Raw genomic sequence first — 43,187 nt, 5'->3', positions numbered from 1 at the left:
TTCCGCGGCCGCCTCCTCGTAGTCGGCGTGGAAGCGGGCCACGACCTCGCCGATCAGCTCGACGACTTCGAGGGTGAGCGCGTCGGGTCGGCGGGTCGTGTCGCGTGGTGTGGCCATGGAATCCAGGGTACCCATTTGTTTGACAACCTGAAATGTTCAGCCGCATGGTTGTTTCAGAGCCTGAAACATCCCTCGCGAGCGCCAGGAAAGGTGCCCCCATGAGCGACTCCCCCGCCCTGCCCACCGTCAACCGCGAATGGCACCTGGTCAGCCGCCCGGTCGGCTGGCCCAAGCCCGAGGACTTCGCCCTCGTCGAGGCGGAGGTCCCCACCCCGGGTGACGGTCAGGTGCTGGTGCGCAACCTGTTCGTCTCCGTCGACCCCTACATGCGCGGCCGCATGAGCGCCGCCAAGTCCTATGCCGACCCCTACGAACTGGGCAAGCCCATGCTGGGCGGCGCGGTCGGCGAGGTCGTCGCCTCCAACGCCGACGGCTTCGCCGTGGGCGACCACGTCCTGCACTTCTTCGGCTGGCGCGAGTACGCCGCCATGGACGCGAAGAACGCCGTCAAGGTGGACCCGGAGGCGGCGCCGCTGTCGACGTACCTCGGCGTGCTCGGCATGACGGGGCTCACCGCCTACGCCGGCCTGCTGCGCGTCGCCGCGCTCAAGGAGGGCGACACGGTGTTCGTCTCCGGCGCGGCCGGTGCCGTCGGCAGCCAGGTCGGGCAGATCGCCAAGCTCAAGGGCGCGGCCCGGGTCATCGGCTCCGCCGGCTCGGCCGAGAAGGTCAAGCTGCTCGTCGACGAGTACGGCTTCGACGCCGCCTTCAACTACAAGGACGGCCCGGTGAGCGAGCAGCTGCGCGCCGCCGCCCCGGACGGCATCGACGTCTACTTCGACAACGTGGGCGGCGACCACCTGGAGGCCGCCGTAGGCTCCCTCAACCTGAACGGCCGCATCGCGATCTGCGGAGCGATCTCCGTCTACAACAACACCGAGCCCGCCCCCGGCCCGAAGAACCTCGCCCGTCTGATCCAGACCCGCGGCCGCATCGAGGGCTTCCTGGTCGGCGACCACTACGACCTCCAGCCGCAGTTCGTCCAGGAGGTCGGCCCCTGGGTCCGCTCCGGCGAGCTGAAGTACCGCGAGACGGTCGTCGAGGGCATCGAGAACAACCTGGAGGCCTTCCTCGGCGTCCTGCGCGGCGACAACACCGGCAAGATGATCGTCAAGCTCTGAGCCCCTGCTCCAGCTTTCCCCGGGGAAGGGCAGGCCTTCCCGCAGTTTCCGGCATGCGGTAGCGTCTTTCCGAAATCCGTCGTGATCGTGGGCGCGAGTCACGGCGGACCGAGGAGGAAGACAACCGCATGCCGATTCAGCAGTCCGAGGTCCTCTACACCGCCGTCGCCACCGCCGAGAACGGCCGCGACGGACGGGTGGCCACCGATGACGGCAGGCTCGACCTGGTCGTGAACCCGCCCAAGGAGATGGGCGGCAACGGCGCCGGCACCAACCCGGAGCAGCTGTTCGCCGCCGGGTACAGCGCCTGCTTCCAGGGCGCGCTCGGCGTGGTGGCCCGCCAGGAGGGTGCCGACATCACCGGTTCGACCGTCACCGCGAAGGTCGGGATCGGCAAGAACGACGACGGGTTCGGGATCATCGTCGAGATCTCCGCCGAGATCCCCTCGGTGGACGCCGCCACCGCGCGGTCGCTGGTGGAGAAGGCCCACCAGGTCTGCCCGTACTCGAAGGCGACCCGCGGCAACATCACCGTGACGCTCGTCTGACCGGCACCCGGTCTCACACGGTGCGGCGCTCGCACGCGAGCGCCGCACCGTGCACCGCCGCCACCAGCCGGCCGTTCTCCGGCGCCGCCCCGCCCGGGTAGGCGCAACGGCGCCTGGTGTACCCGTACGCCAGCCCGCTGAACGGGTCCCCGAAGGCCTGGCAGCCGCCCGCACCGCTGTGCCCGATCGCCCCGGCGCCCAGGAACGGGTGCCAGGTGTCCGCCGTCGCCTCGAAGCCGAGGCCGTACGAGCGGTGCGTCCGGGTCACCAGGTCGTGACCGACCGAGTGGAACTGCCCGAACTCCGCCACCGTGTCCGGCTTCAGCAGCGGCGCCTTGCCGTCCAGTCCGCCGATGGCCGCCGCGTACAGCCCGGCCAGCCCGCGCGCCGAGGCCACGCCGCCCACGGAGGCCGGGCCCCGGGCGCGCACGACCGGCTCGTTGGGCAGGGTCTCCAGGTCGGTGGGGTGCGCCGCGTTGCGGTTGAAGGCGATCGCGGCGAGCGTGTGCGGGCCGTCCGGGAGCGGATCCGGCGCCACCTGCTGCACCGGGGTGCGGATCACCGCCTGCGCGGTGCGGAAGCGGTGGTCGAGCGAGGCCGGCAGACCGAGATGGAAGTCCAGGTGGTGCGGGGCGCGGACCCGGTCCTCGTAGACCTCCTGGAGGGTGTGCCCGGTGGCCCGGCGCACCACCTCGCCCGCCAGGGCGCCGAGGACGAGCGCGTGGTACCCGAAGGCCGCGCCGGGACGCCAGTACGGACGCTGGTCGGCGAGGCGTTCGGCGATCACCCGGTCGTCGGCCAGTTCCGCCGTGCTGAATCCGGTGTCCGTGCCGATCACACCCGCGCGGTGCGCGAGCAGGTCGCGCAGGGTCAGCGTGCCCTTGCCCTCGGCCGCGAACTCCGGCCAGTAGTAGGTCACCCTGCGGTCCAGCTCCAGGGTGCCCTCCTGCACCAGCACGGCGACCACCAGGTGGGCCGCGCCCTTGGTGGCCGAGTGCACCCCGTACAGCGAGCCGGCGTCCGCGCCGTCGCCGGTCCACAGGTCGACGACCCGGCGACCGTGGACGTGGGCGCACAGCTGACCCTCGTAGTCCGGCCGTTCGCCGGCCACGACCGCCGCGAACTCCTCACGCACCGCCTCGAAGCCGTCGGCGACGGTGCCGTGGATCTTCTGCGTCATCCGCTTCTCCTCGCCAACTCGGCGGACCTCTGCGGGGCCGTTCGCCGATCGGTACGGCGCGATGAGCGCGTTCGACTCAATCGCGGCTCCAACGGGGCACGGCGGTGTCGGTGCCGACCGGTAGAGTTCCGCCCATGCGCGATCTTGGGGCGGGATTCGGCCATCTCATCAAGGGCCAGCGCTGGGTGGCCCGGCACGGCAGGAGTTACGGCTTCGGGCTCGTCCCGGGCCTGATCACACTGGTGCTGTACGCGGCGGCCCTGGTCGGGCTGGCGCTGTGGGGCACGGACTTCGTCGCCTGGGCGACCCCCTTCGCCGACGACTGGTCGAGCCCCTGGCTCGGTCTGTTCCGCGGCTTCCTCACCGCCGTCCTGTTCGCCCTCGCCCTGCTCCTGGCCGTCCTCACCTTCACCGCGGTGACGCTGCTGATCGGCCAGCCCTTCTACGAGAGCCTCTCCGAGCGGGTCGACCGCGACGTCTCCCCGGACGGCACCACTCCCGAGTCGAACCTGCCGCTCTGGCGCGAGCTGTGGATCTCCGGCCGCGACAGCCTCCGGATCCTTCTCCGCGCCGCCGTCTGGGGGGTCCTGCTCTTCGCCCTCGGCTTCATCCCGGTCGTCGGGCAGACGCTGATCCCGGTCATCGGCTTCTTCGTCACCGGCTTCTTCCTCACCGAGGAACTGGCCTCCGTCGCCCTCCAGCGCCGCGGGGTCGAACTGCGCGACCGCCTCGCCCTCCTGCGCTCCCGCAAGATGCTGGTCTGGGGCTTCGGCACACCGCTGAGCGTCTCCTTCCTGGTGCCGTTCGTCGCGGTGTTCCTGATGCCGGGAGCGGTCGCCGGCGCCACGCTCCTCGCCCGCGAACTGCTGGGCGAGGAGACCCGCGACGGCGGCGACGACCGCTCCGACGGCGGCTCCGCCGACCCGGCGGTCAGCTCCGGTCCGGCACGCCCGGCCGGTCCGGTTCCGAGGCACTGACCGCCACGGCCACGATCGCCCGCACCTGCGCCACGATGTCCAGCCGGTTCCGCACGAACGCGGGATCGGTGACCGCCCCGGTCGCCGGATCGGTGTTCCCGGCCCCGAACTGCAGCACCGGCGTGTGGACGTGCCCGCCCGGCAGGACGGCGGCGAGCCCCAGCCGGTCCCGCAGCAGGGTCGCCCGGTAGGCGATCTCGTTGGAGAGGTAGTCCCCGCCGCCCCCGGAGCGGGCCGTCGAACCGGGCGTGGGCCCGTCCGGCCGTACGACCGGCTCGGTGCCTTCTGCCGGGATCTCGGTCACGCTCGTGTTGTCGTACACGGGGAAGCGCCCGGTGTCCGCGGCCGTGAGCGCCTCGTACGGCAGTGTGGTCGTCGTCCACTGCGGCTGCGAGGCCGGGTCCGGGACGGGCACCGTCTCCGTGCGGGAGACGTTCTCGTTGTCGGGGAAGCCGCCCCGCCAGGCCCCGTTGGTCCGCTCCACGTCGAATCGCCCGACCCGGCCCTGGCTCACGGTCGTGAACAGATCCACCCTCGGCAGGTGCGGACGCAGGGCGCGCTCCACCGCCCCGTCCGCGAAGTCCCGCCAGCGCACCGGGAACACGGCCGTCTCCACCCGGGCGGGCCCGTCCGGTGTGTCGATCACCGTGCCGTCCAGGGCGAGCGCGGCGGCGCCGGACGGGTTGGAGATCCGGATGTCGCGGTCGAGGGTGAAGGGGTCGAAACCGGTGAGCAGCACCCGCTTCATGTCCCTGCCGTCCTTGCCGTCCTTGCCGTCCTTGCCGTCCCTGCCGTGTCGGTCGTGTCGGTCGTGCGGCAGGCGGATGTCGCTCTGGCCGCGCGAAGCGCGCTCCAGTTCCCCGAGCAGCGCGGCCCGCTGCCGCCCGGTCAGCCCGAACTCCGGTTCCCAGGTCCGCAGTTCCCGCGTCATCCCGAGCCGTGCCCAGTACAGCGGCCGGTCGTCGTCCCGGCTGAGGTCCCCGCGGGCCGGGCCCCGGCCCTGCACCCGGTCCACGGCCCGCCGCCACAGCGCCGAGCCCTCGCGCGCGACGATGCGGCGCGCCTCGCGGTAGGAGTCCGCCCGTCCGAGCCCGCGGGCGAACGCCGGTCCCGCCGAGGCGAATCCGGAGCGCCGCAGGATCTCCTGGGGCACGTCCCCGTCGAGCCGCAGCTCCTCCACGGTCGGCGCGGAGGCGGTGGCCAAGGGCGCCGCCGTGGCCGTCGCCGGGGCCGCGAGCCCCGCCACCAGGGCCAGTCCGAGTACGCCGATCCGAACGCGTATGTGTGTCAAGGGAGTCCAGGTCCTTCCGTCGCCGTGGGGTGCGCTGTGGGACGGCGGCAGTATCCCGTGACGGAAGGGCCGTGCGCCATGGCGCGTGGCGACCCGCCCGTGGCGACCGGCTCGGGGCCGTTTGTGAAGGGTTCGTACGAACCGGTGACCGGACGTCCGATGGTGGACCACCGGGTCACCGGGGCGATTACCGTCTGACTCGGGACCGCTCACGGCGTGCCCCCACGAACAGCCCCGGCCCGGGACCTGACATCCGGGCCGGGGCTCAGTACCGAAAGGACCGTACGGGCTACCGCACCGAGAAGCCGTACACGGTCTCCGAGCGGAAGACCTCGCCCGGCCGCAGCACCGTGCTCGGGAACTCCGGCCGGTTCGGCGAGTCCGGGAAGTGCTGCGTCTCCAGCGCGATGCCGTCCCCGGGCGCGAACGGCTCGCCCAGGTGGTCGGCGGTGTACAGCTGGAGGCCGGGCTCGGTCGTCGCCACCGTCAGCACACGCCCCGACGCCGGGTCGTACAGCTCGGCGACCTCCACGGCGGTGTCCGTCACGCCCTTGTCGAGGACGAGGTTGTGGTCGTAGCCGGAGCCGACCTTGCGCGCCCGCCGGAAGTCGAAGCGCGTGTCCGCCACGTCCCGCGTGGGGCCCGTCGGGATCAGGTCGGCGTCGACCGGCGTGATCCGGGAGGCGGCGAGCCGCAGTTCATGGCCGCCCGCGTGCCCGGAGCCCGGCCCGCCCAGGTTGAAGTAGCTGTGGTTCGTCGGGTTGAGCACGGTCGGCGCGTCCGTGACCGCCTCGTACGCGATCCGCAGCGCACCCGCCTCGTCCAGCGTGTACGTCACCGAGATCTCCAGCCGGCCCGGGAACCCCTCCTCGCCGTGCGGGCTGACGCGGCTGAGCCGGACGCCGTGCGTGCCGTCCCCGGCCGGCTCCGCGTCCCACACGCGCTTGTCGAAGCCGCGCTCACCGCCGTGCAGCGAGTTCGGCCCGTTGTTGAGCGCCAGCGCGTACGTCCGCCCGTCCAACTGGAAACGGCCGCCCGCGATCCGGTTGGCGTACCGCCCCACGAGCGCCCCGAAGTAGGGCTCCGGGTGCGTCACATAGCTGTCCAGGTCCGCGAACCCCAGCACCACGTCGGCGGTGTTCCCGTCCCGGTCCGGGACCTCGGCCGACTGCACGATCCCGCCGTACGACAGGACCCGTACCCGCACGCCGCCCCGCTCCAGGGTCCAGCGGTGGACGGGGGTGCCGTCGGAAAGTGTGCCGAAAAGTTCGTTCATGTGCGGAACTCTAGGACACACGCCCAGGTCAAGCCCTGGTCGGGCCGGGTCAGGGCTGTTTCGCGGTGACCGCGCGGTACGCGATCTCGGCCAGCCGGGCCTGGCCGTCCACACTCGGGTGGAACCAGTCCCAGCGGCTCAGCTGGCCGGTCCCGAACCGGTACTCGTGCACCGCGCCGCCGTCGGTGCGGCACAGCCGGTCCTTCGCGCAGACCTCCCGCAGCACCTCGTTGTAGTCCTCCACCCGGTCCCGCACGGTGTTCCGCCGCAGCGTCGCCGCCGAGTCCAGGGAGTCCGCGTCGCCCAGCATCGACGGGCAGATGCCCAGCTTCCACACCTGCTTGCCCAGCGGGTTGGTGCGCCCCTGCGACCAGAGCCGCTTCAGATCCGGGATGCTCGCCACGTACACCTGCGCCTTGGGCAGCTTCTTGCGCAGCGTGCCCATGGCCTCCTCGAACCCGTTCCGGAAGTCGGTCACCGACGTCATCGCCGAGGTCGTGGCCCGGCAGGCGTCGTTCGCCCCGACCATCACCGCGACCAGCTCCGGCTTCCGCGCCGCCGCCCGGGTCATCTGCCCGGTCAGGTCGGCCATCCGGGCTCCGGTGACCGCGTGGTTCCAGCTCCGCTCGGCCGCTTCCGCCTTCCCCAGCAGCCGCACGGCGAGACTGTCGACCTCGGCGCTGCCGCCGGTCGCCCACGAGACCTCCGGGCAGTCCGACAGGACCGAGCAGGCGTCGAAGCCGCGCGTGATGGAGTCGCCCACGGCGGCGACCGAGTCGGGGCTCGTGTCCCAGGCAGGGGTGGGCTTCGGCCGCTTCGACGCGGAGGGGGACGGGGCGGCGGAGCCACCGCCCACGGCGTCGCAGCCGGTCACGCCCAGGACGGCGGCGGTCAGAACGGCGAGTGCGGCACGCGGACGGCGACGACCGACACGCGAACGTCCACGTCCGACAGGCGTTCGCCGGCCCGTCCGCTGACCCATACCGGTCCCACCCCTCGCCTCGTGCCTCCAACGTCCTCAACCCATGGCAACGCGCCAGGGTTCCCGAGGGCGGAGATGCAACGGCTCACACCCGTACAAGCGTCCTGCCGGGTGAATGGCAGAGGTTTGTCGGCACCGGGACCGACGGTACGTCACACTCCTTGCTCCGTCGCACGGTAGCCTCGCCATCAAGCGGCCCGCCCGGCCGCGACCGTTCCGCCCGTTCCGAGATGTCCCGCTCAGCCCGGAGGTTCCGGTGACGACACGTGGAGTTCTGTACGTGCACTCCGCGCCGCGCGCGCTCTGCCCGCACGTCGAGTGGGCCATCGCCGGGGTGCTCGGCACACGCGTCGGCCTGGACTGGATCCGGCAGCCCGCCGCGCCCGGCACCTGGCGCTCGGAGTTCTCCTGGCAGGGCCAGGCCGGCACCGCCTCCAAGCTCGCCTCCGCACTGCGCGGCTGGCAGCTGCTGCGCTTCGAGGTCACCGCGGAGCCGTCCGCGAACGCCGAGGGCGAGCGCTACAGCTGCACCCCCGACCTCGGCATCTTCCACGCCGTCACCGGCATCCACGGCGACATCCTCATCCCCGAGGACCGGCTGCGCGCCGCCCTGGTCCGCTCCCAGCGCGGCGAGACGGACCTGGAGTCCGACATCGCCAAGCTCCTCGGCAAGCCCTGGGACGACGAACTGGAGCCCTTCCGCTACGCGGGCGAGGGCGCCCCGGTCCGCTGGCTGCACCAGGTGGTCTGAGCTTTTCCCCGGCATCCGCCGCTCCGACGCGTGAAGGGCCCCCACCGGCCGGTGGGGGCCCTTCACATACGTACGGATGTGGCTCAGACTGTGCGGAACGCCAGCACCACGTTGTGGCCGCCGAAGCCGAACGAGTCGTTCAGCGCGGCGATCCGGCCCTCGACGGGCAGCTTCCGGGCCTCGCCCCGGACGATGTCCGCGGCGGCCTCGGCCTCGGGGTCGAGGTTCTCGACGTTGATGGTCGGCGGCGCCACCCGGTGGTACAGGGCGAGCACCGTCGCGACGGACTCCACGCCGCCCGCGCCACCGAGGAGGTGACCGGTCATCGACTTGGTGCCGGAGACCGCCATGTGGTCGACGTCGTCGCCGAGGACCTTGCGCAGCGCCTTCAGCTCGGCGATGTCGCCGGCCGGCGTCGAGGTGGCGTGCGCGTTGACGTGCACGATCTCGGCCGGGTTCAGGTCGGTGTTGTCCAGCAGGTGCTGCAGGGCGTGCGAGATACCGCGGCCCTCCGGCTCCGGCTGCACGATGTCGTGGCTGTCGGCGGAGATGCCCTGGCCGACCGCCTCCGCGTAGACGCGGGCACCGCGTGCCGCGGCGTGCTCGGCGGACTCCAGGACGAGGACGCCGGCGCCCTCACCGAGGACGAAGCCGTCGCGGCCCGTGTCGAAGGGGCGGGAGGCGCCCTGCGGGTCGTCGTTGTTCTTGGACATCGCCATCATGTTGCCGAACGCGGCGATGGGCAGCGGGTGGATCGCCGCCTCCGTGCCACCCGCGACGACGACGTCGGCGCGGCCGGTGCGGATCATCTCGATGGCGTAGCCGATGGCCTCGGCGCCCGACGCGCAGGCGGAGACCGGCGTGTGCACGCCCGCCCGGGCGCCCACGGCGAGGCCCACGTTGGCCGACGGGCCGTTCGGCATCAGCATGGGGACGGTGTGCGGGGAGACGCGGCGGACGCCCTTCTCCTTGAGCACGTCGTACTGGTCGAGCAGGGTCGTCACGCCACCGATGCCGGAGGCGATGACCGCGCCGAGCCGGTCGGGGTCGATGCCGGCGCCCTCACCCTCGGCGGCCTCGCCGGCCTTGCCGGTGAAACCGGCGTCCTTCCACGCCTCCTGCGCGGCGATCAGCGCGAACTGGGCCGAACGGTCCAGTCGGCGGGCCTGGGGCCGCGGGATGACCTCGGAGGGGTCCACGGCGACCGGTGCGGCGATGCGGACGGCCTGGTCGGCGGCCCACTCCTGCTCCAGGGGCTTGACGCCGGACCTGCCGGCGACCAGGCCTTCCCAGGTAGAGGCTGCGTCGCCACCCAGCGGTGTGGTTGCGCCGATACCGGTGACGACCACGGTGCGATTGGTCGAGCTCACGGGAATTCTTTCTCCAACGGGATACGGATTCGTACGGCGCCACCGCCGGGTGGCGGGGCAGTCAGCCCAGAGGCAGTGATCGGGTGATCAGCTCTGGTGCTTGAGGATGTAGTCGGTCGCGTCGCCGACCGTCTTGAGGTTCTTGACGTCCTCGTCCGGGATCTTGACGTCGAAGCGCTCTTCGGCGGCGACGACGACCTCGACCATGGACAGCGAGTCGACGTCCAGGTCGTCGGTGAAGGACTTGTCCAGCTGGACGTCCTCAACCGGGATGCCGGCGATCTCGTTCACGATCTCGGCGAGACCGGCGACGATCTCTTCCTGAGTGGCGGCCATGATGGCGCTCCTTCGTTGTTTTCAGAGGGTGTGGCGGCCCGCCGCGTCAGCGGCAGGTGTTGCTGGTCTCCGTTCCGGACCTCGTGATCCGGCACGGAGTGCCTAGGGGAGGGTAACGACCGTCGCGGCGTAGACGAGACCCGCCCCGAAGCCGATGACGAGCGCGGTGTCGCCGCTCTTGGCCTCGCCGGTCGCCAGGAGCCGCTCCATCGCGAGCGGAATCGAGGCGGCCGAGGTGTTGCCGGTGGTGCGGATGTCACGGGCCACCATGACGTGCTCCGGCAGCTTCAGTGTCTTCACCATCGAGTCGATGATCCGCACGTTGGCCTGGTGCGGGATGAAGACGTCCAGGTCGTCCGGGCTGATCCCGGCCGCGTCCAGCGCCTGCTGGGCGACCTTCGCCATCTCGAACACGGCCCAGCGGAAGACCGCCTGGCCCTCCTGCGTGATCGCAGGAAACTTGACGTTGCCCTCGCTGTCGAGGGGCAGTTCGGAGACGTCGCCGATCCGGAAGCGGTCCCACGGCACCGTCTGCTTGATCGTCTCGGACTTGTCGCCCTCCGAGCCCCAGACGGTCGGGCCGATCGCCGGCTCCTGCGACGGGCCGACCACGACCGCGCCGGCGCCGTCGCCGAACAGGAAGGCCGTGGCCCGGTCCTCCAGGTCGGTCAGGTCCGAGAGCCGCTCCACGCCGATGACCAGGACGTACTCCGCCGAGCCCTCGACGATCATGCCCTTGGCGAGGGTCAGTCCGTAGCCGAAGCCCGCGCAGCCCGCCGAGATGTCGAAGGCCGCGGCCTTGTCGGTGCCGAGCTTGTCGGCGATCTCGGTGGCGACGGCCGGGGTCTGGCTGAAGTGCGACACGGTGGACACGACCACGGCGCCGATCCGCGAGGCGTCGATGCCGGCGTCCGCGATCGCCTTGCCGGACGCCTCGATCGACATCGCGGCGACGGTCTCCTCGGGCGACGCCCAGTGCCGCGTCTCGATGCCGGAGCGCGAGCGGATCCACTCGTCGGACGAGTCGATCGTCTCGAGGATCACCTCGTTCGGCACGACCCGGGTCGGGCGGTATCCGCCGACGCCGAGGATGCGTGCGTACGGGGCGCCCTTGCTGGGCTTGATCTTCGACATGCTCTCGCGCTCCTTGTCAGGCCTGCCGGCCGTGCTCGGCGACGAGCTCGCGAGCCGCGTCGAGGTCGGCGGGTGTCTTGAGGGCCAGCGTCTTCACCCCGGGCAGCGCGCGCTTGGCCAGCCCGGTCAGCGTGCCGCCCGGGCACACCTCGATCAACGCGGTGACGCCCAGCTCCTTGAACGTCTCCATGCACCGGTCCCAGCGGACCGGGTTGGCGACCTGGCCGACGAGGCGCTCCAGCACCTCGGCGCCGGTGGCGACGGGCCGCCCGTCCTTGTTGGAGACGTACGTCACCTTCGGGTCGGCCGGCGTGAGGGCCTTCGCGGCCTCGGCGAGCTTGTCCACCGCGGGCGCCATGTGGTGCGTGTGGAACGCGCCGGCCACCTTCAGCGGGACGACCTTGCGCACGCCCTCGGGCTTGTCGTCGTTCAGCGCGGCCAGCTGCTCCATGGTGCCGGCCGCCACGATCTGACCGGCGCCGTTCACGTTCGCCGGGGTCAGGCCGAGCTTCTCCAGATGCGCCACGCTCACCTCGGGGTCGCCGCCGAGCAGCGCCGACATCCCGGTCTCGGTGACCGCGGCGGCCTCGGCCATGGCCAGGCCCCGACGGCGTACGAGGGTCAGCGCGGCGGAGTCGTCGAGGACGCCCGCGAACGCGGCGGCGGTGATCTCGCCGACGCTGTGGCCCGCCACCGCGCCCGGCGCGATCTCGGCCATGTCACCGAGTGCCGCGGCGGAGAGGATTCCGGCGGCCACGAGCAGCGGCTGCGCCACGGACGTGTCACGGATCTCGTCCGCGTCGGCCTTCGTGCCGAAGTGGGCGAGATCGAGTCCGATGGCGTCGGACCACGCGGCGACGCGGTCCGCGGCACCGGGAAGGGCGAGCCAGTCAGTCAGGAAGCCGGGCGTCTGGGCGCCCTGGCCGGGAGCGACGAGTACGAGCACTCTCACACTCTCTCTTGAGGACGGCCACGACCGCCCGTGGGGACAAGGACGAAGAACACGAGGGGGTTTTGTGGACCCCCGACAAAAGCTTAGAGTTGCTGATCTCCATCGGCCAGACGCCCCAGGATGAGCGCGATCCGCAGTGTGAACGCAGACCGTACATCAGAGGGTGACCATCCGGTGACGTCAGTCACACGTCGGAGCCGGTAGCGCACGGTGTTCGGGTGAACGAAGAGCATCCGGGCGGCGCCCTCAAGACTGCTCGCCTGTTCCAGATAGACGCTCAGCGTCTCCAGCAGCGCGGCCCCGGCCTCCTCCAGTGGTCTGTAGATCTCCTCCACCAACTGCACGCGGGCCGAAGGGTCGGAGGCGATCGCGCGCTCCGGCAGCAGATCGTCCGCCAGCACCGGGCGCGGCGCGTCCGGCCAGGCGGTGCACGCCTTGAGCCCGGCCGCGGCGGCCTGCGCGGACCGGGTCGCGGCCAGCAGGTCCGGCACCACCGGACCGGCCACCACGGCGCCCTGCGCGAACGGCCCGATCAGCGACTTCGCGACCGCCAGTGGGTTGTCGCTGCCGCCCGCGATCACCACCAGCCGGTCCCCGAGCACCCCGGTCAGCACCTGGAGCTTGGCGTGCCGGGCCGCGCGCCGGATGGCCTCCACGGTCAGTTCGGAGTCACCGTCGGGAGCGGTGCCCAGCACCACGCACACGTGCTCGGGCGAGTTCCAGCCCAGGGCGGCGGCCCGGGACACGGCCCCCTCGTCGGCTTCCCCGCTGAGCACGGCGTTCACGACCAGGGACTCCAGTCGCGCGTCCCAGGCACCGCGTGCCTCGGCGGCCTGCGCGTACACCTGGGCGGTGGCGAAGGCGATCTCCCGGGCGTACACGAGCAGCGCCTCGCGCAGCACCGACTCGTCGCCCGGGGCGGCGACCTCGTCGATCGCGGACTCCATGACCTCGATCGTGGTCCGCACCATCTCGACGGTCTGCCGCAGCGTGATCGCCCGGGTCAGCTCGCGCGGCGCGGTGCCGAAGACGTCGGTGGAGATGGCCTGGGGGGCGTCCGGGCGCCGGAACCACTCGGTGAAGGCGGCGATGCCCGCCTGGGCCACCAGCCCGATCCAGGAGCGGTTCTCCGGTGGCATGGCCCGGTACCACGGCAGCGTCTCGTCCATCCGCGCGATGGCCTGCGCGGCGAGCGACCCGGAGGACTGCTCCAGCCTCTTCAGGGTCGCGGTGTGCGGGTGGACGGCGTGCGCCCCGGGCTCGGGCATGCTTGTTTCGGGTTCGGGCACGTGGACAAGACTGCCTTATCGGGACGGGGGAGCGTGTCGCCGGGTCTACGGTGGACGACGTGATGGACGTACGGCGCGCCGACGAGCGCTACCCCGGAGGCGACGCGGCGGCCGGCATCGAGTCGCGGCACGCCTTCTCCTTCGGACCCCACTACGACCCCGGCAACCTGCGCTTCGGGGCGCTGATCGCCTGCAACGAGGAGCGCCTCGCGCCCGGCGCCGGCTTCGACGAGCACCCGCACAGCCACACCGAGATCGTCACGTGGGTGGCCGAGGGGGAACTGACCCACCGCGACACCGCGGGCCACGAGACGACCGTGCGGGCCGGGGACGTACAACGCCTCAGCTCGGCGGGCGGCGTCCGCCACGTCGAGCGCAACGACGGCGCCGCGCCCCTGACCTTCGTCCAGATGTGGCTGGCCCCACGCGACCCCGGCGGCGACCCCGCCTACGAGATCGTCCGCGGCATCGCCGACTCCACCCCGTACGCCGTCCCCGAGGCGGGCGCGATGCTGCACGTGCGCCGCCTGACGGCGGGGGAGCGGACGGCGGTACCGGACGGGGCGTACGTCTACGTCCACGTCGTGCGCGGCGACGTACGCCTGGACGGCGAGGAGCTGGGCCCGGGCGACGCGGCCCGCGTCACGGACGCCGACGGCGTGGACGCGGTGGCGGTGACACAGGCCGAGCTGCTCCTCTGGGAGATGTCCTAGACCTCGGCGGCCTCGGCGAGCACCGCGTCCGTGAAGGGCGGCCACACCTCGGCCGCCCAGGGGCCGAACGCCCGGTCGGTGAGCGCCACGCAGGCGAGCCGGGCGTCGGGGTCGATCCACAGGAACGTACCGGACTGACCGAAGTGCCCGAACGTGCGCGGAGAGGACGACGCGCCCGTCCAGTGCGGGGACTTGGAGTCGCGGATCTCGAAGCCCAGTCCCCAGTCGTTGGGGTTCTGGTGCCCGTAGCCCGGCAGCACACCCTTCGTCCCCGGGTACTGCACCGACATCGCCTCGGCGACCGTGCGCGGGTCCAGCAGTCGCGGCGCCTGCGACTCGGCCGCGAAGTGCAGCAGGTCCTCGACCGTGGACACCCCGTCCTTCGCGGGGGAGCCGTCGAGGGTGGTGGCCGTCATGCCCAGCGGCTCCAGCACGGCCTGCCGCGCGTACTCGGCGAACGGGATGTCCGCCGCCTTCGCGATGTGGTCGCCGAGCTGCTCGAAACCGGCGTTGGAGTACAGCCGGCGCTCCCCGGGCGGGGCGGTCACCCGGTGCTCGTCGAAGGCCAGACCCGAGGTGTGCGCGAGCAGGTGACGGACCGTCGACCCGGCGGGACCGGCGGGCTCGTCCAGCTCGACGGCGCCCTCCTCGTACGCGACGAGTGCCGCGTACGCCGCGAGCGGCTTGGTGACCGAGGCGAGGGGAAACCGCTGCCCGACCGGGCCGTGGATTCCCAGGATCGTGCCGTCGGCTCGTACGACACCCGCCGCGGCGGTGGGAACCGGCCAGTTCTCGATCAACGCGAGGCTCTTCAAGGACATGCCACCGAGCTTAGGGGGTGTCGTTCGGTTCCTTCCGGGGTCGCGGGGCCTGCTGAGGCGCCGGCGCTCACCTGCGGTCTGATCCGCCGGCCGACCGCGGTGGCCGGCCGCCGTGTGTCCCGCGGATTCCCTGGGCTGCGCTCTCACCGCCGCCTTCTCACCTTGGCCGCTTGCTTGGAGTGCACTCCAAGGCCATAGCGTGGAGCGCATGACGGTGATGCAGACCACTGCCGGGACCCTCGGGCCGAACGCCACCAGAACAGACATCTGCTCCGCCCCGCCCCGGCGCCACCCGCGCCCCGACGGGCAGGACCACTACACCATCAGCGAGGTCGTCGCCTTCACCGGCCTGACCGCCCACACGCTGCGCTGGTACGAGCGGATCGGCCTGATGTCCCACATCGACCGCTCGCACACCGGGCAGCGCCGCTACAGCAACCGCGACCTGGACTGGCTCGACTTCGTCGGCAAACTGCGCCTGACCGGCATGCCGGTCGCCGACATGGTCCGGTACGCGGAGCTGGTGCGCGAGGGCGAGAGCACCTACCTCGACCGGCGGGAACTGCTGGAGTCCACGCGCCGCGACGTGCTGACGCGGATGGCCGAGCTGCGGGACACCCTCGCCGTACTGGACCGGAAGATCAGCTTCTACGGGGACGCCGGACGCGCCCGTGAAGGAGAGAGGACCCGATGACCGACAGCAGGATCCCGACGGTGCGGCTCGGCGACGACGGCCCGGAGGTGGGTGTCCAGGGTCTCGGCTGCATGGGCATGAGCTTCGGATACGGCCCGTCGGACGGCGACGCGTCGCGGGCGACCCTGGAACGGGCGCTGGAGCTGGGCGTCACGCTCTACGACACGGCCGACGCGTACGGCGCCGGTGAGAACGAGCGGTTCCTGTCGCCGTTCTTCAAGGCCCACCGCGACGAGGTCGTCATCGCGACCAAGTTCGCCCTGTCGATCCCGCCGGACGATCCGACGAAGCGGATCATCCGCAACGACCCGCCGTACATCCGCAGGGCGGTCGAGGCGAGCCTGCGCCGGCTGGGCGTCGACGTGATCGACCTCTACTACATGCACCGGCGCGACGTGAACGTACCGGTCGAGGAGACCGTCGCCGTCATGGCGGACCTGGTCCGCGAGGGCAAGGTGAAGCACCTCGGGCTGAGCGAGGTGACGGGCGACGAGCTGCGGGCCGCACGGACGGTGCATCCGATCGCCGCCGTGCAGTCGGAGTGGTCGCTGTTCAGCCGGGACATCGAGGCGGGCGTGGTGCCGGCCGCCCGCGAACTCGGCGTGGCCCTCGTCCCGTACTCGCCGCTCGGCCGGGGCTTCCTCACGGGCGCCTTCGCCGACGCCGACCAGGACCTCACGGCCGGCGACTTCCGCCGGCAGCAGCCCCGCTTCACCGGCGGCAACGCGGCGGCCAACGCGGCCCTGCTCGACCCGGTCCGCACGGTCGCCGAGGCCCACGACGCCACCCTCGGCCAGATCGCCCTGGCCTGGGCCCAGCAGCGGGCGCGGGTGCACGACCTGGCGGTGATCCCGATCCCGGGCACCCGGAAGCCGACGCGGGTGGCGGAGAACGCGGGTGCGACGCGGATCGTCCTCACCGAGCAGGAGCTGTCCCTGCTGGAGCCGATCGCGGACAAGGTGGCGGGGGACCGCTACGCGGACATGTCGTTCACGTCCGCCGGACGTGAGTAGTCACAGCTCCGCCAGCAACTCCGCCTTCTTCGAGGAGAACTCCTCGTCCGTGACCAGCCCCGCCTGATGCAACTCCCCGAGGTGCCGGATCCGCTCGGCGATGTCCGCGGGGTCACGCCGAGGAGCGGGCACCGGGACCGGCACCGCCGGGCCGCGGTCCCGCACCGCCGCCAGCACCGCCGCCGCGAACGGCAGTGACTCGTGCACCGGCCCGTATCCGAGTCCGAACACGACCGAAGCGGGGTCCTGGTCGGCCTGCGGAGCGACCGCCGCGGCGTCCCGCGGCAGCAGCCGCAGATATCCCTCGAACATCTCGGGGGACCGCCACTCCACCCCGCCCAGGCCGGCGACCGGGAAGGTCTGGTCGCCGGCCTTCCACTTCGCCGACGACGCGCCCGTCCAGAACCACCGGAACGTCACCGACGTCCCGTCGAAGGTCGCCTTGCCGTCGTAGGCCTTGAAGTGCAGCGGTGCCTCGGGCGCCGGAACCAGGTACCGCTCGGTCTTGCCGGACTCGCTCAGCAGGCCGCGCAGCTCGTCGGCGTAGTACTCCGCGAGCGTCTCCCGCTCGGCGGGCAGCACCAGCCGGTACGGGTCGCTGCCCTCCTTCAGCTGTCCGGCCGCCGCCTCCATCAGCGGATCGGCGCCCGGGCGCGGCTCCAGGCGCAGCACGACGGTGCCCCGCCTGCCGGGCGTGAGCGTCACCCCGGCGATCGCCTCCAGGGGGACGCGGCGTTCCCCCAGCGCCTGGAACAGCTTGGGTGTTCGAATCCCCCGTTCGTAGCGGATGAGCACGGAGTCGGACTCGAACTCCCAGGCGGCATGAAATCCGGCCAGTACGTCACCCATGCGGCTCATCGTATGCGGCACGAGCTCCTCCGTCCCTCCCCGTGCAAACCGGAGTTTCTGCGCCTCTACGCGCGTCCGGCCGTCGCTGCTGCGGACAAACCCGCCCGGCATGTGTCGTCTTCCGCGGCGCAGGCCAGCGTGCGGTATGCGCCAACGCCGATCTGTGCGAAGTTCCGCAGGCTCTCCGTGCCCGGCACGAAGTAGCCGCCGTGCCCCTCGGCGCCCCGCGCGGACAGCACCCGCGCCCCGAACGCCGCGGACACCGGATCGGCGCCGTGCCCGAGGCCGCCGACCTCCAGGTAGGGCACGTCCTGGATCCAGTCGTCGGCGTCCCGCATCGCCCACACCCGAGCGGAGGTGCGCAGTCCGGTGGCCTTCTCGACGCGCATGCCGGGGCTGCCGGCCACCGCTATGTCGGTCACCCGGCCGGGCAGCGTGTCGGCGGCGAGGCCGCACACCACCGAGCCGTAGCTGTGGCAGAACAGCGAGACGGGGGACCGGCCGGGCAGCGCGCGCAGCAGCGCGTTCAGCCGGACGGCCCCGTGCTCGGCGCGCGTCGCCGTCGCCGCCTCCATGCCGAGGCCGCTGGGGGCGGTGTAGTCGGCCCAGGCGATCACGGCCGTACGCGTGTCGGGGCTCGCCGTGCGCTCGGCCGTGTACAGCGACTCGGCCATGCCGACGGGCGCCGAGTACTTGCGGTCGGTGCGCTGGAAGGTGAGCAGTTCCGTGTCGACGCCGGGCACGACTACGGAGACGCGCTCGGCGCGGTTCAGGTTCCCGAACACCTCGGCGACCTTGCCGGAGCCCCCCGGGTCGAAGGCGAGGATGTGGCGGCCGGGGTTCAGCAGCGAGTCGTAGCCGTGCGCGCGCCGGCCCGCCTCGCGCTGCCCCGACAGGGACAGGCGCTTGTCGTGCATGCGCAGCCGCTCCACGGCCCGTGCCTTGCGGATCGCCGCGCGGTTGGCGAGGTAGCGCAGTTCTACGGGAGCGCCGTTCATGTTGCCGACGGCGAGCGGGTAGCGCCGGGCCAGGCTCGCGCGCTGCCATTCGGTGAGCGAGGCGAAGAAGCGGGCCAACCGGGACGGGGCCGCCTGCGCGTCGGGCAGCCGGCGTCCGTCGATCCGGCCGTGCTCCCATGCCGAGACCGACGCTTCGAGGGCCGTGGGATCCCGCTGGTTGCGCAGGGCGGTCCAGCCGGTGGTAGCCAGCATCACGAACACCACGGCCAGGGCGAGCAGTGCGCGCCAGACGTTCAGCTGCGGAGAGGTGTCGAAGGAAGTCACTGGGAGGACACACTAGGAGAACGGGACGGTCTCGCGTGAATCCAGTGACACGGATCACGTTTCGGTCGGGTGCTACGGGGTTGGGTCCGCCTGCCCGGGGTGTTCGGCCCGTCCGGAACCGGGGTGGTCCCGCCAGTTCCCGGCGAGGGCGGGTTCCACCTGATCGAGATAGGAGGAGGTCAGGTCGCGCAGCGCCGCGAGACTGGCGTCGTCCCGCGCCGACCAGATCCGTTCGGTCACCCGCATCACCGCCCCGAAGACGGCCACGACCACCCGGGGCCGCGGGTCCGTGTTCACGTCAAGTCCCTCGCGGTCGGCGATGACGAGCGCGATCTCCTCCTCCAGCTCCGTCGCGCGCCGCAGATGGGCTGCGAGCAGCGCTGGCGTCGACTCGATCACCCGGTAGAAGCGCATGTGCAGTTCGAGCGGAACCAGCTGCTCGACGGACTCACCGATGGTGTCCCAGCTCGCCACGAGGGCCTGGCGCATCGCGTCCAGCGGTGCCTCGACGGCCGGCCGGCCGCGTACGGCCTCGACGAAGTGCGACTCCGCGAGCCGCGAAACGAAGAAGGCCGCCTCCTCCTTGCTGGCGAAGTAGCGGAAGAAGGTGCGCTGCGAGACATCGGCCGTCTCGGCGATGTCGTCGACGGTCGTCTCCTCGTAGCCACGCTCGGTGAACAGCTCGAGAGCGGAACGCAGCAGCGTGTCCCGGGTGCGCTGCTTCTTCCGTTCGCGCAGGCCCGGAGGGGTGGCTGTGTCCGCCATGTTCAAAGGTTCGCTCCTCGGATCGGCGCCGGCGTGTTGCCTCGCCGTTCGTCTTCGCAGTTCAGGCTATCGGCAGATGTCGTGTCAGTTACCGACTAGTGAAATGGTTTGTCAACTGTCAGTGGCTGTCATTAGCCTCGAATGTATGACTAGTCAGACCACCATCGACAAGGCGGGGGCGGGGGACGGGGGACCGTCGTCCGGCCCGTTGGGCCCGGCGCCGGCCAGCGGACTGCGCGGCCACCCGTGGCTCACCCTCATCACCGTTGCTGTAGGGGTCATGATGGTGGCCCTCGACGGCACCATCGTGGCCATCGCCAACCCGGCGATCCAGGTCGACCTGAAGGCCAGCTTCGCCGACGTCCAGTGGATCACCAACGCCTACTTCCTCGCCCTCGCGGTCTCCCTGATCACCGCGGGCAAGCTCGGTGACCGTTTCGGGCACCGGCAGACCTTCCTCATCGGAGTGGTCGGCTTCGCCGCCGCCTCCGGCGCCATCGGCCTGTCCGACACGATTCCGCTGGTCGTCACCTTCCGTGTGCTCCAGGGCGTGTTCGGCGCCCTGCTGATGCCGGCCGCGCTCGGCCTGCTGCGCGCCACCTTCCCGGCCGAGAAGCTCAACATGGCCATCGGCATCTGGGGCATGGTCATCGGCGCCTCCACCGCGGGCGGCCCGATCCTCGGCGGCGTGCTGGTCGAGCACGTCAACTGGCAGTCCGTGTTCTTCATCAACGTGCCGGTGGGCGTCATCGCCGTCGTCCTCGGCGTCATGATCCTGCTGGACCACCGCGCGGAGAACGCGCCGCGCTCCTTCGACGTCCTGGGCATCGCGCTGCTCTCCGCGGCGATGTTCTGCCTGGTCTGGGCGCTCATCAAGGCCCCCGAGTGGGGCTGGGGCGACGGCAAGACGTGGCTGTTCCTCGTCGCGTCCGCCGCGGGCTTCGGACTGTTCGCCTTCTGGGAGACGAAGGTCAGGGAGCCGCTGATCCCGCTGGCGCTGTTCCGGTCGGTGCCGCTGTCGGCGGGTGTGGTGCTGATGGTCATGATGGCCATCGCCTTCATGGGCGGCCTTTTCTTCGTGACGTTCTACCTCCAGAACGTGCACGGCATGAGCCCGATCGACGCCGGTCTGCACCTGCTGCCGCTCACCGGCATGATGATCGTCGGCTCGCCGCTCGCCGGCGCGATGATCACCAAGGTCGGCCCGCGCATCCCGCTCGCGGGCGGCATGGCGTTCACCGCACTCGCCATGTACGGCATGTCCACGCTGGAGACGGACACCGGAAGCGGCATCATGTCGCTCTGGTTCGCCCTGCTGGGCCTGGGTCTCGCGCCCGTCATGGTCGGCGCCACCGAGGTCATCGTCGGCAACGCGCCGATGGAGCTGTCCGGCGTCGCCGGCGGCCTCCAGCAGGCGGCGATGCAGATCGGCGGCAGCCTCGGTACGGCCGTACTGGGTGCCGTGATGGCGTCCAAGGTCGACAGCGACCTGGTCGGCAACTGGGCGGACGCCGGCCTTCCGGAACTGCCGCCGGAACAGCTGGGCCAGGCCTCCGAGGCGGTCCAGGTCGGCGTGGCGCCGGTGGCCGAGGGCATGCCGGAGCAGATGGCCGCGAAGGTCACGGAAGTCGCGCACGACACCTTCATCTCCGGCATGAGCCTGGCCTCGCTCGTCGCCGCCGGTGTCGCGGCCGTCGCCGTGCTGGTCGCGTTCCTCACCAAGCGCGGGGAGAACGCGGAGGCCGGCGCGGGCGTGGGCCACATCTGACGGAACGCCGGACGCGTCCGGCTCCGGCCGTTCCGTCCGTCTCCGGCCCGTCTCCGGCCGTTCTGTCCGTCTCCGGCCCTGTTCGCCTATCCGGGTGACAGGGCCGGAGAACCCTCCCCTTCGACGGAGCCCGCAGGTCACAGTGGGTCAAGTCCTCCGCAGGGCACGGGGACGAGAAGCTGCGGCGCGCTGCTGGAGGGGGGCAGCGCGCAGGCAGCGCGTTCGCGGCAGGCATAAGGCGCCGCACCGGGGTACCCGAACTCCACGAGGAGTTCAGGGAGTTGACGATGGCGAGCTTTGGACGGGGATCGCGCGGGCACCCCCGCTCACGTGGCCGGACGTGGTCACGGACCGGGCCGGACCGCGCGACGCTCGCGGTTGTCGGAGTCATCTGCGCGGTCGCCGGGTTCTTCGTGCTGGGGATCGTCCTCGGCCCCGTCGCGATCGTCTGCGGCCGGCTCGCCATGGGCCGAAGCCGGGCGAGTCCCCGCCCGGTACCGGCCGTGGTCGCCGTGGTCCTGGGCGTCATCGACACGGTCGTGGCGGTCGTCCGGCTCGCCGGGGCGGCGTCGCCGGGCTACGGCATGTTCTGACCCGGCACGGCCAGCGGCTCCCTACGCCGGTGGCTCGCCGGTTCCGCGCCGGCGGGGCCGCCGGGTACGGCGTCGTCCCTGGACGAGTCCGGCACCGCGCCGCCGGACCTCCGCAACTCGGCCACCTCCGTCCGCAGCGCCCGGACCTCCTCCGTCAGCGCCTGAAGGGCCTCGGTCCGCAGCCGCCCCTCCACGTCGTCCCGCTCGAACCTGGCGATGAACCATGCCGCGATGTTCGCCGTCACCACACCGAGCAGCGCGATCCCGGACAGCATCAGGCCGACGGCCAGCACCCGTCCCATCGCCGTGGTCGGCGCGAGGTCCCCGTACCCCACGGTGGTCATCGTGGTGAACGACCACCACATGGCGTCGCCCAGGGTCCGGATGTTCCCGTCCGGCGCGTTCCGCTCCACCGACAGCACCGCCAGCGACCCGAAGATCAGCAACCCGACCACCGAGCCGGCGACATAGGTCGTCAGCTGGATCTGCGAGGCCATCCGCGCCCGCCGCCCCACCAGGAGCAGCGTCGAGACCAGCCGCAGCAGTCTGAGGGGCTGCAGCAGCGGCAGCACCACCGCGCAGAGGTCCAGCCAGTGGGTGCGGACGAACCGCACGCGGTGCGGGGCGAGGCGCAGCCGCACCAGGTAGTCGACCGTGAACGCCCCCCACACCACCCACTCGGTGACCAGGCACGTCCGCGCCACGGCCGGGCTCGGCGAGCCGTCGACGATCGGCGTCGCGTAGGCGACGGCGAACAGCAGGGCCAGCACCAGCAGAGGCCGCTGAGTGTGCCGCTCCCAGCGTTTCTGTGCCGTTTGCCGCCTGGCGTCCGCGTCGGTGCTCATCCCCGCATCGTAGGTCCCCCGGCCGGGCGGCGGCGGACTCCGTGGCCCGCCGCCTCCGCGAGGGCCACAGAGGTGTCTACCGGTAGTGCAACGTAACGAGGCGCTACTAGGCGTCGCCGCCCGCGACCCCCGGGTCCGCCGCCGCCACGTCGAGCAGCCGGTACCGGTCGATCGCCTGCTTCAGCACCGACCGGTCGACCTTGCCCTCGCGCGCCAGCTCGCTCAGCACCCCCACCACGATCGACTCCGCGTCGATGTGGAAGAAGCGCCGTGCCGCACCGCGCGTGTCCGCGAAACCGAACCCGTCCGCGCCCAGCGACTGGTACGTCCCCGGCACCCATCGCGCGATCTGGTCCGGAACCGACCGCATCCAGTCGGACACGGCCACGAACGGCCCCTGCGCACCGGCCAGCTTCCGCGTCACGTACGGCACCTGCTGCTCCTCCTCGGGGTGCAGCAGATTGTGCTCCTCGCACGCCACCGCCTCGCGCCGCAGCTCGTTCCAGGAGGTCGCCGACCACACGTCGGCGCGCACGTTCCACTCCTCGGCGAGGATCCGCTGCGCCTCCACCGCCCAGGGCACCGCGACCCCGGACGCCATGATCTGCGCCGGGATCGAACCGTCCGTGCCCTCGCTGAAGCGGTGGATGCCCTTGAGGATGCCCTCGACGTCGACGTTCGCAGGCTCGGCGGGGTGCCGGATCGGCTCGTTGTAGACGGTGAGGTAGTAGAAGACGTCCTCGCCGTGCGGGTGCTGCTCGTCCCCGCCGTACATCCGGCGCAGCCCGTCCTCGACGATGTGCGCGATCTCGAAGCCGAAGGCCGGGTCGTACGCCACACACGACGGGTTCGTCGAGGCCAGCAACTGCGAGTGGCCGTCGGCGTGCTGGAGGCCCTCACCGGTCAGCGTCGTGCGGCCCGCGGTCGCACCCAGCACGAAACCGCGCGACAACTGGTCGCCCATCTGCCAGAACTGGTCGCCGGTGCGCTGGAAACCGAACATCGAGTAGAAGACGTAGACCGGGATCAGCGGCTCGCCGTGCGTGGCGTACGCCGACCCGGCCGCGATCAGCGAGGCCGTGCAGCCGGCCTCGGAGATGCCGTCGTGCAGCATCTGCCCGGTCGGGGCCTCCTTGTAGGCGAGCAGCAGGTCCCGGTCCACGGACTCGTACTGCTGCCCGAGCGGGTTGTAGATCTTCGCACTCGGGAAGAAGGAGTCCATGCCGAACGTGCGGTACTCGTCCGGCGCGATCAGTACGAACCGCTTGCCGATCTCCTTGTCCCGCATGAGGTCCTTGAGCAGTCGCACGAAGGCCATCGTCGTGGCGATGGACTGCTGTCCCGACCCCTTCTTAACGGTCGCGTACGTCTTGTCGTCCGGCAGTGCGAGGGGTTTCGAGCGTACGACCCGGGTCGGCACGTACCCGCCGAGGCCGAGCCGGCGGTCGTGCATGTACTGCATCTCCTCCGTGTCCCGGCCGGGGTGGTAGTACGGCGGCGGGCCGGACTCCAGCTCCTTGTCGGAGATCGGCAGGTGCAGCCGGTCGCGGAAGCGCTTGAGGTCGTCGACCGTCAGCTTCTTCATCTGGTGCGTGGCGTTGCGGCCCTCGAAGTTCGGGCCCAGCGTCCAGCCCTTGATCGTCTTGGCCAGGATGACCGTCGGCTGGCCCTTGTGCTCCAGGGCCGCCTTGTAGGCCGCGTAGATCTTCCGGTGGTCGTGACCGCCGCGCCCCAGGTGCAGGATCTGGTCGTCGGTCATGTTCTCGACCATCGCGCGCAGCCGGTGGTCGTCGCCGAAGAAGTGGTCGCGGATGTAGGCGCCGGACTCGGTGGCGTACGTCTGGAACTGCCCGTCCGGCGTGGTGTTCATCCGGTTGACCAGCACACCGTCGCGGTCCTGGGCGAGCAGCGGGTCCCAGGAGCGGTCCCACACCAGCTTGATGACGTTCCAGCCGGCACCCCGGAAGACCGACTCCAGCTCCTGGATGATCTTCCCGTTGCCGCGCACCGGGCCGTCGAGGCGCTGGAGGTTGCAGTTGACGACGAAGGTCAGGTTGTCCAGGCCCTCGCGGGCGGCGATGGACAGCTGGCCCAGCGACTCCGGCTCGTCCATCTCGCCGTCGCCGAGGTAGGCCCACACGTGCGACTTCGAGGTGTCCGCGATCCCGCGCGCGTGCATGTAGCGGTTCATCCGCGCCTGGTAGATCGCGCCGATCGGGCCGAGGCCCATCGAGACCGTCGGGAACTCCCAGAAGTCCGGCATCGACCTCGGATGCGGGTACGACGACAGCGCGTTCGGCGCCTTGGACTTCTCCTGCCGGAAGCCGTCCAGGTGCTGCTCGCTGAGCCGGTCCAGCAGGTACGCGCGCGCGTAGATGCCCGGCGAGGCGTGGCCCTGGAAGAAGACCTGGTCGCCGCCGTCGCCCTCGTCCTTGCCCCGGAAGAAGTGGTTGAAGCCCACGTCGTACAGGGAGGCCGAGGAGGCGAAGGTGGCGATGTGGCCGCCGACGCCGATACCCGGCCGCTGCGCGCGCGAGACCATCACCGCGGCGTTCCAGCGGGTGGCGTTGAGGATCTTGCGCTCGATCTCCTCGTTGCCGGGGAAGAACGGCTCGCTCTTGGTCGGGATGGTGTTGACGTAGTCCGTGCTGCGCATCTCGGGCACGGCCACGCGCTTCTCGCGGGCCCGCTCGATCAGCCGCAGCATCAGGTAGCGGGCCCGTTCCCGGCCGCGCTCGTCGACGGCGGCGTCGAGGGAGTCGAGCCACTCCTGGGTTTCCTCGGGATCGAAGTCAGGAACCTGACTCGGAAGGCCGCCAATGATGATCGGATTGCGATCACTGCGATCGGATGCGGAAGCCACGCTGTTCCTTCGCTGTCAGAGGGCCACATTGCCGGGTGTCTACGCCGATTCCCCGCCGATTCCCCATCGTGTACCTCGCGGGGGCAAACGTCATCTGTACCGTGGGGTAACCGGTCCCCCCATGGGGATCGGGGGCACGTTCATTCGAGTCTCGTACCCACACGTGGTTCCCAAATACGCAAACGGGGCAGATAGGTGTGGTGTACGTCACGTTCGGTCTGGACGGCATGGCTGGAGTTGCGGCGACACGGCCGGGATCGTCACCGTTTCGGCGGTCCCAGTCGCCGGGTACTTGCGCGATCCGTCCCGCCCGTGTGGACTACGGCCAATGCTTCGCGCACGCGCGTGGCTGAGATATTCACCAAGACATGATCAGGAGGCAACCCGTGAGCGCGACCGCGGACCACGCGGAGGAGCGGACGAACCCTGCCGTCAGGCTGGGGTTCCAGCCCGGGCAGGTGGTCCAGGAGATCGGCTACGACGACGACGTCGACCAGGAGCTCCGCGAGGCCATTGAGGGCGCCGTCGAGGGCGAGCTGGTGGACGAGGACTACGAGGACGTGGCCGATGCCGTCGTGCTGTGGTTCCGTGACGACGACGGCGACCTGACGGATGCGCTGGTGGATGCCACCACGTACATCGAAGAGGGCGGGGCGATCCTGCTCCTCACGCCGAAGACCGGCCGTTCGGGGTACGTCGAGGCCAGCGACATTTCGGAAGCCGCGACGACCGCCGGACTGACGGCGTCCAAGAGCGTCAGCGTCGGAAAGGACTGGAGCGGCAGCCGGCTGGCTACGCCCAAGGCCGCCAAGTCCAAGCGGTAGCCGCCCAGGCTCCGCACCACACCCGGACCCCGTACGGGCCGACCGCCGTCGGCCCGTCCGCGGACCCGCGATGATCCCTGCGTAGGGTGGTTCCAGCGAACCACCCTACGAAGGGACGAAAAGGACATGGCGCTCCAGGTCGGCGACAAGGCCCCCGACTTCGAACTCAAGGACAACCACGGCGCGACCGTCCGGCTGTCCGACTTCCGCGGCCGGAAGAACGTCGTGCTGCTCTTCTACCCGTTCGCCTTCACCGGCGTGTGCACCGGCGAACTGTGCGAGGTGCGCGACAACCTGCCGCAGTTCTCCGACCGCGACACCCAGGTGCTCGCCGTCTCCAACGACTCCATCCACACCCTGCGCGTCTTCGCCGAGCAGGAGGGCCTGGAGTACCCGCTGCTGTCCGACTTCTGGCCGCACGGCAACGTCTCGCGCGCGTACGGCGTCTTCGACGAGGACAAGGGCTGCGCCGTCCGGGGCACCTTCATCATCGACCAGGAGGGTGTGGTCCGCTGGACCGTCGTCAACGGCCTGCCGGACGCCCGTGACCTGACCGAGTACGTGAAGGCGCTCGACACCCTGTGATCCAGACGTGATCGACACCGTGTGATTTGTCGGTTCCAGGGCCTGCGGGGGGCGGGAACCCGTCACTAGGATCGAATCGTTGATCCGATATCCACGCACTACGGGGCTCCCCGCCCCATGGACACCAATGGAGGACTCGTGGGAGTCAGCCTCAGCAAGGGCGGCAATGTCTCGCTGACCAAGGAGGCCCCCGGCCTGACCGCGGTCATCGTCGGTCTGGGGTGGGACATCCGCACCACGACCGGCACCGACTTCGACCTCGACGCCAGCGCGCTGCTGCTGAACAGCGGCGGCAAGGTCGCCAGCGACGCGCACTTCATCTTCTTCAACAACCTCAAGAGCCCGGACGGGTCGGTCGAGCACACCGGCGACAACCTCACCGGTGAGGGCGAGGGCGACGACGAGCAGATCAAGATCGACCTCGCCACCGTCCCCGCCGACGTCGAGAAGATCACCTTCCCGGTCTCGATCTACGACGCCGAGAACCGCCAGCAGTCCTTCGGCCAGGTGCGCAACGCGTTCATCCGCGTCGTCAACCAGGCCGGCGGCGCCGAGATCGCCCGGTACGACCTGAGCGAGGACGCGTCCACGGAGACCGCCATGGTCTTCGGCGAGCTGTACCGGCACGGTGCGGAGTGGAAGTTCCGCGCCATCGGCCAGGGCTACGCCTCCGGCCTGCGCGGCATCGCGCAGGACTTCGGCGTGAACGTCTGAGTCACCGATACGTCCGAGGCCACCGCCTCGACCGTCCGGCGCCGCACGGTTTACGTGCGGCGCCGGACGTGCAGGAAACCCGAGAACCATCACCCGGGGAGGGATCACCATGGGCGTCACGCTTGCCAAGGGAGGCAACGTCTCCCTGTCCAAGGCCGCACCGAACCTCACACAGGTACTGGTCGGGCTGGGCTGGGACGCGCGTTCCACCACCGGAGCACCCTTCGACCTGGACGCCAGCGCACTGGTGTGCAGCAGCGGCCGGGTGCTCGGCGACGAGTGGTTCGTCTTCTACAACCAGCTCAAGAGCCCGGACGGGTCGGTCGAGCACACCGGCGACAACCTCACCGGTGAGGGTGACGGCGACGACGAGTCGGTGCTGGTCGACCTCTCCGGAGTGCCGGCCCACTGCGACAAGATCGTCTTTCCGGTCTCGATCCACATGGCCGACGAGCGCGGCCAGACATTCGGCCAGGTCAGCAACGCCTTCATCCGGGTCGTCAACCAGGCCGACGGCCAGGAACTCGCCCGCTACGACCTGAGTGAGGACGCCTCCACGGAGACCGCGATGATCTTCGGCGAGCTCTACCGATACCAGGGCGAATGGAAGTTCCGGGCGGTGGGGCAGGGGTACGCGTCAGGGCTTCGGGGCATCGCTCTAGACTTCGGAGTCAACGTTTCGTAAAGCCGCGTACGGCGCGGGGGAGCCCCGTACACACACGATTGGGTAGCCAGTGGTTCTGAAAACCTTCGGGTGGTCGTTCGCGGTCACCGCGCTCGGCCTGGTGGCCGCGGTCTTCTACGGGGGGTGGGCCGCCTTCGGCATCGTGGCGATCCTGTCCGTCCTGGAGATCTCGCTGTCCTTCGACAACGCGGTGGTCAACGCCGGGATCCTGAAGAAGATGAATGCCTTCTGGCAGAAGATCTTCCTCACCATCGGCATCCTGATCGCCGTCTTCGGCATGCGCCTGGTCTTCCCGGTCGTGATCGTGGCGGTCAGCGCCTCGCTCGGGCCGATCGAGGCCGTCGACCTCGCCCTCACCGACAAGGACCGCTACCAGGAGCTGGTGACGGACGCCCATCCGTCGATCGCCGCCTTCGGTGGCATGTTCCTCCTCATGATCTTCCTTGACTTCATCTTCGAGGACCGGGACATCAAGTGGCTGGGCTGGCTGGAGCGCCCGCTGGCCAAGCTCGGCAAGGTCGACATGCTGTCGGCCTGCATCGCCCTGATCGTGCTGCTCGTCTCCGCGATCACCTTCGGCGCCCACGCCCACCAGCACGGCGGCACGCACGCCGACAAGGCGGAGACGGTCCTGCTCTCCGGTATCGCCGGCCTGATCACCTATCTGGTCGTCGGTGGCCTCTCCGGCTTCTTCGAGGACAAGCTCGAAGAGGAGGAGGAGCGGGAGCACGAGGCCGAGGAGCGGGCCGAGCGCGCCGGCAAGCCCAAGTCGGCCGTCAAGCTGGCCGGCAAGGCCGCGTTCTTCATGTTCCTCTACCTGGAGGTCCTGGACGCGTCCTTCTCCTTCGACGGCGTCATCGGCGCCTTCGCCATCACCAACGACATCGTCCTGATGGCCCTCGGCCTGGGCATCGGCGCCATGTACGTCCGGTCGCTGACCGTCTACCTGGTCCGCGAGGGCACCCTCGACGACTACGTCTACCTGGAGCACGGCGCCCACTACGCCATCGGCGCCCTTGCCGCAGTCCTCCTGGTGACCATCCAGTACGAGATCAACGAGTTCATCACCGGCATGATCGGCGTGGTCCTGATCGGCGCCTCCTTCTGGTCCTCCGTGCGCCGCAACAAGCGGCTCGCCGAGGCCGGGGGAGACGGCGACAAGGAGAAGGCGGAGGTCTCCTCCGGGGTGTGAAACCCCTCTGTTCCCGGGCCGGGTTCGCTCCCGGTGCGCCTGCTCCTGCGGTGTGAACACGGCCCGGACGAGGAACGCTCAGTGCGGGGCGGCCGACGAGGACGACTCCTCGGGGCCGCCCCGTCGGCGGTCCGCGGCCGGTGGTTCGAGCGAAGGTGGGGGCGGGAATGGGCTTCTTGGACGGTCTGTGGCGCGGTCGCGAGTCCGAGTTCGACTCGGGCAGCGCGGCGACCAACTCCATCCAGCTGACCAAACGGCACAGCCAGGTCTCGCTGACGAAACAGGGCGCGGCGACCGGCAACCTGCGCATCAACCTCTCCTGGCGGATGCGGACCTCGGACATCATGGGCTCACAGCGCGAGAGCCTGCTGCGGCACCCCCTCAAGGCGCTCAAGCCCCCCGAGGTCGTCGGCCACAGCCAGAGCATGGTCAACGTCGACCTCGACCTGGGCTGCCTCTACGAGCTCCAGGACGGCACCCGCGGGGTCGTCCAGCCGCTGGGCGGCTTCCTCGGCGACGTCAACGGCCCGCCGTACGTCAAACTCAGCGGCGACGACCGGTTCGGCTCGGCCTCCGGCGAGACGATCTACGTCAACCTCGACCACAAGGACGCGATAAAACGCCTCCTGCTCTTCGCCTACATCTACGACCAGACCCCGGCCTTCGACCGGACGCACGCCATCGTCACGCTCTACCCGAGCAACGGCCCCCGCATCGAGATAGGCCTCGACGAGCGCCATCCGCAGGCCCGGTCCTGCGCCGTGGTGATGATCGAGAACGTCAAGGACGAGATCTTCGTCCGTCGCGAGGTGAAGTTCGTGTACGGCTTCCAGGGCGAGCTGGACCGGCTGTACGGGTGGGGCCTGCAATGGGGCCGGGGGCACAAGAGCAAGGCGGAGCGCTGAGGCTCCGCCCGTACCGATGAGGCTCCGCCCGTACCGATGAGGCTCCGCCGGCCCTGCTGAGGGCGCGTACCGCGATCGCCCGGGCGGTTAGCGGCCGACGAACTGCGGTCCCTGGGGCGGCAGCCGGAATTCCGGGTCGGGTGCGCCGGTGACCGGCGGAGGATAGCCGTAGCCGGGCTGCGCGCCGGTGACCCCCGCCGCGGCGGGCGCCTGCGGATATCCGTACCCGGGCCGTCCGGCCGGCTGCGGGTAGCCGTACGCCGGCTGTGTCGTGGGCGGCTGCTGCGGATAGCCGTACGAGGGCTGTGCCGGCACTCCGGCGGGCTGCTCCGGGGGCAGCGGCCGCGAGACCTCCGGGAGGGGCTGCACGGTCGTCGGCTCGTCCGGGCCGACCGCCGGCGGGGCTGGTGCGGACTGGACGGGTGTGGACCGGGCGGGCGTGTGCGGGACGGGTTCCGGCCGGGGGGCCGACACGGGGTCGTCCGCCTCCTCCGACTCGTCCACCGAGATGCCGAAGTCGGTCGCCAGGCCCTTGAGCCCGTTCGAGTAGCCCTCGCCCAGCGCCCGGAATTTCCAGCCCTCCCCGCGCCGGTACAGTTCGCCGCAGATCAGCGCCGTCTCCTGGCCCGTCTCCGGCTTGACGTCGAAGTACGCCAGCGGCTCCGCGTCCGCGGCCGTGGCGTCGTGCAGCAGGATGCGCAGCGACCGGACCCGGTCGAAGGCGACGCCGTCCGCCGAAGCGACCAGCAGGATGCGGCCCACGGACGGCTCGACTCCGGAGAGATCTGTCTGAATCGTGTCGGTCAGGCCCTCCTCGACCCGCTTCTTGCCGAGCCGCCAGACCTGACCCGAGGGATGCCGGGGCTGGTTGTAGAAGACGAAGTCCTCGTCGGAACGCACGCGGTCGTCGGGCCCCAGCAGCAGGGCGGAGGCGTCGATGTCGGGGACCCCCTGCCCGGGTGTCCAGCGCAGCACGGCGCGTACCGTGGTGGCTTGCAGCGGGACGTTCGACCCCTTCAGCATCGCGTGCGTCATGCCGTCATCCTGCCCTCTCGGTCCTGGTCACGACAACGCGGGGGCGGGTACTCGGGTCGTGTCCGCTCACCTCGGGTCGCCGCCGTCGACACGGCCGGGTTACCTGGAATTCATGCCCGGTGGGAACCTCCGACATGGATACGTACGTACTATTACCGGCCACCTTTGGACACTTCACAGGTCGCCCAGACACCGCGGGGGAGTTTTAATGCGTCATTTCGGACAGATTGCCCCTGATGTGCGGAAGCGTCTCTTCCACCAGGAGCCCTGCGCCTTCACGGCGGACTCTCCGGCCCGGCTGCTGTCCGCGGCCCTGGGTGCCACGCTCTACAGCCCTGCCACCCGCCCCAGGCTCGCCGACGACATCCTCAAGCAGGGCGCGAGCGGTGTGGTGTCGATGGTGCTGTGCCTGGAGGACTCGATCGACGACGCCGACGTGCCGGTCGGCGAGGAGAACCTCGTCAGCCAGCTCACGGAACTGGCGGCCCGTGCCGTCGACGACGTCCCCCTGCTCTTCGTCCGGGTCCGCACCCCCGAGCAGATTCCCGACCTCGTACGGCGTCTCGGCCCCGCCGTGCGGCTGCTGTCCGGATTCGTGCTGCCGAAGTTCACCGAGGAACGCGGCGTGCCCTTCCTGGAGGCGCTCTCCGCCGCAGAGGCGGCCGCCGGGCACAGGCTCTTCGCCATGCCTGTACTGGAGTCGCCGGACCTGCTGTACCGGGAGTCCCGCGTGCAGACGCTGGAGGGCATCTTCCGCGCGGTCGACAAGTACCGCGACCGCGTGCTCGCCCTGCGTCTCGGCGTCACCGACTTCTGCTCCTCGTACGGGCTGCGCAGGGGCCCCGACATGACGGCGTACGACGTCCAGATCGTCGCCTCCGTGATCTCCGACGTGGTGAACATGCTCGCCCGGGCCGACGGCACCGGATTCACGGTGACCGGGCCGGTATGGGAGTACTTCCGCGTCCAGGAGAGGATGTTCAAACCGCAACTGCGGCAGAGCCCCTTCCTGGAGGTGCAGGCGGTCGAACTGCGTCAGAAGCTGATCGCACACGCCATGGACGGTCTGCTGCGGGAGATCTCCCTGGACCGCGCCAACGGCCTGCTGGGCAAGACCTGCATCCACCCCTCGCACGTGCTCCCCGTCCACGCCCTGTCCGTGGTCAGCCACGAGGAGTTCAGCGACGCCCAGGACATCCTGCGGCCGGAACGCGGCGGCGGGGGTGTACTGAGGTCCGCCTACACGAACAAGATGAACGAGGTGAAACCCCACCGCGCCTGGGCCGAGCGCACGCTGCTGCGGGCGGAGGTCTTCGGGGTGGCGAACGAGGACATCGGCTTCGTGGAACTCCTCGCCGCCGGCCTGTCCGACTGACCGCCCTGTCCGACCGAACGCAAGGAATCCATGACCGACGCAAAGGCCCATGCCGCGGTGGACAACGGGAGGCACGAGTACATGACCGAGAGGGCGCGCGCCGAGGGGCGTGCCGGAGTCTGGTCCGGCAGCTGGGTCGCCGAGCGGCTCGGCGTCGAACTCGCCGGTGACGACGGGTTGACCGGCCTGCTGGGGCTCGCCCTGCGCCGCAACCCCAAGCGGGCGCACCTGCTCGTCTCGAACGTGCTCGGCAAGCACGTCCCTCAGTCGCCCTCCGTCGTGTACGGCCACGGCGTCGCCCTCGGCAGGCGCGTCCGCGAACTGCTCGGCGCCGAAGCGGCCGAGCGCGCGGTCGTCCTCGGCTACGCGGAGACCGCCACCGGCCTCGGCCACTCGGTCGCCGATGGTCTGGGCCCCGCCCCGTACCTGCACTCCACCCGCCGTCCGGTCACCGGCGTCGCCCGGGCGGGCGGCTTCGAGGAGTCCCACTCGCACGCGACCTCCCACCTCCTGCTGCCCGAAGATCCGGCGCTGCTGGCCGGCGACGGACCGCTGGTCCTCGTCGACGACGAGTTCTCCACCGGCAACACGGTGCTCAACACCGTCCGCGCTCTGCACGAGCGCTACCCCCGCGAGCGGTACGTCGTGGTGGCCCTCGTCGACATGCGCTCGCCCGCCGACGCCGGCCGGCTGGAGGAATTCGCCCGCGGCATCGGCGCCCGCGTGGACCTGGTGACGGCCGCCTCGGGCACGGTCCGGCTGCCGGAGGGCGTACTGGAGAAGGGGCAGGACCTCGTCGCCCGGTACGAGACGCGAACCGCCGAGCCGGCCCCGGCCCGCCCGTCCGGCTCCGTCGGGCGCGTCGACCTGCGCTGGCCCGGCGGGGTCCCCGACGGTGGACGGCACGGGTTCACGGCCGCCCAGCGGGACCGGCTGGAGAGCGCCCTGCCCGGCATGGCCGAACGGATCGCCGGGGCGCTGCCCGCGGGCGTCCGCCGCGTGCTCGTCCTCGGCTTCGAGGAACTGATGTACGCCCCGCTGCGCCTGGCCCACGCGCTGGAACAGACCACCGACGCCGACGTGCGCTACTCCACCACCACCCGCTCTCCCGTCCTCGCGGTCGACGACCCCGGCTACGCGATACGCACCCGCCTGGTCTTCCCCGCACACGACGACCCGGCCGACGGCCCCGGCGAGCGCTACGCCTACAACGTCGCCGGCGCCGGCTTCGACGCCGTCGTCGCCGTCGTCGACTCGGCCGCCGACACGTCCGCGCTGCACGCGCCCGACGGACTGCTGGCCCGGCTCGCCGCCCACGTCCCGCACGTCCTCCTGGCGGTCGTCCCGTCGTACGTCCCAGAGGCCCCGCAAGCCTCCGAAAGGCCTTCCATGCTGCCCGAGCCCCTGCGCGGCCCCGACTTCTCCTCGTACGCGCCCGACGAGGTCGGCTGGCTGCTCCAGGACCTCTCGGACGTCACGCTGGAGGCACCCACCGAGGAGCGCGAGGAGGCGATCCAGAGCGGCGGCGCGCACTATGCGGAGTCACTTCCCGTGGAGTACCAGCCCAGCGAGCAGTACCAGGAGCTGTTCCACGCGGCGCTGGAGACGTCCGCGACCCGGCTGGCCCGCGCGGTCGGCGCCGTCACCGAGATCGTGCTCGCCGAGCGGTCGCCCCGTCCCGTCCTGGTGTCCCTCGCCCGCGCGGGCACACCCGTCGGCGTTCTCATGCGCCGCTGGGCGCAGTTCCGTCATGGTCTCGACCTCCCCCACTACGCCGTGTCGATCGTCCGGGGCCGGGGCATCGACGCCAACGCGCTGCGCTGGCTGGCCGGCCGTCACGACCCCGCCGACGTCGTCTTCGTCGACGGCTGGACCGGCAAGGGCGCCATCACTCGCGAACTCGCCGCCGCCCTGAGTGACTTCGAGGTCTCCGACGGCGTGACCGGCTTCGACCCGGAGATCGCCGTGCTCGCCGATCCCGGTTCCTGTGTACGCACCTACGGCACCCGCGACGACTTCCTCATCCCTTCCGCCTGCCTCAACTCCACCGTCTCCGGCCTGATATCCCGCACCGTGCTCCGCGCCGACCTGGTCGGCCCGCACGACTTCCACGGCGCGAAGTTCTACCGCGAACTCGCCGGCGCCGACCTGTCGCCGGACTTCCTCGACGCGGTCTCCGCCCGCTTCCCGGACGTCGCCGACACGGTCGACGCCCAGGCCAAGGAGCTGCTCTCCGCCGACCGCACCCCCACCTGGGAGGGCTGGGCCGCCGTCGAGCGCATCAGCGAGGAGTACGGCATCCACGACGTGAACCTCGTCAAGCCCGGCGTCGGCGAGACCACTCGCGTGATGCTGCGCCGCGTGCCGTGGAAGGTCCTCGCCCGGGCCGGCGCCGGAGCCGACCTCGACCATGTACGCCTGCTGGCCGAACAGCGGGGCGTACCCGTCGAGGAGGTCGACGACCTCCCCTACACCTGTGTCGGGCTGATCCACCCCAAGTACACGCGGGGCGCGACCGGCGCCGACGGCAAGGCGGTGGCGCTCTGATGCCGGTGCTCGTCGCAAGCGACCTCGACCGCACGCTCATCTACTCGGCCGCCGCACTCGGGCTGACCATGCCCGACCTGCGGGCACCCCGGCTGCTGTGCGTCGAGGTCTACGAGAGCAAGCCCCTCTCCTACATGACCGAGACGGCGGCTGGGCTGCTGGCCGACCTCGGTGACACGGCGGTCTTCGTGCCGACCACGACCCGGACGCGCAAGCAATACCAGCGCGTCAACCTCCCCGGCCCTCCGTCGAAGTACGCGATCTGCGCCAACGGCGGTCACCTGCTCGTGGACGGCGTCTCCGACCCCGACTGGCACGCGCGGGTGACCGCACGGCTGGCCGACGAGTGCGCCTCGCTGGCCGAGGTCCGCGACCACCTGATGAACACCGCCGACCCGCTGTGGGTGCGCAAGCACCGGGTCGCCGAGGACCTCTTCGCCTACCTCGTCGTCGAGCGCGAACTGCTGCCCGAGGACTGGGTGAAGGAACTCGCCGTGTGGGCCGAGAACCGCGGCTGGACCGTGTCCCTCCAGGGCCGCAAGATCTACGCCGTCCCCAAGCCGCTCACCAAGAGCGCCGCCGTGTACGAGGTCGCACGCCGCACGGGCGCCGATCTCACCCTCGCGGCCGGCGACTCCCTCCTCGACGCCGACCTGCTGCTCGCCGCCGACCGGGGATGGCGCCCCGGCCACGGCGAGCTGGCCGACTCCGACTGGACGGCTCCGGCGATCAGCGCCTTGCCCGAGCGCGGCGTCCTGGCCGGTGAGCGGATCCTTCGGGAGTTCCTGCGCGCGGTGAGCCCGGCTCGCTGACCCCTCCGTCCCGGCCCCCGGCACCGGCCCCGCCCCGGGTGTCGGGGCGGTCGTCGTCATCGGCCGGGGGCCGTATGTCCTGTCCGCGGCCGCGGCCCCGCCTGCGGTGGCCGGCCCCCGGCCGCATCAGGCGCATGCCGATGAAGACCAGCAGCGCCAGGGCGGCGAGCGCGAGGATCACCTTCGAGTACGTGGAGGCGATGCCCGAGACCTTGGACCAGTTGTCCCCCAGCGCGTAGCCCGCGAGCACGAACACGGTGTTCCAGATCGCGCTGCCCAGCGTGGTCAGCGCGAGGAAGACGGGCAGCCGCATCCGCTCCACACCCGCCGGTACGGAGATCAGGCTGCGGAAGATCGGGATCATCCGGCCGAAGAACACCGCCTTGGTCCCGTGCTTCAGGAACCAGGCCTCCGTCTTCTCTATGTCGGACACCTTCACCAGCGGCAGCTTCCCCGCTATCGCCACCGTCCGGTCCCGGCCGAGCAGCGCGCCGACCCCGTACAGCGCGAGCGCGCCGATCACCGAACCCGCCGTCGTCCACAGCAGGACGGCGATCAGGTTCATCCGGCCGGAACTCGCCGCGAACCCGGCGAGCGGCAGGATCACTTCGCTCGGCAGGGGAGGGAAGAGGTTTTCCAGAGCGATGGCGAGGCCGGCGCCCGGTGCACCGAGCGCGTCCATGAGGTCGTTGATCCACTGCGGTGCCGCACCGCTGTCCGCGGCCGTCTGCGCTGCGAGGGCTGTCATGACGACCACGCTAGAAAATCGCAGCTGAAGGGAGACTGAGGAAGACCGCAGGATCGGCTGCGGTGCACCGCAGGCGGAAATTGCGGTTTTCCGCAGTGTGCGCCACTGCCGCGCCCGGCTAGCCTCGCGATCATGCGAGACATGGCGCGACGCGTAGTGCGGTGCGGGGTGGGCCTCATCATGGGGGCCGCCGCGGCCGCCGTCGAGCTGCTCTTCGCCCTGCTCGCCGGCGCGGCCCTGCTGCCGGTGGCGGCCTGGCCGGCCGGCCGGCGTGCGGTACTGCGCCCGGTCCTCACGTGCGCGCGGAGACTGGCGGAGTTGGAACGGGGTCGGCTGGCGATGTGGCTGGACCTCCGTGTCACGCCCGCGTACGAGGACGTGCGGGCGCTGCGGTACGTGGCCTGCCACTGGGCCCTGGGCGTCCTGGGTGGGGTGGTGATGCTGACCGCCGCCATCGGCCTCGGGTACGGCACCTTCGGGATGTACGGATGGCTCCTGCTGGACGGCATACGCAACCCCGGTTCGTTCGTCCTCGGCAGTCTCGGTGGCTTCTTCCTCGTGTTCCTCGCCGTGCAAGGAATATTCGGCGTGGTCGGACTGGAGGGGCAGCTGGCGCGTCATTTCCTCGGCCCCCGTCACCAGGAGGAGCTGGAGCGGCGGATCGCCGAGCTGTCCGCCAGCCGCGCCGCCGTCGTCGACGCGGTGAACGACGAACGACGCCGCATCGAGCGGGACCTGCACGACGGCGTTCAGCAGCGTCTCGTCGCCCTCGGCATGCTGCTCGGCCGGGCCCGCCGCAGTCAGGACGCCGATCGTCGGGACCGGCTGCTGGGCCAGGCACACGACGAGAGCCGCCGCGCCCTGGACGAGCTCCGTGAGGTGGCCTGGCGGATCTATCCGACCACGCTGGACGAGGCGGGGCTGCGCGCGGCACTGGAGACGGTCGCGGAGCGGGCGTCCGTGCCGGTGGGGGTGGAGTACGACCTGGCCGAGGAGCCCGAGCAGGCCGTGGCGACCGTAGCGTACTTCGTCGTCTGCGAGGCGGTCACGAACGCGGTCAAACACGCGGCGCCGACCCGGATAAGCGTCGCCGTCAGAGCGGAGGAGGAACGCATGTTGGTGAGCGTCCAGGACGACGGCTGCGGCGGGGCGAACGCCGCCGGCAGCGGACTGTTCGGGCTCGCCCGGCGAGTCGCGGCTCTGGACGGCAGCCTCAGCGTGGTCAGTCCGCCGGGCGGGCCTACCCTCGTGGCCGCGGAGCTGCCATGCGGGTGATCCTCGCCGAGGACTCGACCCTGCTGCGGGAGGGGCTGGTGCGGCTGCTCGCGGAGGAGGGGCACGAGGTGCTCGGGGCCGTCGGCAATGCCGAGCTGCTGCTGAAGGCGGTTGCCGAGGACCCGCCGGACGTGGTCGTCGCCGATGTCCGGATGCCGCCCACGCACACGGACGAGGGCCTGCGCGCGGCCCTGGAGATACGCGAGCGCTGGCCGGAAGTCGGGGTGCTGGTGCTCTCGCAGTACGTCGAGAAGCGGTACGCGACGGAGTTGCTGACCGGTGAGACGGAAGGAGTGGGTTATCTGCTCAAGGACCGGGTGGTCCAGGTCGACGAGTTCCTGGACGCGCTGGAGCGGGTGGCCGCCGGCCGCGCGGCCTTCGATCCGGAGGTCGTCCGCCAGCTGCTCGGCCGCACGACACACACCGACCTGCTCGCCCGGCTCACCGCGCGGGAGCGGGACGTGCTGGCCGAGATGGCGCAGGGCCACACCAACGCCGCGATCGCGCGGCGGCTGCACATCTCCCAGAGCGCGGTGGAGAAGCACATCAACGCGATCTTCGACAAGCTGGAGCTGACGGGGGGTGAGGGCTATTCACGCAGAGTGCTGGCGGTGCTGCGCTATCTGGGGAGCTGAGAGGGGGTGAAGGGGCCAAAGGCAGCCGAGCGGGGCCGAAGCGCCGGCGCGGTCGCACCGGCCCGGGCAACCACCGGGGCCGGTGGGTCAGCCGCAGCAGCCCCCGCCGCAGCAGCCGCCTCCGCCACCCGGCGAGGGCGCCGGGGCCGACGCGGAGGCCGACCCGCCGACCGCGACCGTCGACAGCAGCTTCACCGTGTCGTCGTGGCCCGCCGGACAGGCGGCGGGAGCGGAGGACTCGGCCATGGGACGGCTCAGTTCGAAGGTGTCGCCGCAGCTCCGGCAGCGGTACTCGTAGCGAGGCATGCGCACAGGTTAACCGGCCCGGCCCAGCGGCCAGGCCCGACGGCGAAAACCCGGTCCGGCCCGGAGCCTGATCACCGGCAGTCGCTCGGCGGTCAGTGGCCGGCCCCGCGCTCCTCCCGGATCCGGGTGACCACGCCGGCCACCGTCTGCCGGACCCCTTCGGTCTCCGTCAGGAAGTGCCAGTAGTCGGGGTGGCGGCCCTCCAGCGTGGTGATCGCCCGTTCCAGCCGGGCCACGGCGTCGTCCAGCGGGCGGGCGTGACGGGGGTCGGGGGTGTTGCGGCCCGCCATGGCCAGCCGCTGGGCGTCACGGATGGCGAAACGGGTGCGCTCGATCTCCTGCTGGGGGTCCTTCTGCACGGCGTTCAGCTGCCGCAGCCGGTCGCCGGCGGCCGAGACGGCCTCGTCGGTGGAGTTCAGCAGCGCCCGCACCGTCGACAGGAGGGCGGTCGCGTCGGGCCAGCGCTGTTCGTCGCGGGCGGTCCGGGCCTCGGTCAGTTTCCGCTCGGCCTGCCGGACCGATTCGGTGGCCTGGTCCGGCACCTGCTGGAGGTCCTGCCAGCAGGCCGCGGTGAATCGCCGCCGCAGCTCGCTCAGTACCGGTTCGACCTGTTCGGTGCGGGTGGTCAGGGCCTGAGCGCGGGTACGCAGGGAGACCAGCCGGTGGTCGATCTCGGCGGCGTGCTCGGGCAGCCGCTCGGCCTCGGCGCGGACCGACTCGGCCGCTCGGGTGACCCGTTCGGCCCGCTCGAGGGTCTGTGGCACGCCGTGCTGTCCCGCGCCCTGGTTCAGCCGGGTCAGCTCCGGACCGAGGGCGGCGAGCCGGGCGGCGAGGTCGTCCGCCCTCAGCCCGGCTTCCCGCGCGGCGTCCAAGGCGTTGGAGGCGGCGAGCAGGGCCTGCCGGGCGCGTTCGACGGTGGGCGCCAGCCGGGCCAGCTGGGTCTCGGCCTTGCCGAGCAGGGGGCCGAGGCCGTCGGCGAAGCGGTCCAGTTCCTGCTTGACGCGGCCCAGCTCGTTCTTGGCGGCGGTCAGTTCGCCGCGGGCGCGGGAGGCGGCCGACGCCTCCAGATCGTCCCGGTCCAGGTCGTGGGCGTCGACGGCGCCGATGTACTGGTGGCTGACCTCGTCGATCCGCCGGCCGAGCGCCTCGAAGTCGGTGACCGCGCGCCGGGCGGCGGGGGAGGCGTCGACGGCCGCGATCGTCTCTATCGAGATCCGCAGGTCCCGTTGAGCGGTGTCCAGGTCGTAGAAGGCGGCCGCCGCGTCGTCCTTCGCGGCCTGCGCCTCCGCCCGCTGGCTCTCGGCCCGCCCGCCGAACCAGCGCCGCGTGCCGCCCCCGGCGAACGCTGCGGGCAGCGCGAGCACGGCGAGGAGCGGCAGACCCATGAGGACGAGCACGTCACGGCCCGCGCCGGGCGCGCGACGGCGGTGCGAGCGGTGCGGCAGGCGCTGCGCGCGCGCCACCATCGGCGAGTACGGCTGCGATGGTGTCGCCGTCACATCCCTCTCCCGTGTCGTCCGTCCTGCCCGGGTTCATTCTCCCACCCGTAAGGGACGAACACACGGGTCGGTCAGTTCGCGGTTCGGACCGTGACTTTGCCGTCACCGGTCCGGGCGCTCACCACATGGCTGCTGGCGTCGTCCCGCGGCACCGACACGTCGACCCCGCCGTCACCGGTTTCGGTGGACACCTTGTACGTGGCCCGGGGCAGCGTGATCGTCACGGAACCGTCGCCGGTGCGGGACTCCACCAGGTCGGGAACGGTGCCGAGTTCGAGACGGACCGAGCCGTCTTCGGTGTGCGCGTCCACCCGGCGCGAGGAGACCTCCGCACGCACGGATCCGTCACCGGTGCGCAGCTCCAGAGGGCCGGTGGAGTCGGTGACGTGCACGGACCCGTCGCCGGTACGGATGTTCAGCGGGTCCCGGAACCCCCGCGCCCGTACGCTGCCGTCCCCTTCCTTCACCTGGACGGCGATGCCCCGCGGTACCTCGATGCGGTGCCTGGCCGCGCAGTCGGCGACCACGCCGGAGCAGTGCGTACGCAGCACCAGCCGGTCGTCGTCCATCCTCCAGGTCACTTCGGGAGCCGAACCGACGGCGACCGATCCGGAGAACCACCGGGTGACCTCGACCTTCCCGGACGTGTGGTCGTCCGAGGCGACGATCTCCAGGGCGGAGTCGTCGGAGTCGACGGTGAAAGTGCGGCCCTGAAGGGCGAAGGACCGGTGTTCGGGGTCCTTGTCGTCCGAGGCGGCGGCACAGGCGCCGAGGCCCGCCACGAGGACGGCGACGGCGCCGACGGCGGCGAACGTGCGAGCGGGAACGGTGCGGGCGGCCATGACGATCTCCCCCTGGGACGGCTACGAGGTGCCGCGTCCGGCCCTCCCGGAGCGGAAGCGGCCCTCGTCGACGAGGCTCTTCGACCGTACGGAGCACGGGCCCGCGCCGGGATCCGGGCCACTACCGGATCGGGGGTGGGGTTAACCCCCGGCCGAGGCGGTGGCGGCGTCAACACGTTTGCCGGGCAGTGCCCCGGGCCATGTAGGCTGTCGACTCGTCCTGGGTGCGTAGCTCAGGGGTAGAGCGCCTGCCTTACAAGCAGGATGTCGGCGGTTCGAAACCGTCCGCGCCCACCAGGACCGGCGCCGCTGTCGTCGGTGCGGAGGCCCCCGGAGATCTTCCGGGGGCCTCTCGCGTGTGCCCGCCGGCGGTCTTGCCGCGGATGAACTCCACAGCGCCGAGATCACTGGGATGAAGGCGGGCTCTCCCCGGCCGGGGCCTCGTGGGCGCGTTTCAGTGCCGAGCGGGCGCTCACCTGGTCGGGGCCGGTGATCTCCGACCAGTAGCGGTGGGTGCTGACGAACACGGCGAGTTCGCGCTCGCGCCGCCGGAGCTTCTCCACCTCGGCCTGCTCGTCCGCCGACCAGCCGGGGGAGGCCGGGCGCTCGACCTTGCGCCAGCCGTTCTTGTCGCTGAATCCGTCGAGCGGTTCGACGGACCAGGGAAGTCTCTTCAGCAGGGCCGACAGCTCGGCCCGGACCTGATGCAGTTCCTCCTGACCGGCGAGGAGGTCACTGGGGAAATCATAGGTCGTAGCCACGCGCCAATGATACGCCTGTTCGATTTTGAGGCGCGCGTTCCCTTCGGCGGTTCACGCGAAAGGGTGGCCGTCGCCGCCGGGGCCGACTGTCAGACCCCTGCCCTACCGTGAAGAGATGGAAGGCGTGGACGAGCGGGCGGCAGAGGGCGGGGCGCGGGGCCGGGAGCGGGTGCGTCTGGTCCCCTGGGCGGAGGCGGATCTGTGGCTGCTGCGCAGGACCAACAGCCCCGGGATGACCGCCCACCTGGGCGGCCCGGAGACCGAGGAGCAGCTCGCGGCCCGGCATCGGCGGTACGCCGATCCGGGCCCGGGGCGGATGTACCGGATCACCCTGGCGGACAGCGGTGAGACCGTCGGCTCGATCGGGTATTGGCAGCGGACTTGGCAGGGCGCGGAGGTCTGGGAGACCGGATGGGCGGTGTTGCCGGAGTTCCAGGGGAGGGGGCTTGCCGTGCGGGCGGCCCGTGCGGTGCGCGAGGCGGCCCGTGCCGACGGGACGCACCGTTACCTGCACGCGTTCCCGAGCGTCGACCACGCCGCCTCCAACGCGGTCTGCCGCGGGGCGGGCTTCGCCCTGCTCGGACAGGCCGACTTCGAGTATCCGAAGGGCCACTGGATCAGATCGAACGACTGGCGGGTGGACCTGGAGAAGGGAGACTGACGTCATGTGCCGCAGCATCAGGACACTGCGTCCGCCCGTGCTGGCCGAGGAGGCCACGGAGGACGAGATCAGGGCCGCCGCCCTGCAGTACGTGCGCAAGATCTCCGGGTTCCGTGCGCCCGCCGCGCACAACCGGGAGGTCTTCGAGCAGGCGGTGGAGGCCGTCGCCGGGGCCACGGCTGATCTGCTGGCCGGCCTGGAGGTGCGGGGAGGCGCGCGGCGGGCCTCGTGACGCCCGGTGTGCCGTCGCCG

43 protein-coding genes, 1 tRNA gene and 1 pseudogene are annotated in these 43,187 nt (G+C 71.2%); 23 read left to right on the top strand and 22 right to left on the bottom strand.

Going from position 1 to position 43,187, the window contains the following annotated elements; all coding sequences use genetic code 11:
• Nucleotides 1-117 (bottom strand): annotated as a pseudogene (locus EBH09_RS10865) (MarR family transcriptional regulator); the annotation flags it as partial.
• 101 nt (nucleotides 118-218) lie between these two features.
• Here EBH09_RS10865 and EBH09_RS10860 point away from each other — a divergent pair.
• Entirely contained in the window at nucleotides 219-1,241 is a 1,023-nt protein-coding gene (locus EBH09_RS10860) for an NADP-dependent oxidoreductase (protein WP_121746785.1), read from the top strand.
• Between the two features lie 128 nt (nucleotides 1,242-1,369).
• Nucleotides 1,370-1,789, top strand: coding sequence for an organic hydroperoxide resistance protein (locus EBH09_RS10855; protein ID WP_121746784.1), 420 nt, complete (start codon nucleotides 1,370-1,372; stop codon nucleotides 1,787-1,789).
• Between the two features lie 13 nt (nucleotides 1,790-1,802).
• Here EBH09_RS10855 and EBH09_RS10850 read toward each other — a convergent pair whose 3' ends face one another.
• The gene (locus EBH09_RS10850) at nucleotides 1,803-2,969 is read right to left on the bottom strand and encodes a serine hydrolase domain-containing protein (protein WP_121746783.1); all 1,167 of its coding nucleotides are present in this window, start codon (nucleotides 2,967-2,969) and stop codon (nucleotides 1,803-1,805) included.
• Nucleotides 2,970-3,103: 134 nt separating this feature from the next.
• On the opposite strand from EBH09_RS10850, the gene EBH09_RS10845 reads away from it, so the two are divergent.
• Entirely contained in the window at nucleotides 3,104-3,946 is an 843-nt protein-coding gene (locus EBH09_RS10845; RefSeq protein WP_121746782.1) for an EI24 domain-containing protein, read from the top strand.
• On the opposite strand, the gene EBH09_RS10840 is transcribed toward EBH09_RS10845, so the two are convergent.
• The 3 genes from EBH09_RS10840 to EBH09_RS10830 form a co-directional block, all read right to left on the bottom strand.
• A complete protein-coding gene (locus EBH09_RS10840; RefSeq protein ID WP_193776230.1) occupies nucleotides 3,900-5,237 on the bottom strand; it encodes a pyroglutamyl peptidase in 1,338 nt (445 codons plus the stop codon). The genes EBH09_RS10845 and EBH09_RS10840 overlap by 47 nt on opposite strands.
• Nucleotides 5,238-5,526: 289 nt before the next feature.
• Entirely contained in the window at nucleotides 5,527-6,513 is a 987-nt protein-coding gene (locus EBH09_RS10835; protein WP_121746781.1) for an aldose epimerase family protein, read from the bottom strand.
• 49 nt (nucleotides 6,514-6,562) lie between these two features.
• The gene (locus tag EBH09_RS10830) at nucleotides 6,563-7,495 is read right to left on the bottom strand and encodes an SGNH/GDSL hydrolase family protein (protein ID WP_121746780.1); all 933 of its coding nucleotides are present in this window, start codon (nucleotides 7,493-7,495) and stop codon (nucleotides 6,563-6,565) included.
• 256 nt (nucleotides 7,496-7,751) lie between these two features.
• On the opposite strand from EBH09_RS10830, the gene EBH09_RS10825 reads away from it, so the two are divergent.
• Nucleotides 7,752-8,246 carry a DUF3145 domain-containing protein gene (locus EBH09_RS10825; RefSeq protein WP_121746779.1) on the top strand — a complete coding sequence of 165 codons (495 nt, stop codon included), beginning with the start codon at nucleotides 7,752-7,754 and terminating at the stop codon, nucleotides 8,244-8,246.
• Nucleotides 8,247-8,329: 83 nt separating this feature from the next.
• Here EBH09_RS10825 and EBH09_RS10820 read toward each other — a convergent pair whose 3' ends face one another.
• The 5 genes from EBH09_RS10820 to fasR all read right to left on the bottom strand — a co-directional run bounded on the left by EBH09_RS10820 (nucleotide 8,330) and on the right by fasR (nucleotide 13,306).
• Nucleotides 8,330-9,616 (bottom strand): beta-ketoacyl-[acyl-carrier-protein] synthase family protein, encoded by a 1,287-nt coding sequence (locus EBH09_RS10820; RefSeq protein ID WP_121746778.1) that lies wholly within the window; start codon nucleotides 9,614-9,616, stop codon nucleotides 8,330-8,332.
• 87 nt (nucleotides 9,617-9,703) lie between these two features.
• Nucleotides 9,704-9,952 (bottom strand): acyl carrier protein, encoded by a 249-nt coding sequence (locus tag EBH09_RS10815; protein ID WP_121746777.1) that lies wholly within the window; start codon nucleotides 9,950-9,952, stop codon nucleotides 9,704-9,706.
• Nucleotides 9,953-10,054: 102 nt separating this feature from the next.
• Nucleotides 10,055-11,086: a ketoacyl-ACP synthase III gene (locus EBH09_RS10810; RefSeq protein WP_121746776.1), complete on the bottom strand. Its 1,032-nt coding sequence runs from the start codon at nucleotides 11,084-11,086 to the stop codon at nucleotides 10,055-10,057.
• A gap of 16 nt (nucleotides 11,087-11,102) precedes the next feature.
• Nucleotides 11,103-12,032: an ACP S-malonyltransferase gene (locus tag EBH09_RS10805; protein ID WP_121746775.1), complete on the bottom strand. Its 930-nt coding sequence runs from the start codon at nucleotides 12,030-12,032 to the stop codon at nucleotides 11,103-11,105.
• Nucleotides 12,033-12,121: 89 nt separating this feature from the next.
• A complete protein-coding gene (fasR, locus tag EBH09_RS10800; RefSeq protein ID WP_121746774.1) occupies nucleotides 12,122-13,306 on the bottom strand; it encodes a fatty acid biosynthesis transcriptional regulator FasR in 1,185 nt (394 codons plus the stop codon).
• 83 nt (nucleotides 13,307-13,389) lie between these two features.
• On the opposite strand from fasR, the gene EBH09_RS10795 reads away from it, so the two are divergent.
• Nucleotides 13,390-14,040: a pirin family protein gene (locus EBH09_RS10795; RefSeq protein WP_121747341.1), complete on the top strand. Its 651-nt coding sequence runs from the start codon at nucleotides 13,390-13,392 to the stop codon at nucleotides 14,038-14,040.
• On the opposite strand, the gene EBH09_RS10790 is transcribed toward EBH09_RS10795, so the two are convergent.
• Nucleotides 14,037-14,861, bottom strand: a complete 825-nt coding sequence (locus EBH09_RS10790; RefSeq protein WP_121746773.1) for a serine hydrolase domain-containing protein — start codon at nucleotides 14,859-14,861, stop codon at nucleotides 14,037-14,039. The two genes, EBH09_RS10795 and EBH09_RS10790, sit on opposite strands and share 4 nt — an antisense overlap.
• A 208-nt stretch (nucleotides 14,862-15,069) precedes the next feature.
• Between EBH09_RS10790 and EBH09_RS10785 the strand changes: the two genes are divergently transcribed.
• Complete coding sequence (locus tag EBH09_RS10785; protein ID WP_193776229.1) at nucleotides 15,070-15,555, top strand: MerR family transcriptional regulator; 486 nt, start codon at nucleotides 15,070-15,072, stop codon at nucleotides 15,553-15,555.
• Entirely contained in the window at nucleotides 15,552-16,568 is a 1,017-nt protein-coding gene (locus EBH09_RS10780; protein ID WP_121746772.1) for an aldo/keto reductase, read from the top strand. The genes EBH09_RS10785 and EBH09_RS10780 overlap by 4 nt, the downstream gene beginning before the upstream one ends.
• On the opposite strand, the gene EBH09_RS10775 is transcribed toward EBH09_RS10780, so the two are convergent.
• The 3 genes from EBH09_RS10775 to EBH09_RS10765 form a co-directional block, all read right to left on the bottom strand.
• The gene (locus tag EBH09_RS10775) at nucleotides 16,569-17,417 is read right to left on the bottom strand and encodes a DUF4429 domain-containing protein (protein WP_121746771.1); all 849 of its coding nucleotides are present in this window, start codon (nucleotides 17,415-17,417) and stop codon (nucleotides 16,569-16,571) included.
• A gap of 65 nt (nucleotides 17,418-17,482) precedes the next feature.
• Nucleotides 17,483-18,700, bottom strand: a complete 1,218-nt coding sequence (locus EBH09_RS10770; RefSeq protein ID WP_121746770.1) for an alpha/beta hydrolase — start codon at nucleotides 18,698-18,700, stop codon at nucleotides 17,483-17,485.
• Between the two features lie 72 nt (nucleotides 18,701-18,772).
• Nucleotides 18,773-19,465 (bottom strand): TetR family transcriptional regulator, encoded by a 693-nt coding sequence (locus EBH09_RS10765; RefSeq protein ID WP_121747339.1) that lies wholly within the window; start codon nucleotides 19,463-19,465, stop codon nucleotides 18,773-18,775.
• 145 nt (nucleotides 19,466-19,610) lie between these two features.
• Here EBH09_RS10765 and EBH09_RS10760 point away from each other — a divergent pair, with 145 nt between their 5' ends.
• Nucleotides 19,611-21,233, top strand: coding sequence for an MFS transporter (locus EBH09_RS10760; protein ID WP_121746769.1), 1,623 nt, complete (start codon nucleotides 19,611-19,613; stop codon nucleotides 21,231-21,233).
• A gap of 287 nt (nucleotides 21,234-21,520) precedes the next feature.
• The gene (locus tag EBH09_RS10755; protein WP_121746768.1) at nucleotides 21,521-21,826 is read left to right on the top strand and encodes a small hydrophobic protein; all 306 of its coding nucleotides are present in this window, start codon (nucleotides 21,521-21,523) and stop codon (nucleotides 21,824-21,826) included.
• On the opposite strand, the gene EBH09_RS10750 is transcribed toward EBH09_RS10755, so the two are convergent.
• Both EBH09_RS10750 and aceE read right to left on the bottom strand, forming a co-directional pair.
• Entirely contained in the window at nucleotides 21,811-22,671 is an 861-nt protein-coding gene (locus EBH09_RS10750; protein WP_121746767.1) for a potassium channel family protein, read from the bottom strand. The two genes, EBH09_RS10755 and EBH09_RS10750, sit on opposite strands and share 16 nt — an antisense overlap.
• Before the next feature lie 106 nt (nucleotides 22,672-22,777).
• Nucleotides 22,778-25,534: a pyruvate dehydrogenase (acetyl-transferring), homodimeric type gene (gene aceE, locus EBH09_RS10745; RefSeq protein WP_121746766.1), complete on the bottom strand. Its 2,757-nt coding sequence runs from the start codon at nucleotides 25,532-25,534 to the stop codon at nucleotides 22,778-22,780.
• Nucleotides 25,535-25,920: 386 nt separating this feature from the next.
• Between aceE and EBH09_RS10735 the strand changes: the two genes are divergently transcribed.
• The 6 genes from EBH09_RS10735 (at nucleotide 25,921) to EBH09_RS10710 (ending at nucleotide 30,439) form a co-directional block, all read left to right on the top strand.
• On the top strand, nucleotides 25,921-26,358 hold the full coding sequence (locus tag EBH09_RS10735; protein WP_055416717.1) for a DUF3052 domain-containing protein: 438 nt from the start codon (nucleotides 25,921-25,923) through the stop codon (nucleotides 26,356-26,358).
• A gap of 126 nt (nucleotides 26,359-26,484) precedes the next feature.
• Entirely contained in the window at nucleotides 26,485-26,943 is a 459-nt protein-coding gene (locus EBH09_RS10730) for a peroxiredoxin (RefSeq protein ID WP_121746765.1), read from the top strand.
• Between the two features lie 138 nt (nucleotides 26,944-27,081).
• The gene (locus EBH09_RS10725) at nucleotides 27,082-27,657 is read left to right on the top strand and encodes a calcium homeostasis/redox stress adaptation protein (RefSeq protein ID WP_053130137.1); all 576 of its coding nucleotides are present in this window, start codon (nucleotides 27,082-27,084) and stop codon (nucleotides 27,655-27,657) included.
• A 109-nt stretch (nucleotides 27,658-27,766) separates the two neighbouring features.
• The gene (locus tag EBH09_RS10720) at nucleotides 27,767-28,342 is read left to right on the top strand and encodes a TerD family protein (RefSeq protein ID WP_121746764.1); all 576 of its coding nucleotides are present in this window, start codon (nucleotides 27,767-27,769) and stop codon (nucleotides 28,340-28,342) included.
• A gap of 49 nt (nucleotides 28,343-28,391) precedes the next feature.
• Nucleotides 28,392-29,534 (top strand): DUF475 domain-containing protein, encoded by a 1,143-nt coding sequence (locus EBH09_RS10715; RefSeq protein WP_121746763.1) that lies wholly within the window; start codon nucleotides 28,392-28,394, stop codon nucleotides 29,532-29,534.
• A gap of 167 nt (nucleotides 29,535-29,701) precedes the next feature.
• A complete protein-coding gene (locus tag EBH09_RS10710; RefSeq protein WP_121746762.1) occupies nucleotides 29,702-30,439 on the top strand; it encodes a Tellurium resistance in 738 nt (245 codons plus the stop codon).
• An 87-nt stretch (nucleotides 30,440-30,526) separates the two neighbouring features.
• On the opposite strand, the gene EBH09_RS10705 is transcribed toward EBH09_RS10710, so the two are convergent.
• On the bottom strand, nucleotides 30,527-31,474 hold the full coding sequence (locus EBH09_RS10705; RefSeq protein ID WP_121746761.1) for a TerD family protein: 948 nt from the start codon (nucleotides 31,472-31,474) through the stop codon (nucleotides 30,527-30,529).
• 208 nt (nucleotides 31,475-31,682) lie between these two features.
• Here EBH09_RS10705 and EBH09_RS10700 point away from each other — a divergent pair, with 208 nt between their 5' ends.
• From EBH09_RS10700 to EBH09_RS10690, 3 genes are read left to right on the top strand one after another with little or no spacing between them, the layout of a single operon-like run.
• Entirely contained in the window at nucleotides 31,683-32,849 is a 1,167-nt protein-coding gene (locus EBH09_RS10700; RefSeq protein WP_121746760.1) for an HpcH/HpaI aldolase/citrate lyase family protein, read from the top strand.
• Nucleotides 32,850-32,879: 30 nt separating this feature from the next.
• Nucleotides 32,880-35,396, top strand: coding sequence for a phosphoribosyltransferase (locus tag EBH09_RS10695; protein ID WP_121746759.1), 2,517 nt, complete (start codon nucleotides 32,880-32,882; stop codon nucleotides 35,394-35,396).
• Entirely contained in the window at nucleotides 35,396-36,208 is an 813-nt protein-coding gene (locus EBH09_RS10690; protein ID WP_121746758.1) for an HAD family hydrolase, read from the top strand. The genes EBH09_RS10695 and EBH09_RS10690 overlap by 1 nt, the downstream gene beginning before the upstream one ends.
• Here EBH09_RS10690 and EBH09_RS10685 read toward each other — a convergent pair.
• A complete protein-coding gene (locus tag EBH09_RS10685; RefSeq protein ID WP_193776228.1) occupies nucleotides 36,126-36,956 on the bottom strand; it encodes a DedA family protein in 831 nt (276 codons plus the stop codon). The two genes, EBH09_RS10690 and EBH09_RS10685, sit on opposite strands and share 83 nt — an antisense overlap.
• A gap of 132 nt (nucleotides 36,957-37,088) precedes the next feature.
• On the opposite strand from EBH09_RS10685, the gene EBH09_RS10680 reads away from it, so the two are divergent.
• Together EBH09_RS10680 and EBH09_RS10675 are read left to right on the top strand one after the other, a co-directional pair.
• Nucleotides 37,089-38,231, top strand: coding sequence for a sensor histidine kinase (locus EBH09_RS10680; protein WP_193776227.1), 1,143 nt, complete (start codon nucleotides 37,089-37,091; stop codon nucleotides 38,229-38,231).
• Nucleotides 38,222-38,866: a response regulator transcription factor gene (locus tag EBH09_RS10675; RefSeq protein ID WP_193776226.1), complete on the top strand. Its 645-nt coding sequence runs from the start codon at nucleotides 38,222-38,224 to the stop codon at nucleotides 38,864-38,866. Before EBH09_RS10680 ends, EBH09_RS10675 begins: the two co-directional genes overlap by 10 nt.
• Nucleotides 38,867-38,953: 87 nt before the next feature.
• On the opposite strand, the gene EBH09_RS10670 is transcribed toward EBH09_RS10675, so the two are convergent.
• From EBH09_RS10670 to EBH09_RS10660, 3 genes are all read right to left on the bottom strand, one after another.
• On the bottom strand, nucleotides 38,954-39,172 hold the full coding sequence (locus EBH09_RS10670; protein WP_121746756.1) for a zinc ribbon domain-containing protein: 219 nt from the start codon (nucleotides 39,170-39,172) through the stop codon (nucleotides 38,954-38,956).
• A 92-nt stretch (nucleotides 39,173-39,264) separates the two neighbouring features.
• Nucleotides 39,265-40,671 carry a hypothetical protein gene (locus EBH09_RS10665; protein WP_121746755.1) on the bottom strand — a complete coding sequence of 469 codons (1,407 nt, stop codon included), beginning with the start codon at nucleotides 40,669-40,671 and terminating at the stop codon, nucleotides 39,265-39,267.
• A gap of 71 nt (nucleotides 40,672-40,742) precedes the next feature.
• Complete coding sequence (locus EBH09_RS10660) at nucleotides 40,743-41,513, bottom strand: DUF4097 family beta strand repeat-containing protein (RefSeq protein WP_121746754.1); 771 nt, start codon at nucleotides 41,511-41,513, stop codon at nucleotides 40,743-40,745.
• A gap of 222 nt (nucleotides 41,514-41,735) precedes the next feature.
• Between EBH09_RS10660 and EBH09_RS10655 the strand changes: the two genes are divergently transcribed.
• A tRNA-Val gene (locus tag EBH09_RS10655) sits at nucleotides 41,736-41,810 on the top strand.
• 107 nt (nucleotides 41,811-41,917) lie between these two features.
• Here EBH09_RS10655 and EBH09_RS10650 read toward each other — a convergent pair.
• The gene (locus tag EBH09_RS10650) at nucleotides 41,918-42,274 is read right to left on the bottom strand and encodes a hypothetical protein (RefSeq protein ID WP_121746753.1); all 357 of its coding nucleotides are present in this window, start codon (nucleotides 42,272-42,274) and stop codon (nucleotides 41,918-41,920) included.
• 115 nt (nucleotides 42,275-42,389) lie between these two features.
• Here EBH09_RS10650 and EBH09_RS10645 point away from each other — a divergent pair, with 115 nt between their 5' ends.
• Nucleotides 42,390-42,935: a GNAT family N-acetyltransferase gene (locus EBH09_RS10645; protein ID WP_121746752.1), complete on the top strand. Its 546-nt coding sequence runs from the start codon at nucleotides 42,390-42,392 to the stop codon at nucleotides 42,933-42,935.
• A 4-nt stretch (nucleotides 42,936-42,939) separates the two neighbouring features.
• Entirely contained in the window at nucleotides 42,940-43,167 is a 228-nt protein-coding gene (locus EBH09_RS10640) for a DUF2277 domain-containing protein (RefSeq protein ID WP_121746751.1), read from the top strand.
• The last annotated feature ends 20 nt before the right edge of the window (nucleotides 43,168-43,187 follow it).

Source organism: Streptomyces sp. E2N166 (genome assembly GCF_003671715.1).
GTDB lineage: Bacteria > Actinomycetota > Actinomycetes > Streptomycetales > Streptomycetaceae > Streptomyces > Streptomyces thinghirensis.
Note: the sequence above shows the minus strand (reverse complement) of the source record. Positions and strands in the feature narration are given on the sequence as shown.

What these genes read in the sequence shown, in the direction of transcription:
- EBH09_RS10695 (WP_121746759.1), top strand. Translation starts at nt 32,880, where the DNA reads ATGACCGACGCAAAGGCCCATGCCGCGGTGGACAACGGGAGGCACGAG.
- EBH09_RS10710 (WP_121746762.1), top strand. Translation starts at nt 29,702, where the DNA reads ATGGGCTTCTTGGACGGTCTGTGGCGCGGTCGCGAGTCCGAGTTCGAC.
- EBH09_RS10760 (WP_121746769.1), top strand. Translation starts at nt 19,611, where the DNA reads ATGACTAGTCAGACCACCATCGACAAGGCGGGGGCGGGGGACGGGGGA.
- EBH09_RS10750 (WP_121746767.1), bottom strand. Translation starts at nt 22,671, where the DNA reads ATGAGCACCGACGCGGACGCCAGGCGGCAAACGGCACAGAAACGCTGG.
- EBH09_RS10705 (WP_121746761.1), bottom strand. Translation starts at nt 31,474, where the DNA reads ATGACGCACGCGATGCTGAAGGGGTCGAACGTCCCGCTGCAAGCCACC.
- EBH09_RS10850 (WP_121746783.1), bottom strand. Translation starts at nt 2,969, where the DNA reads ATGACGCAGAAGATCCACGGCACCGTCGCCGACGGCTTCGAGGCGGTG.
- EBH09_RS10790 (WP_121746773.1), bottom strand. Translation starts at nt 14,861, where the DNA reads ATGTCCTTGAAGAGCCTCGCGTTGATCGAGAACTGGCCGGTTCCCACC.
- EBH09_RS10680 (WP_193776227.1), top strand. Translation starts at nt 37,089, where the DNA reads ATGCGAGACATGGCGCGACGCGTAGTGCGGTGCGGGGTGGGCCTCATC.
- EBH09_RS10670 (WP_121746756.1), bottom strand. Translation starts at nt 39,172, where the DNA reads ATGCCTCGCTACGAGTACCGCTGCCGGAGCTGCGGCGACACCTTCGAA.
- EBH09_RS10675 (WP_193776226.1), top strand. Translation starts at nt 38,222, where the DNA reads ATGCGGGTGATCCTCGCCGAGGACTCGACCCTGCTGCGGGAGGGGCTG.
- EBH09_RS10835 (WP_121746781.1), bottom strand. Translation starts at nt 6,513, where the DNA reads ATGAACGAACTTTTCGGCACACTTTCCGACGGCACCCCCGTCCACCGC.
- fasR (WP_121746774.1), bottom strand. Translation starts at nt 13,306, where the DNA reads ATGCCCGAGCCCGGGGCGCACGCCGTCCACCCGCACACCGCGACCCTG.
- EBH09_RS10780 (WP_121746772.1), top strand. Translation starts at nt 15,552, where the DNA reads ATGACCGACAGCAGGATCCCGACGGTGCGGCTCGGCGACGACGGCCCG.
- EBH09_RS10845 (WP_121746782.1), top strand. Translation starts at nt 3,104, where the DNA reads ATGCGCGATCTTGGGGCGGGATTCGGCCATCTCATCAAGGGCCAGCGC.
- EBH09_RS10730 (WP_121746765.1), top strand. Translation starts at nt 26,485, where the DNA reads ATGGCGCTCCAGGTCGGCGACAAGGCCCCCGACTTCGAACTCAAGGAC.
- EBH09_RS10690 (WP_121746758.1), top strand. Translation starts at nt 35,396, where the DNA reads ATGCCGGTGCTCGTCGCAAGCGACCTCGACCGCACGCTCATCTACTCG.
- EBH09_RS10810 (WP_121746776.1), bottom strand. Translation starts at nt 11,086, where the DNA reads ATGTCGAAGATCAAGCCCAGCAAGGGCGCCCCGTACGCACGCATCCTC.
- EBH09_RS10640 (WP_121746751.1), top strand. Translation starts at nt 42,940, where the DNA reads ATGTGCCGCAGCATCAGGACACTGCGTCCGCCCGTGCTGGCCGAGGAG.
- EBH09_RS10700 (WP_121746760.1), top strand. Translation starts at nt 31,683, where the DNA reads ATGCGTCATTTCGGACAGATTGCCCCTGATGTGCGGAAGCGTCTCTTC.
- EBH09_RS10860 (WP_121746785.1), top strand. Translation starts at nt 219, where the DNA reads ATGAGCGACTCCCCCGCCCTGCCCACCGTCAACCGCGAATGGCACCTG.
- EBH09_RS10645 (WP_121746752.1), top strand. Translation starts at nt 42,390, where the DNA reads ATGGAAGGCGTGGACGAGCGGGCGGCAGAGGGCGGGGCGCGGGGCCGG.
- EBH09_RS10765 (WP_121747339.1), bottom strand. Translation starts at nt 19,465, where the DNA reads ATGGCGGACACAGCCACCCCTCCGGGCCTGCGCGAACGGAAGAAGCAG.
- EBH09_RS10720 (WP_121746764.1), top strand. Translation starts at nt 27,767, where the DNA reads ATGGGCGTCACGCTTGCCAAGGGAGGCAACGTCTCCCTGTCCAAGGCC.
- EBH09_RS10815 (WP_121746777.1), bottom strand. Translation starts at nt 9,952, where the DNA reads ATGGCCGCCACTCAGGAAGAGATCGTCGCCGGTCTCGCCGAGATCGTG.
- EBH09_RS10685 (WP_193776228.1), bottom strand. Translation starts at nt 36,956, where the DNA reads ATGACAGCCCTCGCAGCGCAGACGGCCGCGGACAGCGGTGCGGCACCG.
- EBH09_RS10855 (WP_121746784.1), top strand. Translation starts at nt 1,370, where the DNA reads ATGCCGATTCAGCAGTCCGAGGTCCTCTACACCGCCGTCGCCACCGCC.
- EBH09_RS10755 (WP_121746768.1), top strand. Translation starts at nt 21,521, where the DNA reads ATGGCGAGCTTTGGACGGGGATCGCGCGGGCACCCCCGCTCACGTGGC.
- EBH09_RS10795 (WP_121747341.1), top strand. Translation starts at nt 13,390, where the DNA reads ATGGACGTACGGCGCGCCGACGAGCGCTACCCCGGAGGCGACGCGGCG.
- EBH09_RS10660 (WP_121746754.1), bottom strand. Translation starts at nt 41,513, where the DNA reads ATGGCCGCCCGCACCGTTCCCGCTCGCACGTTCGCCGCCGTCGGCGCC.
- EBH09_RS10785 (WP_193776229.1), top strand. Translation starts at nt 15,070, where the DNA reads ATGACGGTGATGCAGACCACTGCCGGGACCCTCGGGCCGAACGCCACC.
- EBH09_RS10775 (WP_121746771.1), bottom strand. Translation starts at nt 17,417, where the DNA reads ATGGGTGACGTACTGGCCGGATTTCATGCCGCCTGGGAGTTCGAGTCC.
- EBH09_RS10830 (WP_121746780.1), bottom strand. Translation starts at nt 7,495, where the DNA reads ATGGGTCAGCGGACGGGCCGGCGAACGCCTGTCGGACGTGGACGTTCG.